Genomic DNA, 57,671 nt, shown 5'->3' with positions numbered 1-57,671 from the left:
GGGCTGAAGAAAGCGCAACTGCACCTACATCTACAACATCAGTGGTTGCGACTTCAAGCGACACATCATCTACAGCATCTGTTACAGCGGTTGCTGCTCCTACTGAACCAGTCAAACAAGAAGTAACACCTAAACTTGATACAGGTGATACAGCTTGGATTTTGGTCTCTACAGCACTTGTCTTATTAATGACGATTCCTGGCTTAGCTCTGTTTTATGGCGGGATGGTTCGTAAAAAAAATGTTCTCAGTACCATGTCACACAGCCTGACTGCTGCTGCGATTGTGAGTATTGTTTGGGTTGTGATTGGTTATTCACTGGCTTTTGGTTCAGGCAATGCTTTTATTGGTGGTTTAGATAAAGTCATGTTGTCGGGAATTACCACAGATGCTTTAACGGGTACGATTCCTGAAATTTTATTTGTTATTTTCCAAATGACCTTTGCAATTATTACTGTCGCAATTATTAGTGGTTCTGTCGCTGAACGAATGAAATTTAGTGCCTTTGTTGCTTTTATTGCGGTTTGGGTCGTGGTCGTCTATGCACCGATTGCCCATTGGGTCTGGGGTGGTGGATGGTTAATGAATGATGGTGCGCTTGATTTTGCAGGTGGTACGGTTGTTCACATTAATTCAGGTGTTGCAGGTTTGGTTGCCGCTTATATGCTTGGTAAGCGTATGGGATATGGCAAAGAATCGATGGCGCCGCATAATTTAACTTTGACTGTATTGGGTGCAAGCCTTGTATGGGTCGGATGGTTCGGTTTCAACGGTGGTTCTGCTTTAGGGGCAAATGGTTCAGCTGCTTATGCTTTAGTCACGACACAAGTTGCTGCTGCTGTAGCTGCTGCGACATGGTTAATTGTAGAAAAAATTGTTCGTGGTAAAGCATCTGTATTGGGCGGTGCTTCAGGTGCCGTTGCTGGATTAGTCGTGATTACACCTGCAGCGGGCTTTGTCACAGTGGGTGGCGCACTGATTATGGGTATTATTGGTGGTGTGGTTTGTTTCTGGGGTACAACGGGTCTTAAACGCTTATTAAAAGTTGATGACTCACTGGATGCATTTGGCTTACATGCTGTAGGTGGTATTGTTGGTGCGCTCTTAACAGCCGTATTTGCAAGCTCATTCATTATGGGAAGCAAAGCGCCAATGGATATGATGCATCAATTATGGGTACAAGCTGAAGGCGTATTGGCAACCATTGCATATTCTGCGGTTATGACTTTTATTCTGTTAAAAATTATCGATGTGGTGATTGGAATCCGTGTTGAAAAAGATGATGAACGTATGGGCTTAGATTTAAGTCAACATGGCGAACGGATCGAATAATAATTCAAACGATATCTATATATTGTGTAAAACAGCCCAAATGGGCTGTTTTTTTTCTATATCTTGCGTAAAGCTCAACAAAATTCTGAATTTTTGCTACACTAACTGTCAATAGATTTGTTCAATTAAACCGCTATGCATTGTCCATTTTGCAACGCCGCAGATAGTAAAGTGATTGATTCACGTTTAGCCGCTGAAGGTTGTCAGATTCGTCGTCGCCGTGAATGTATCAGTTGTAACGAACGCTTTACGACATTTGAAAGCTATGAAGTGGTGATGCCACGAGTGACGAAATCGGATGGTAAAAATGAACCATTTGATGAGGCCAAACTTCGTCGTTCTTTAATGCATGCACTACAAAAGCGTCCTGTTACGCAAGAACAAATAGAAACAGTATTGAGTGATATTCAGTTGCAGATTCGCCGTTTAGGTGAGCGTGATGTACGTTCACGTACAATTGGTGAAATTGTAATGCAAGCATTGTTTGCATTGGATCATGTTGCTTATGTACGTTTTGCTTCTGTTTATCAAGATTTTCAAGATGTTGAAGCCTTTCGTCGTCAGATCGAACAAATGCAATATCGTGGGCAAGACCACGAACTATCCTAAAATCTCCTTATTAAAAAATTGTATATAGGAAAAACATGTCTGAGCTAAGCCAAGATCAATTTTGGATGCTTCAAGCTTTAGCTGAGGCGGAAAAAGCCATTTATCGAACTCGCCCAAATCCTGCGGTAGGTTGTGTGATTGTTAAAAATGGTGAAGTCGTTGGTCGAGGGGCGACAGCCCCTGTGGGTGGTTCTCATGCAGAAGTTTTTGCTTTGCGTGAAGCGGGTGACAATGCTCAGGCAGCAACAGCTTATGTCACTTTAGAACCATGTGCTCATTATGGGCGTACACCGCCATGTGCTAAAGGTTTGGTTGATGCAGGCATTTCTCGTGTGGTCGTTGCGTGCTTAGATCCGAATCCATTGGTTGCAGGAAAAGGTGTTCAAATCCTGAGAGATGCAGACATCGACGTTGATGTAGGCATCTGTACAGCAGAAGCCCAACAGTTGAATCAAGGTTTTTTAAAGGCAATGGCAACAGGTATGCCTTATGTTCGGTTGAAAATTGCATCGAGTTTAGATGGTCGCACAGCAATGGCATCAGGTGAGTCTAAGTGGATTACAGGTGCAGAGGCACGACAGGATGTGCAACATTGGCGTGCAATTTCAGGTGCAGTCATCACAGGTATAGAGACCATTTTAGCTGATGATCCGCAACTGAATGTTCGTCACATTCCCAATATTGATCTAGCAAATGTTGTGCAACCGAAACGTGTGATTTTAGATCGACAAGGCCGTTTACCTTTAGATGCGCAAATTTTACAAGTTCCAGAAACAGTCATGGTCATGGGGCCATTTCGACAGGAACTCGCAACATTAGGCGTGGTACAATTAGAAATACAGTCTTTAGCTGATTTATTAAAGACTTTAAAAGATTTTCAAATTTTTGATGTGTTGATTGAAGCGGGTGCGACACTTTCGAGCGCATTTTTGCAAGAACAATTGGTTGATGAAATGATCAGTTATATTGCACCTACTTTTTTAGGACAATCAGCACGCGCCATGTTCAATGCTGAATTTGACAGTATGGCTGAGCAACTCCGTTTTAAGTTACAAGATGTGACCCAACTGGGTGATGACTTACGCTTAAAACTTATCCCTTCGCAAGAGACAGTATGAATCCAGAGTCTTCGGTATATCACAAACGTCGTCATGCTGCGCGTACGACGGATGAGTATTTATTTAATCAACTTGTGCCTTACTTAGGTAACAAGCGCCGATTGCTCCATTTGATTTTAGAAGCACTTGAAATCACAGGAACATTACATACAGGTAGCAAACGAGCCCCTATTTTTGCAGATTTTTTTGCAGGAAGTGGAGTGGTTTCTCGTTTAGCTCGGCAAAATGGTTATCGTGTGATTGCCAATGACTGGGAACCTTATAGCCATGCTTTAAATCATGCCATCTTGGCATGTACAGACGCGCCTGCATTTAAAGAATTGGGTGGTTATCAAAAAGCCATTGATTATCTAAACCGTTTACCTGAAGTCAACGGTTGGGTGACGCATAATTTGTGCCCACGGAATGACGAAATTTATGATCCAAGTCGTGACCGTTTATTCTTTAAACGTCGTAATGGGATGCGTATAGATGCGATTCGTCAGCAAATTGCAACATGGCAAGCACAAGGTGCAATTGATGATGTAGAGATGAGTGCATTGCTTGCACCTTTGCTTTATTCAGCCAGTTTTGTGAGCAATACCAGTGGTGTATTCAAAAGTTTTCACCATGGTTGGGGTGGCAAAACTCAAACGGCATTAGAACGTATCGAGTCTTTATTGTGGTTATCACCCAGTCGTTTTTCAGAAGTAGGTGATTCAAAACAACAAACGCCAATGGCAGAAATGTGGTGTGTCGATGCACAACATCTTGCTAATCAAATGAGTAGTTTTGAGGTAGATGTTGCTTATCTTGACCCCCCTTATAATCAACATGCATATGGCAGTAATTATCACGTTTTAAATTCTTTAACGTTATGGGATCAAACCGATTTACCAACACCAGATACCAAAGGTTATAAGAGTGGAATTGATCGTGCATGGCGTAAAGAACGCCCAAGCCCATATAATTCTTCAAAGTATGCACAAGAAGCATATGAAAAATTATTATCGACAATCAATGCACGTTATATTCTGACCAGCTATTCAACTGATGGTAATATCGAAGCCAAAGATTTACTCAAAGCAAATTTAGAACGCGGAAAAGTAACCTTGTTAACACAAGATGTTCCCCGTTATCGTGTGAGTAAACAACGTCAGTCTGAGCGTGCACGTGTATTAGAATTTATTGTGATTACCGATACGCATGCGAAATCTGGACCACCATTAAGACAATTATTAGGGCAACTTTACCATTTTGCAGAATTGGGTGGTGTCGACACATCAGGTGTTAGCACACAATTGGCACTTTGGTAGCAACAATACGAGATTAAACTTATGTTCACAGGCATTATTGAAAGTTTAGGTAAAGTCGACAGTCTGCAAAGCGTAGGTGGCGATATTCGTTTACGTATTCATACCGATTTAGATATGTCAGATGTACATTTGGGTGACTCAATTGCAACCAATGGTATTTGCTTAACCGTGATCGATTGGGGTGAAAACTGGTATGCTGCGGATGTATCTCGTGAAAGTTTGAACCGTTCAACATTAGGCAATTGGCGAGCGGGTCAAGCTGTGAATGTTGAAAAAGCGATGTTGCCAACCACGCGTTTTGGTGGACATATTGTCAGTGGTCATGTGGATGCTGTGGGTGAAATTACCGTGGTTCGCTCAGATGCACGCTCTTTATATTTTGAAGTGACAGCACCTGTTGAAATTGCCAAGTATTTAGCTGAAAAAGGCTCAGTGACTGTGGATGGTATTAGCTTAACCATCAATCATTTGCGTGGAAATATTTTAAGTTTAAATTTGATTCCGCATACGGCTGAACGAACCAATATTGGAACGTGGAAAGTCGGTGCGAAAGTCAATTTAGAAGTCGATGTTTTGGCTCGTTATATTGAACGCCTACTTTTGGGTGACAAAGCTGCTGAACAAAAAACCGAGTCAAAGTTGAGCATGGAATTCCTTGCGGCTAATGGCTTTTTAAGATAAAAAGAACATATGATATTTTGCACAGCCTAATAATGATTAGGCTGTTTTTATTTTAGATTATGATGTTAATCGACATCTTGTATCAGTATTCACAAGTGCTTTGCTTTTCTTCTTTTAAGGAAAAATAAAAGGCATGATGCAAGAAGATTAAAATTATAGATAATTAAACTTTAAAGGAGGGGTAAAGCAGTGCTAGATTTTTTAATGCACCTTGAACAGCTACTACCAACTTTACTTGAGAGTTATGGTGTATGGATTTACGCCATTTTGTTTCTGATCATTTTTGCAGAAACAGGTTCAGTGTTTATGTTCTTCCTACCTGGTGATAGTTTACTGATTGCGATTGGTGCATTGTGCTCAACCTCTAATGTTTTACATTTACATTATATGGGGGTTTCTCTTTTTATTGCATCGGTACTCGGCTATATCGTGAATTACTACACAGGGCGAGTGCTTGGGCTTAAATTCTTTCATGAACATTCTAAAATATTTAAGCCTGCTTATATTCAGAAAACAGATCATTATTTTTTGAAACATGGTGGAAAAACCATTCTGATTGCTCGCTTTATTCCGTTCGTACGCTCCTTTGCACCTTTTGCTGCTGGAGCAGGGCATATGAGTGTGATGAGTTTTATGATTTATAATGTTTTGGGCGGTTGGATTTGGATTGCATTACTTCTAGGTCTTGGATATGGTGCAGGAAATCTGTTGTCTGCACTTTTGGGTATATTTTAAAACACTAAATCATTGAATAGATATTGGCAGAAGTATTTAAAAGTATGATTAATAAATAATCAAATGACCAAATTGAAAAAGCCCAGTCAGGGCTTTTTTTGAATTTAAAGCAGGCTTAATTTTTGATAATGGTAAAAGATGTTTGTTCAAACCATGTTCTTAATGAGCTTGGAAGGTCAATTGAAAATTGCCCTTTTTCAGATTCACGTGAAAAAAATACGGAAATAGATTGAAAATCTGCACGACTAATCAAGAGCTCTTGGGCAGAAACAGTCCATTTCTCACCTGAATTGAGTGTGGCAATTCGATTTGAGATTTGGTTCAGCATATCCATTTTATTTTCCTAAGCATCTAATGTAAGTCTTTTGAAAAGATAGGATTCTTGAACCTATCCATTAGAAAACATGACTATGATGTGACATTAACATGTCATTTTTGTGACATGAAAATAAAATAACTTAGAACTAAAATGGATAAGCTTTGCTATTTTTCTGCTGAAAACTGTGAGTGTTTTAAAATATATGCAATTTCTTCTGTTGCTGCTGTTTGTAATTTAGTGCGGAAAGATGAAACGGCTTGTTCTATTAACGTTTCTGCTTCTAATTCTAAACGTAAGCGTACACTCTCTAGTTCAGATGTAATTTGTTCATCTTGAATCCTAAATTGACCATTGGCATAGTCAATTGCAGGTGTTTCAGGGTTTTTACTATATCGTGAACTATATTCAACTGTTTCTTGATCAATAGAATGACGCAAGGCTGCCAAAGAAACAGTTTGTGCATTAAATTGACGAATTTCATCTTGTTGAAGTTGTTGATTATATTTTTGTTGTTGCTCACGTTTCTCCGCCAAAGAATTTTCTAAGGCAAGTTGTTTACGAACACGCGCTTCTTCAATCAGCTGTGCTTTTAAATCTGCGTAGGCTTGTTCACTTTTCAGTTGAGCCACTTGCATTGAACGTTGATCATTGGCAAGCCAAGACTCGATATTGCTCGCAGGATTTAAAAGATCACAGATTCGATTTAAGTCGTCCACAAACGCATGGCGTACAGCTTCAGGCGCATTTAACCAACGCTTTTTAAAATCCTGACCGACATTTAATGCCACCATGCATCTCCTTAAAACAAAACGACGACTTTTATAATTTAAATGTTTGAGGAACGATGCCTAATTTACGATAAGTCTTGAATTTTTCACGACCGATGTGTTTGGCATGTTCATCATTTTCAATGATTTCGATAATGTGACTAAATTGTGTCACTTGTTCAATTGCTTGATTGTTAAAATTAAACACAATCCATTCAGCAGACTCTGGTAAAACTGCGGAAATACAAATTGGTGCATGGGTTTGGTCAATCCCGTGAGCAAGAAAACTGCTCGGATCGAAACTCCACAAACGTTCATCCAACTGTTGTTGCATTTCTAAATCTGGACTATATAACCAGATTTTTGCAGATTTACGCAGAATCTTACGGCATAAACGACAAGCGCTTTCCACTTGTCGTTCAGGGCTTTTTTCAAACAGATAGAAGCTAACTTTAGCCATTTACATTCGCACGATTGATAATGAATTGCATCAATAGTGGAACTGGACGGCCTGTTGCACCTTTTGCAGCACCTGAATGCCAAGCTGTACCGGCAACATCTAAATGTGCCCAACGATATTCACGCGTAAAACGTTGTAAGAAGCAAGCCGCTGTAATTGAACCTGCTTGTGGACCTGAATTACCAATATTACCAATATCAGCAAAAGGCGAATCGAGCAGCTCTTGATAATCATCAATCACAGGTAAGCGCCATACACGGTCAAAGCTCTGTTCAGCGGCTTGGTTAATTTCTTGCGCAAGTTCATCGTCTGGTGTGAACAAACCACTGAGTAATTTACCTAAGGCAACAATACACGCACCTGTTAATGTTGCAATATCAATCACAACAGCAGGATTGAAACGTTTGATATAGGTCAAAGTATCACAAAGAACCAAACGACCTTCTGCATCAGTATTCAAAATTTCAACAGTTTGACCACTCATGGTCGTAACAATATCGCCTGGACGTGTTGCATGAGCTGAAGGCATATTTTCAGCCGCTGCAATGGCACCGACAACATGAATTGGAAGTTTGGCTTCGCAAAGTGCACGAATCGTTCCAAGAACAGATGCAGCACCACACATGTCAAACTTCATTTCATCCATACCAGCACCGGGTTTGAGTGAAATACCACCTGTATCGAAAGTCACGCCTTTACCGACGAGAACAATTGGTGCTTGATCTAGATCTGCTTTATATTCAAGGGTGATGATACGTCCTGGACGTTCAGAACCTTTTGAAACAGCCAAGAATGCATTCATACCCAAGTCAGCAATTTGCTGTTCTTCCAGTACCGTCACTTTTAATACATCTGGATACTCAGCAGCAAGCGCAACTGCTTGTTCCGCTAAATATTCAGGGAAGCAAATATTGGCAGGGCAGTTGCCTAAGTCACGTGCCAAGTTTTGCCCATGTTGAATCGCTTCAACTAAATTTAATTGTTCAGCATCTAAAGTGGTTTTTTCAGCAATTAGATTGATTTGTTCTAAGCTATAAGCATTCTTTTTCGACTTATACTCATCATAACCATATGCTGCTTGTGTTAAGTTTAATGCAAATAAATAATGTAACTCAGCAGGAATTGCGGAAATATCAATGCTGATTTGTTTGAATTTTTTTTGTGAAGCTTTAATCAGGCTTTGTGCAATTTTTGCCAATTTTGCTGGCTTTAATTCAGAGGCTTTATCTATGCCCAATAAAGCACTATTGGCCTGTAATGCAACTTTCCCGATTAATGGTAAAGTTTCGTTTAAACCTGCTTTAAATTGAACAGTGTTGATAATCACATCTAAATCATTGATGTGGTATGTGGATTTTGCTTGTTGTATATTTTCAGCATCAACCAAAATCAACAAATATTGACTAGATGTCTGCGCCGAAAATGACGTATTAATAGTAAGTTTCATATGCTGTAGTTGTGCCTGTAGAGACGTTGCAAATCATTAAACCATTGAAACACTACCAATGATAGAATTTCAATGTGGTTTTATATTTTTATCATTCGGGTAAACTATGCCGTGGTGAATAATTCAATCATGAATTGTTAAGCATCTTGCATATTCAGTCCGATTAACCCAATTTTGGAAGATTACTTTGATTATAAGACGTTATCTCGTCAAACAAGTGGTATCGACCTCGCTGGTTGTGATTACGCTACTCACGCTGATTATGATGGGCGGACGTTTGATCAAGTACTTTGGTGTTGCTGCGCAAGGGCGCTTAGATGTCAGTATTTTGTTCAGTATTATTGGGTATCGCTTGCCTGAATTTTTAACGCTGATTCTTCCACTGGGATTCTTTATTGGACTGATGTTGGTTTTTGGTCGTTTGTATGTTGATCATGAAATGGCAGTCTTAAACAGTAGCGGTGTGAGTAAACATCGATTGGCGCGGTTATTGATCCCATTGACTGTGGTTTATTTAATTGTACAAACAGCTTTAATGGTTTGGATTTCTCCTTGGGGGTTACGTCAATATTATCAACTGACCTCTACTCAAGCGATCCGTACCGGTTTTGATTTGGTTCGACCTAAAGAGTTTATTTCATCAGGTTCTTATACAATCTATGCGGGTTCATTGTCAGAAGATCGTAAGAATTTAAAAGATATCTTTTTTTACCAACGTGCAGAAAAAGAAGGTAAACCAGACGTGATGATTCTTGCCAAAGAAGCAACACGTGTCGAAATTGCAGATGATACCGCCAGTATTGTGGATTTATTGCAAGGTCGCCGTTATGAGATTTATCCAGATACTGCAAAATATACTCAGATTGAATTTCAGTCTTATCGATTACGATTAGAAAGTAATGATAAGGCTAAATTTGAAAGTGATGAAGTTGAAGCCCTGCCTTTTTCTAAGTTGTGGCAAACACGTGAAGACCCTGTTATTGCCAGTGAACTGGGTTGGAGAATTTTCGTACCATTTTCTGTGGTTGTTGCATTAGCATTGGTACTTGCGCTTTCTGAAGTAACCCCACGTCAAGGACGTTACTTAAAGCTTTTTCCTGCACTGCTAATTTTTGCCAGTTTAATTGTTGCTTTAATGGCAATTAAAACACGTGTCAGTAGAGATGAAATTGGTATATGGGCTTATCCTGCCGTATTGATGTTCTATACAATTGTAGCAGCATTGTTCTCTAGAAAACAAAAATTAGCGCCGAAAATCAAAAATCAAATCAAGCGGGTGAGATCATAATGTTAGCAGGTAAAATTTTAGCCAAACATGTGACCAAAACAACGCTACTTGCGATGCTTGGTGCGACCCTTATTTTGGCTGTTTTACAGATACTATTTACCTATTTAGGTGAATTGGGTTCTTTAAAACCCGATTATGGCGCTTGGCAGGCTTTACAATATGTCTTGTATAGTGCGCCTTATTATATCAATCAAATGTTGCCCATCGCTGCATTGATTGGTGCTGTGCTCGGATTGGGTGCATTGGCCTCCAATAGTGAACTCATCATTATGCGCGCAGCAGGCGTCAGCTTATGGCGTATTGTGGGGTGGGTGATGCGACCTGCATTACTTCTTGTCGTTATTTCTTTTGCTTTAACAGAATGGGTGATTCCTTATAGCACTGAACAAGCAAAGAGCGTGAAAACGCACCGTGGCGCTGCTGCTTTAGGGGAAGTAAAAGGCTATTGGACGCGTGAAGGTCAACGTTTTATTTATATTGATTATGCAAACTCAAAAGGTAGCTTAAAACAAATTCAAATCATGGATTTTGACCAAGATTACCGATTGAAATCATTGTTGAATGCTGAGCAAGGACAATTTATTCAAGATGGGAAATGGACATTAAGTAATTCCACACAAATGGATATTCTTACTGAAGGAAGTGCAACATTAACCAAATCAGCACAGCAAAATTTAGCATTGGCATTACAACCTAAATATGTACATATGGTCACGATTGACCCTGAAGATTTAGCACCAAGCCAATTGGTAAGCTTTATGCGTTATATGAATGAATACAGCCAAGTTTCAAAAACGTACCAATTGGCCTTTTGGAAAAATGTAGGTGCACCATTTGCACTATTGGCTTTGGTTTTGGTGGCATGTTCCTTTATTTTTGGCCCATTACGCCAACAATCCATGGGATTTCGTTTGGTCATAGCATTATTTGTCGGTCTCAGTTTTTACTATTTGCAGGACTTTTTAGGTTATGCAAGTTTAGTCTACGGACCTTCACCTGCTTGGTTTGTTTTTATCCCCATTATTGCAATGTTCGTGGCTGGAAGTTACTTACTTTATCGTGCGCGATAAGATTTTCCTGAGTAAAAACTCGGGTGTAAATTATAAAATAGATGGTGAAGATAGTTTAAAACCATCGTGTTCAGATAGTGTCTTATCTAGAAAATGGGTAAGATGTAATGATTAATTTGTAAGCAAAAAGAGTGTAAGTTATGACGGATGCAACTGCTGGAAAAATCCCTCACGTATTGGTAATTATGGATGGAGTCGGGCATCGTGAAGATGTGAAAGACAATGCTTTTCTAGCAGCAAAAACGCCAAATTTGACGGCAATGCAACAACAGCATCCACATAGTTTAATCTCTGGTTCCGGTGAAGATGTTGGCTTACCTGATGGTCAGATGGGTAATTCAGAAGTTGGTCATATGAATTTGGGTGCAGGTCGTGTTTTGTATCAGGACTTTACTCGAATTACCAAAGATATTCGTACAGGTGCTTTTTTTGAGCATGAAGTACTGATTGATGCTGTTGAGAAAGCCAAAGCTGCACAAGGTGCTGTACATATTATGGGGCTCCTTTCACAAGGTGGCGTACATTCACATGAAGACCATATTGTGGCAATGTGTGAACTTGCGCTAAAACGTGGTGTTCAAGTTTATTTACATACATTTTTGGATGGTCGTGATACTCCGCCACGCAGTGCACAACCCTCATTGGAAAAGTTTGATGCTTTATTTGCTCAATATCCAAATCAAGGTCGTATTGCGACTATGATTGGTCGTTATTTTGCAATGGATCGTGATAACCGTTGGGATCGTGTAGAACAAGCATATCGTTTGCTGACTGAAGGTGAAGCCGTACGTGTTGTCGATTCGGCAGTCGAAGGCTTAGAACAAGCTTATGCAGCAAAAGAAAATGATGAGTTTGTCAAGGCCACACGAATTGGTGAAATTGCTAAAATTCAAGATGGCGACAGCATTGTATTTATGAATTTTCGTGCAGATCGTGCACGTGAAATTACCAAAGCATTTGTAGAAAAAGATTTTGCTGGTTTTGAGCGTAAAGTTGTTCCAAATTTATCTAAATTTGTGATGTTAACGCGTTATCAAGCAACCATTGATGCTGCTGTTGCATATATGCCAGACGCGCTGAAAAACTCAATTGGTGAGTACCTATCAGATTTAGGTAAAACTCAATTGCGTATTGCTGAAACTGAAAAGTATGCCCATGTTACCTTCTTCTTTAGTGGTGGTCGAGAAGATGAATATCCAGGTGAAAAGCGTATTTTAATTCCATCACCGAATGTTGCAACTTATGATCTTCAGCCTGAAATGAGTGCTTATGAAGTCACAGATAAGCTGGTTGCTGCGATTAATTCAGGTGAGTTCGACTTATTGGTCGTGAATTATGCCAATGGTGATATGGTTGGGCATACAGGTGTATTTGATGCAGCCGTGAAAGCAGTAGAAGCTGTAGATGCAAGTCTAGGTCGTTTGTATGAGGCTGTTATGGCGAATCATGGGCACATGCTTGTCACCGCTGATCATGGTAATGTGGAACAAATGCAAGACTATGTGAGTGGCCAAGTACATACACAACATACCACTGAATTAGTACCATTCATTTATGTGGGCCCAACGGATGCAACCATTATTGAAGGTGGTGTATTGGCAGATGTAGCACCTACATTACTGACCTTGATGCAGATTCCTGTTCCGAAAGAAATGCAAGGGCGTAATCTGATCACACTCAAAGCATAATACGAATATTAAAAAATTAGGTATATGAATGACTCAAGCTTGGAAATATGTTGCGCTTATTGTTGCTTTACTTGCAAGTGGAAGTCATTCAGTTTGGGCTGCGGAAAGTAAAACTTCTGTAGCACTTGATTTTGATGATCCTGAAGAAAGTATTGAAGAAGTACCGATTGAATCGATTGAACAATTTGTGCAAATTTATGGTTTGGTGAAAGACAATTATGTGAGCGAAAAGCCAGATGATGTTTTATTTTTACAAGCAATTAAAGGATTGGTCAGTGGTTTAGATCATTATTCTCGCTACCTTTCCGCAGAAGACTATAAACAGCTTTTACAATATACCGAAGGTGATTTGGCGACAGTCGATTTTGAAATGAATTATGATAGTCATATTCGGCAATGGCAGATTAAAAATTTAAAAGAAAACTCTGACTCAAGTAAGTTGGGGCTTAAAAATGGTTTTACGATTTTTAAAATAGACAATCAAGAACTTAAGAATTTAAATGTAGAACAAGTGGATGACTTACTTCATGGTTCAATTGGTTCGAGCCTGCAATTACAATTGAATGCCAATAGTCCAGCAGTTACGGTTGTTCGAAATAAAAAAGTTGATGTTGCGGATATAGAAGCTGTGATGCTACACAATCAGGTTTTAGTGCTTAAAGTTAAAGTCTTTCAGCAAGATACTGCCAATGAAATGAAACGCCTAATTGAAGAATATAATCCTCAACGCATCAAAGCAATTTTAGTGGATCTTCGAAATAACCCAGGTGGCTTATTGTCCTCCGCGGTTGAAACAGCCGATTTATTTTTAAATCAAGGCACAATTGTTTCAACCCAAAGCCGTTCTGAAGGGAATCAACAATTCCAAGCATTGCCTGGTAATGAGTTTCCCACGATTAAATTAGGTATTCTTATTAATGGTCGTTCGGCATCAGCGGCAGAAGTTTTTACTGCGGCTATGAAAGATCATCAACGGGCTTGGATTATGGGGGAGAAGAGCTATGGTAAAGGCGTTGTACAGAAGCTTTTTCCTTTACCAAATGGTGCAGCCTTACAAATGACTGTCTCGCATTACTTCACGCCGAATGGCAGTATGATTGATGGACAAGGAATTCGCCCAAATCAAGATTATCCTTGGCCTTTAGAAATGAAGGAAGATACCTATTTGAACAATGTCGCAGAACAATTGCTCAAGCATGGAAAATAGAACCAAACTCATCTCTTAGATTCTATTTTTCTTTGATTTAATCATCAATATCTAGTCCAAACTTTTTCAAACGATAACGCAAAGAGCGAAAGGTCATCCCAAGTTTTTTTGCGGCAAGCGTTCTATTCCAATGCGTTTGATTGAGCGCGGTGAGTAGAACATCTTTTTCCACTTTTTCTAAAAACTGTTCTAAACCTTCTTCAGGAATTTTAGCTTCATCAATGTATAAAGATGATGTGTTTTTTGTAGATGTATCTATGCTTTGTTGATGTTGCCCTGCATTCTCATTCTTTGCGATAACACGAATCGGTGAGCTTTGTAGATGGGTTAAATCAATATAGCTTTCATCACTTAACGTAATAGCACGTTCAATGATGTTGCGTAACTCTCGAACATTACCTGCAAAATACTGTTGTAATAAGAATGTTTTGGCATTGTCGGTTAGATTTTTTGTCGTAATTTTCCACTCATGACAAATTTGCGCAATAAAATGCTCTGCGAGAATTAGAATATCTTGTCCACGTTGTCGGAGTGGTGGCAACTGGATATCCATGACATGGATACGGAAAAATAAATCTTGGCGGAATTTGCCTTGTTGTACCAGATATTCGAGATTTTGATGACTCGCACTAATAATACGAAAATCAACTTCAATTTCTTTATCACTGCCCAAAGGTCTAATTTTTTTCTCTTGAACTGCACGTAAGAGTTTGGCTTGCATCGCTAAAGATAATTCAGCAATTTCATCTAAAAATAAACAACCGCCATCAGCGGCTTGAATTAAGCCTTGTTTGTCTTGAGTCGCACCTGAAAAGCAGCCTTGTTTATGTCCAAACAATTCGCTTTCCATTAATTCTTCTGAAATTGCACCGCAGTTGATGGCAATAAATGGACAGTCATTACGATTGCTGAGTTGATGGATTAAGTTGGCAACGACTTCTTTACCTGTTCCAGATTCACCTGTAATAAAAACAGGGGCTTGTGATCGAGCAATTTTTTTAATGGATTCACGAAGTTTTTGCATCGGTTCTGAATCACCAATGAGCATTCGACATTCCAATTGATCACTGGCTAAAGCGTCAAGGGGTGGAACATGTAAAGCTTTTTGCAATAATTGATGCAAATGAATTTGATTGATTGGTTTACTCACAAAATCAAAAGCACCTGCTTTTAAGGCAGAAATTGCAATTTCCATATTGCCATAAGCAGTAAGCACTGCGATGGGGGTCTTCGGGTAGTTTTGAGTGACATGGCGAACCAGATCTAAACCACTGCCATCGGGTAGATTCAAATCCGTAATGCAAGCATCGTATTTATATTCGCTAAAAAAATGAATGGCTTGGCGTAAGTGATGTGCAATATGAGTTTTAATGCCCATTCGCGCTAAAGTCATTTGCATGAGCGTGCATAAATCATGCTCGTCATCGACTAATAAAACCAAAGGTTGCTTTGTACCCATATCCCCAAAAAACCTACTTAAAATCTAATCCATGAGTGGGCATTCAATTCTGAAACATGCCCCTTGTTGTTTTTGCTCAACGTATATGAGCTTTGCTTGATTAGCTTCACAAATACTATGTGATAGATATAATCCTAAACCAGTTCCATTGATTTCGGTACTAAAAAATGGTTGAAATAGTTGCGATAAGTCATGTTTTGAAATGCCTTCTCCAAAATCAATCACATCAATGAGTGTAGCACGCTTACTTTGATAAACATGTAAGCGGATAAATTCAGCATCTTCAGCATTATGTCGAATGGCATTACGAATTAAATTGATGAGTACTTGTCTAAGTTGTAATTCATCAAAATAAATATTTAATGAAGTTTCAATTTCAAAATGAATGAGTTGTTGTACATCCTGTAAATCATGCTGAATGAGGTCATCTATAAAAGGTTTTAAGTAGACTTTAGCGAATGATGTTTTTTTGTTTTTTGCCATATCCAAGGTATCTTTAATAATTTTATCAATACGTTGAGCTTGCTTTGAAATCATTTGAGTGAGTAGTTGATTTTGCTCAGCATCACTGCCTAAATTCAGCTCATTGGCTTGTACAATGGCTGCCAAAGGATTACGAATTTCATGTGCAATACTGGCAGAGAGTTGTCCCAATGCAGCGAGTTTGAGTTGTTGAACTTTTTGATTGATTTTTTGTGCATCTTCTAAAACCAATAAGGTTAAAGCTTGTTGTGGAACAATTAACTTTTGAACACGAATATCTACGCTATAGGTGGTCTGTTGTGATTCAAATTGAAAACGCTCACCATCTCTCAGAGAAGCTGTTTTAATCATCTCAAACAAGTCAGGTTGAAATGTCGCAAGGTGGTATTGTTCGTGCGCATACAGCGGTGAGATGCCCAATAAAGCGCATGCAGCAGGGTTGCTCACTACAATTTTGCATTGCTCATCTAAGACCAGATAACCGACTTCAATTTGCTCTAGGATATAGCGATTAATATTTTGTAATTTAAATAACTCAATCGATTGATGCGTATTTAACGATTCTAGAACTTGGAAGCGACGAATGGCAATTTGCCCGATGCCGTAAACAATAAAGAAAAGAAAAGCGAGTAAGGCACTATTACCAATATTGTTGAGATTGGATGAATCAAAAAAACTACCAAAAAATTGCTGGTACACTACGGAAATTACCGCAGCTAAGGTAATCAAAAGCGCTTTATTTTTGGTCAGTAGAAAATTTGCAGCAAAAACAGTAATGACAAATAAGAGCCCAATGGCAAGATTAGGACCACCTAATGCAAAGGTGAGTGCACTTAAAAAGATGACATCAATACAAAAAACCGCAATAAATTGCCGAGAAATTGCATGTGGATAGAGCTTGAGTACAAACATCTGTAGCGCACTAAGCGTGGTATAAATAATCAGTGCGTAAAAATATAAGCTAGGATATTGATAATGCGCCGTTTGATGTTCCAGTGTAACGACAAAAATCAAGGTTAAACAAAAGGCAATAATTAAACGGTATGCGGAATACAATGTGCCTAAGCGGTAGATCGTTTGATAAATAGGAACAGATACCGTAGGCGACATAAGTGTACTCTTGTGATTCTTTTTTACGTGACAGTTTTTAAGGCTTAATTAACCCATAGCGAATCGCTAAATGCGTTAATTTAACATCACTGTCGAGATTGAGTTTTTCAAATATTCGATATCGATAAGTATTGACGGTTTTAACACTGACAAAAAGCTTATCTGATATTTCTTGGGCGCTAATACAATTCACCACCATCATAGCAACTTGCATTTCACGTTCAGAGAGTGCATCGAAGGGTGAGGTTTGTGTGTCAGATAAATATGAGCTTGCCAATTGTTCTGCAATATCAGCACTAAAATATTTTCCACCTTGCATGACTTTTTTAATGGCACGAACCATTTCTGTAATGGGTGCACCTTTGGTGATATAACCTCTTGCACCTGCTTTCAATAACAGTGAAGGGTAGGGCTCTTCAGCCAAGCCACTCACAGCAAGTACTTTGGTTTCAGGCGCCGTTTGTAATAAACGTCGTGTTGTTTCTACTCCACCTATACCAGGCATATTTACATCTAATAAAACGATATTGGGATGATGCTGACGTACCAAAGCAATCGCTTCTTCACCCGATTCAGCTTGTCCAATCACTTGGATATCCATCTGATCTTCAAGCATACGACAAATACCAGTGCGCACTAATTCGTGGTCATCAACAACTAAAACTGTAATCACATTGCACCTCCTTTGTATATTAAATATCATGTTTTTTGTTACATAACGCAAAATTCACTTGCAATGTCATAACAAAATTAGCAATGCTATCCTAATCTTTTATTAGAAATCGTTATGCACAATCTCGTGAGTTCATATTATCCGCGTCATCGTGTAAATGTAAGTCATATTTGAGGTAAGAAGCAAGATTGCTAAATACCCCCTAAGATGAGTAGGTTATCGTGAAAAAATCTAAAAAAATGCTAAAGCATATACTGAGTTTATCCGTACTACTCAGTTTGAGTTCAACAAGTTTTGCAGATCTTGTGATTAATTCCTCGGGGAATAGTGGTCAAGCTTCAATCAATTGGTCTGCTGATGATGCGAACCAACTGCTCAACAGTGATGTAACGGCAACAACCAGTACTGCAAATAGTAATATTAGTAATCTAGAGCCTTCACCACAAGGTTCAGCAACAGTAACAACAACACTGCGTCAGTTGAACAGTGTTTCTGTTAGCTCTGCACCGAAGACGGTACAAATTTTTGATACTAGTAGTTATAGTAACCAACCTTCTGTAAATGCACGTGCTGCTTTGGTCATGGATGCGAAAACAGGCGAAGTCTTGTTTAGTAAAAATACCAATACAGCAATGCCAATTGCATCAATCACAAAATTGATGACGGCTGTGGTGACTGCTGATGCACGTTTAAATATGTCTGAAGACATTACTTTGCAACAGATTGATTTTGCAGGCGCAGGTGGTAAAAATTCAAGCTCGACCTTAAAAGCGGGCGATACGATGAATCGTGCAGAGATGTTGTTGGTTGCATTGATGAAGTCTGAAAATCCTGCTGCGGCTGCTTTAGCACGAACCTATCCAGGTGGCCGTCCTGCATTTATTGCAGCAATGAATTCTAAAGCACGTCAATTGGGCATGAACTCAACCCATTATGCAGAATCAACAGGTTTAGATCCGCATAACGTCTCTTCAGCGCGTGATTTAGGCATTTTGGTGAGTGCGGCATCTCAGTATGGTTTGATCCGTCAATTCTCCACCACAGCGCATTACGATTTCAATTTGGGCTATCGTGTATTGAAGTCTAACAACACCAATGCGCTTGTTCGTAATGGTGGCTGGAATATTAATATTTCAAAAACTGGTTATATTAATGAAGCAGGGCGTTGCGTTGTGATGCACACAACAGTAAATAATCGTCCAGCAGTGGTTGTTTTACTGGGTGCAAGTACTTCTCAAGCACGTACCAATGATGCAACAAACTTGCTGAATTGGGTGAGTAATTTACCAAAACGTATTTAATTTTTGATTCGCTTAAATTGATTTGAAAAAGCTCCTATTGAGGAGTTTTTTTATGAACAGCGATTATAGATTTTGTGCATGAAAATTTTATATAACAGTCTATTCATCGAATAAAAAAACCTGCACTGGGCAGGTTTTTTACTCATATTCAGTTTTACATATTTGAAAGAATAGATTCTTTTACTTGGTTCATGGTTGCATCAATTGAAAGCATAACGGCATCTTCACATTGCTTGATTGCAGTATCAGGATCTTTAAGACCGTTGCCTGTTACAGTACAAACAATCACTGAACCTTCAGCAATTTTACCAGCTTTAATATCACGCATTGCACCGCCAATAGAAGCAGCAGATGCAGGTTCAACAAATACACCTTCATACATAGAAAGCATACGTTGCGCATCTAAAATTTCAGCATCAGTTAATTCATCGAACCAACCTTCTGATTCTTTAACTACGGCTTTTGCATGATTGAAGCTTTGTGGGTTACCAATACGAATTGCTGTTGCAACCGTTTCAGGGTCAGAAATAGGGCCGCCACGAAGGAATGGTGCAGCACCAGACGCTTGATAGCCAACCATTATTGGACGACCCGCTGGTTTAGCACCAGTGAAAGCATCCGCTTCAGCATCATAAATTACTTGATCTCTTGGATATTCAAAAGATTCAGTCAATGCTTCGGTATAACCCATCCAATGTGCTGTGATATTACCCGCATTACCCACAGGTAAGCAGTGATAATCAGGTGCACGACCTAAAGCATCCACAATTTCATATGCAATTGTTTTTTGACCTTGTAGGCGGTAAGGGTTGATTGAGTTCACAATCGTCACAGGTGCTTGATCAGCCACTTCTTTAACCAAACGCATACCGTCATCGAAATTACCACGAATCTGCATGGTGATTGCGCCGTACATCATTGCTTGAGCCATTTTACCCATTGCAATTTTGCCTTCAGGAATTAAAACAAATGCTTTAATGCCTGCACGAGCAGCATATGCGGCAGCAGCAGCAGAAGTATTCCCTGTAGATGCACAGATAATGGCTTTAGAGCCTTCTTCAACCGCTTTTGTGACAGCCATGGTCATACCACGGTCTTTAAATGAACCAGTCGGGTTTAAACCCTCATACTTCACATAAATTTCAACGTCTTTACCAAGAATACGCGGAATGTTTTCAAGCTTAATGAGAGGGGTGTTCCCTTCATTGAGTGAAATTGCACGAGTTGTTGGTGATACTGGCAAGCGGTCACGATAGCGATCAACAAGTCCTGTATAGCGATTAGCATGAGACATGATGGTATTCCAATTGTATGTAGAGCAAATTTTGGTGTTCTTTTTATCTCTCTATCCGATTTTTCAATGGACAAGGAAGATGTATAAATTCGATATATTTCAAATTCATCGCTATCTTCCTTATACAAAGCAAGGTTCAGAGAGATTTAAAACCCGATTAGTTATCAAGCAATTCTAAACGAATTCGTACGATTTCGCCATGAATCACAGGCAAAGCTTGAATCTGAGTAATCGCTGCATTCATTTTAGATTCCACGATTGGATCAGTTAAAATCACAATTGGAATCAAATCTTTTAAGCGCGGTTGTTGCATGATGGCATCAATACTAATACCTGCACGACTTAAAATGGTCGTTACATCTGCAAGTACGCCCATTTTATCTTCAGCATTCAAACGCAAGTAATAACCTGTGGTCATTTCATCGCTACTTAAAATATTGAGATCAGACAATGCTTCAAAGGCAAGTTGTGGAATCGTGCCTGCACCATCTTCGGTATAAATGATGTCACGAACAATATCGATCACGTCTGCAACGACAGCAGAAGCCGTAGGTCCTGCACCTGCACCCGCACCGTAATACAGTGTTGGACCAACCGCATTGGCTTGTACCAGTACGGCATTTTTTACGCCATTTACATTGGCAATCAATTCTTCTTCAGGAATCAATGTTGGATGAACACGCAGTTCAATGCCCTTGTCTAAACGACGTGCAATACCTAAATGTTTAATGCGATAGCCAAGCTCTTCAGCATATTTAACATCTTGAGCTGTCACTTTGGTAATACCTTCGGTATACACCTTGTCAAACTGTAAAGGAATACCAAATGCACATGATGCAAGAATCGTGAGTTTATGTGCAGCATCAATACCTTCCACATCAAAAGTCGGATCTGCTTCTGCATAACCTAATTCTTGTGCTTCTTGTAATACATCTGCAAAGGCACGACCTTTTTCACTCATTTCAGTGAGAATGAAGTTACCTGTACCATTGATGATCCCAGCAAGCCAATCAATTTTATTGGCAGCCAAACCTTCACGAATCACTTTAATAATGGGAATACCACCAGCAACAGCTGCTTCAAATGCAATTTGCACATGATGCTCATCCGCGGCTTTAAACAATTCATTGCCATGTTCAGCAAGTAGTGCTTTATTTGCAGTGACAATGTGTTTGCCATGTTTCATCGCTTCCATGATGATTTCATAAGCAGGATGAATACCACCCATCACTTCAACCACAACATCGACATCGGGCTGACGCACGATGTCCATAAGGTTTGCACTTTGTTTAACACTTTCTGGTAAATTTAAATCTGGGCGAGGACGGCGTGTACCTACATGGGTAATTTGAATTTCACGACCGGTGCGACGTCTAATTTCAGCAGCGTTTTCTTGTAATAGTTTAAGGGCTCCACCACCAACGGTACCTAGACCGAGTATAGCCAGACGAACTGGTTTCACGTCACACTCCAAAAAAATATATAAATTATATTAAAGATAGATCATAGCTAAAAAATGCGCCAGACTCTAGGGTCTAGCGCATCTTTATATTTGTTTATTAAAAATCGATAAATAATAGTTAAATAACTAATAAATATTAGTTATTTAAGCGCTTATCTAAGTCATCAGCAGTCATGTAACCACCCAGATATTCACCATCTGCATTGTAGATTGCAGGAGTGCCATTCACACCCATATTTAAGCCTAATTGGTATTGATCTTTCACAGGATTTTTACATGTTGCAGGTGGAAGGTGCGCACCCGCAACAGCTTGAGTAAAGGCAGCTTGACGGTCTGCACTACACCAAACACTTTCCATGGCAGGCATAAATTGCTCACCACGTGGCCAAGCGATATAGCGAACTTCAATTCCTTTTGCTGTAATCTCAGGAATGTGCTCATGCAATTTATGGCAATACGGGCAACTTGCATCTGTGAAGATGTAAACGACATGCTTGGCTTTGCCCTTGGTTGGATAAACCAATAAGTCTTCTACTTTTAACGCAGCAAGATGCTTTTTATTCTCTACAGCTTGCAGTTTATCACTAATACTGCTGAGTTTTTTATCACCTAAACGGATTACATCACCTTGAATAATGTATTTACCATCGCTAGTTGCATAGACTGAACTCATACCTTCCATGCTCACCCAATATAAACTTGGGACTTCAGTGGCTTTGACATCAAGAATTTTGGCATTGATATTCGCAGTTTTAAAATTCTTTTGTAACGTGTCAATGAGTCTTTGTTTCGCATTACGCTCAGTTAGATTCGAAGCTTCACCTGTGGCAGGCGCTGTTGCTGTCAAAGTATCATCTTTTTTAGCACCATCAGATTTAGAACAAGCACTGAGTGCTGTTGCACTCGCAAGCATACAAGCAATCATCAATTTTGAACGGTTCAATTGCATAAACAACTCTTTATGTTTTTCAGCTTTATTTTGAGTGGATAAGCATAACAAAAAAAATCAGCTCATTCGTTAAAACATGATTAAGGGATGTAAATTGGCGATATAAATAATATTGTGGATAGATCTCAGTCTTTAAACATCTTGCATAAAGATGAACATACTCTTTGGATTTTTCCTTAAATAACACTCGAAAGTTTTGTGTGAAAGTGTAGTGAACTTGAATATTTAAAAAATTAAGTTGAACGTGTTTTATGCACGTGGATGATGTTGCGCATGTAATTGTTGCATACGGACTTGTGCGACATGGGTATAAATCTGTGTGGTGGATAAGTCACTATGTCCGAGTAGCATTTGTACGACACGTAAATCGGCACCATGATTCAGCAGATGTGTTGCAAAAGCGTGGCGTAAGGTATGTGGAGAAAGCTCCATTTGTACACCTGCTTGTAAAGCATAACGTTTAATCGCATACCAAAAATTCTGACGACTCATGATTCCGCCGTGCTGAGTTAAAAATAAGTAGTCAGTGGCTGATTTATAGAGTTGAGCGCGTGCTTCTGATAAATATTTTTCTACCCATTCACATGCAACTTCACCCAATGGTACTAGACGTTCTTTATTGCCTTTACCAAGAACGCGTAAATAGCCTTGTTTTAAATTAATTAAATCAATACGTAAGTTAGTCAATTCAGAGACTCGTAAGCCACATGCATAGAGCACTTCAAGCATGGCACGATCTCGTAAACCTAATGCTGTATTAATATCGGGTGCGTGAATGAGTGCTTCGACATCTTCTTCAGATAAATCTTTGGGTAAGGCTCTGCCTAATTTTGGCGTTTTGTGCGAAGCAATCGGATTATCTAAACGAATTTTTTGTTCACGTAAAAACTTAAAAAAAGAACGTAAAGCCGACAAAGTACGCGCAATAGAGCGCGGGCTTTTACCTTGTTTGGTCAAAGCAATTAAAACATCTGAAATATCATCATGCGTCCATTGCGGTAAATGATGTTGAACACATTCACTGGCTTGAATTAAATCAGATAGATAGGCATTACGTGTATGTGGACTAACCGTTTGTGCGATTAAATAATCACGGTAACCTTGTAGAAAGCTCAACTGTTCAGGAATGGTCACTGCTGTAGGAATGCGTGGTTTTTTGTTGAGCATGAGTTAAGTTTTCAAATGTCATATCATTTTATAGTTGAAATGTAGACTAAAACAGCTTTAAAGTCGAATGAGCGTTACTGAATGAGAATTGGAATCAAACCTTACTTAGTAATTATTCTCATTTGTATGTATAATCAACTAAATTTATGCATCTTTATTAGGGTCAGTTGCAGTGCGTTTGTCAGAATTGAAAGTGAAGCAGACGGCCATTATCACTAAGGTTAATCGGGCATTAGATGATGATTCGAGTCATCCCGACCTTGTTGCTAGTCGCTTGGAAACATTAGGTTTTATTCCTGGAGCAAGTGTTCAAGTCATTACCAAAGGTATATTTGGCGGTGACCCTATTCTTATTCAAATTGGTTTCACTCGCTTTGCTTTACGTAAAGTTGAAGCTGGAAAAATTGAAATAAGTGTTGAAAATAATTTAGAAGTGAAAGGAGTTACCGCATGAGCGAGGCTTTACGTATTGCTTTAGTGGGTAATCCTAACTGTGGTAAAACTTCATTATTCAATCATTTAACAGGTACACGCCAAAAAGTTGCAAACTATGCAGGTGTGACAGTTGAACGTAAAACAGGAACGTTCACTTTGCCTTCAGGGCGCGCGGTTCGTGTACTGGATTTACCGGGTACATATAGCTTAAATGCAACCAGTCCAGATGAAGCGATTACGCGCGATGTGGTACAAGGTAAAGTTGCAGGTGAAGAGCAACAAGACGCATTTTTATGTGTGGTTGATGCAACGAATTTGCAGTTACACCTTGGTTTAGTGCTTGAAGTGATTGAATTGGGTAAACCCATTTTACTTGTACTGAACATGATGGATGAAGCACGCCGTCGTGGTATGCAAATCAACACGCAAAAATTGGTGCAGCGCTTAGGCGTTCCTGTCGTTGAAACTGTTGCAGTCCGTGACTCTGGTATTATCAATCTGATGGGTGCATTGGATCGAGAGAAATTCCATACTCCTGAAACAGAATTGAGTGATGTGAAGCTTTCGGGCAGCAATCATGAAAAAATTGATCAACTTCTAAAAGATGTGGTGCAGTTTGTTGACCATGAAGATAAGCGTACTGATTTTTTAGATAAGATTTTCTTACATCCAGTATTTGGTTTGCTTAGCTTAGCTGTAATGATGTTTGTGGTATTTCAGGCCGTATTCTCTTGGGCTGAACCGATCATGACTCGCATCGAAGATTGCTTTGCATGGTTGGGTGAGCAGATCGGTGGGTTGATTACTCAACCTTTGCTACACAGTCTTGTGGTTGATGGAATTATTGCGGGTGCGGGAGGCGTGGTTGTATTCTTGCCACAAATTTTAATTCTATTCTTCTTTATTTTAGTATTAGAAGAATCAGGTTATTTACCTCGCGCGGCATTCTTATTGGATAAGTTGATGTTTAAAGCCGGCTTAAGTGGTCGTGCTTTTATTCCTTTACTGTCTAGTTTTGCCTGTGCTGTTCCTGGAATTATGGCAACTCGTAGTATTCAAGATCCACGTGATCGATTGGTAACTATCTTTGTTGCACCGTTAATGACGTGCTCAGCACGACTTCCAGTTTATGCGTTACTAATTGCTGCTTTTATCCCAGCTCAAACGGTTTGGGGTTTTTTAAACTTACAAGGTTTAGTGCTCTTTGGCTTGTATATGTCAGGGATTGTCAGTGCTTTGGCGGTTGCATTTGTTCTGAAATTTTTTCAAAAAGATAAGTCACAACATGCTTTATTGATGGAATTGCCGAGTTATCGTATTCCAGATATCAAAAGTATTTGGATTGGTCTATTAGATCGTGCCAAAATCTTTTTGAAACGTGTGGGTGGCATCATCTTCGCGCTTTCAATTTTACTTTGGTTTTTATGCACATTCCCACAACCACCTGAAGGTGCAATGCTTCCAGCAATTGATTATTCATTAGCGGGTATGCTTGGGCATCTGATGCAACCGATTTTTGCACCACTCGGATTTAACTGGCAAATCTGTATTGCCTTGATTCCTGCAATGGCAGCACGTGAAGTGCTCGTTGCATCATTGGGTGTGGTTTATGCTTTATCGACCACGGATGAAGATGCAGTATCTAAAGGTTTAGAAGCATTAATCACAACTGGTGATTTAAAGTGGTCATTGGCGACAGGCTTATCATTGTTGGTTTGGTTTATTTATGCTCCACATTGTTTGGCAACCTTAGCGACTGTGAAACGTGAAACAGGTTCGATGAAAACTGTTTTGGGTATGACGGCTTATTTATTTGGTTTGGCTTACCTCATGTCATTCCTAACGTATCAAATTGCATCAGGTTATTTTGGCTTATAAAAGTGGGTTAATAACTGAAGGAGATTGAGATGATTGAAGTATTGATTGTTGCTATTTTGGTTGCTTGGAGTGCTTTGGTTGTATTTAAAAAAGTATTTCCGAAATCTGCATTTAAAGTTTTTTTAAAGCTGTCTCAGTTATGTCAGGCAAAAGGTTGGAATGGTTTAGCAACTTGGCTTAAACCTGCAATGGTAGCAGGCTGTGGTGGCGGTTGTGGTTGTAGTAGTAATGATGCTGAATCTAACAAAAAAACTGAAATACAGGCAGTAAAGTGGAAGTAAAAATCTTCTAACTTGCTATAAACTAAAAAAACCGTCATTTATGACGGTTTTTTTACGCACTGACACAAAAAATCATAGAGAAAGTGAAAACAGAAAAAGCATTCAAAACAGCAAAGTGCTAACATTTTGCAAGTTTTAAAAAATCAAATGCTGGTGGGCAAAATGTTAATACAACGTGGTGGTTTAAAGGTTGTTGCAGGGCTTGGAGTTTCAGGTGTTTCTGCGGTAAATTTCTTGCATGAAAAAGGCTACCAAGTTGCTGTGACAGACTCGCGTGAAGTACCACCAGGGCATGACCAAATTCCAGCAACTGTTAAAACCAGTTTTGGTCAGTTAGATCAAGAATTATTACTGCAAGCTGAAGAAATTATTATTAGCCCAGGGCTTGATCCAAAAATTCCAGAAATTCTAGCAGCGATTGCTCAAGGCATTCCTGTGGTTAGCGAAATTCAGATTTTGCGCCGTGCAACTGATAAAGCAATTGTTGCGATTACAGGTTCAAATGCCAAAAGTACAGTAACCACGTTGATTGGTTTAATGGCGAAAGATGCAGGTAAAAAGGTGGCAGTCGGTGGGAATCTCGGTCGTCCAGCTTTAGATTTAACCAAAGATGATCCTGAACTTTATATTCTTGAATTATCGAGCTTTCAGTTAGAAACTACTTCAAATTTAAATGCAGATGTTGCTGTAGTTTTAAATTTAAGTGAAGATCATTTAGATCGCCATGGCGATATGTTTGCCTATCACACGGCAAAACATCGCATTTTCCAAGGCGTGAAAAAAGTCGTGCATAACCGTGATGATTCTTTGACACGTCCATTGGTGCCTGATGCAACGCCGATGCAAAGTTTTGGCTTAAATGCACCTGACTTAAATCAATATGGTCTTTTAAGAGAAGATGATGGCACAATGTGGCTTTCGCGTGGTCGTGAGCGTTTAATCAAAAGCTCAGATATTTACATTCAAGGTACGCATAATGTTGCCAATGCTTTGGCGTGTTTGGCTCTCGGTGAGGCGATTGGTTTACCGTTAGATTCAATGTTAAATACGTTGAAAGATTTTAAAGGCTTAGAGCATCGTTGTGAATTTGTAAAAGAAGTGCATGGTGTTCGTTACTATAATGATTCTAAAGGAACCAATATTGGTGCAACATTGGCCGCAATAGATGGGCTCGGTGCAGCGATTGAACCACAGCATGCAAAAGTTGCGATTATTTTAGGTGGGCAAGGCAAAGGGCAAGATTTTACCGCTTTACGTAATTCACTACAAAAATATGTAAAAGTAGCCGTCTTAATTGGTGAAGACCAACCTATTATCGAAACAGCACTACAAGGTACAACTACACTATTACATGCTGAATCTTTAAAGCAAGCTGTAGAATTATGTCAAAAGCATACGCATGAAAATGATGTGGTGTTATTGTCGCCAGCATGTGCAAGTTTTGATATGTTCACAGGCTATCCACAACGTGGGCATCGTTTTGTTGAATACGTTAACGAATTGAATTAAGAAGAATCATAAGGAATAGAATATGGCTGGGTTAGCTCAGACAACCATAAGTAAAATTAATCAGGTGTATGACCGCTGGTTACCGAAAGTACCTGCCGAGATTACGCCACGAAATGTATTAATATTTTGTGTAATTGCATTGCTGTGTATTGGCTCGGTCATGGTGGCATCAGCTTCTATGCCGTATGCCGAGCGCATGCATGAAGCACCTTTTCACTACGTCATTCGTCATGCAATTTCAATTGTCGTTGCTTCAATTGCTGCTTTGTGTGTTTATAAAATTTCATTGAATGTTTGGTTTAAAAATACCTTTCCATTTTGGCTATTGACCATTTTTTTATTGGTCGTGGTTTTGGTGGTCGGGACAGAAGTGAATGGTTCAACCCGTTGGATTCGTATTGGTGGGTTTACCTTACAGGCGACTGAAGTTGCTAAGGTGATGATGGCGATCTTTACCGCTGATTATGTGGTGCGTCGTGCGGAAGAAGTCCGAAATAACATTAAAGGCTTAATCCGTTTGGGTGCAGTCATGCTGATTACGGTGGGTTTAATTATTGCGGAGCCTGACTTAGGGGCAACCGTGGTGATTGCAGTAATGATGCTCGGTGTTTTCTTCCTTGCTGGTGCACCATTGATTCAGTTTGGTATCGCTTTTGGCGCAATTTTGACTGCCTTTGTTTTCCTTATTGTATTTGAACCCTATCGTTATGAACGTTTAATGTCATTTTCCAATCCTTGGGCAGACCCTTTGGGTACAGGCTATCAGTTGTCTAATGCTTTAATGGCTTTTGGTCGTGGTGAATGGATCGGTGTTGGATTGGGTCACAGTATCCAAAAAATGTCGTATTTACCTGAGGCACATACTGACTTTATGTTGGCAATTTTAGGTGAGGAGTTTGGCTTCTTTGGAATTGCAACGGTACTCACGCTTTCATTTGCGATGTTGGTGTGTTGTATTAAAATTGGTCATCGTGCTTTAAAACATCAATATTTACGTGCAGGTTATTTGGCTTACGGTATCAGTATCATTTTCTTATTACAGATATTGGTCAACGCGGGTATGAATATGGGTATGTTACCGACCAAAGGTTTGACTTTACCATTTATTAGTTATGGTGGTTCATCACTCATTATGTGTGCGGTGATGATCAGTTTGATTCTTAAAATTGATTCAACAACACGACAGGCAAATCCTACCCGTGAAGAATCAAGTTTCTAAAATAAAGATTATCGCTCTGAAATTTTAAAACGAAAAAGCCATTGAGTGATCAATGGCTTTTTTATGGAGCAATTTTATTCATTGATAAATCCCAGAAATTTCAGTTCCTTTAGGAATACGTTGAATATCCCATTGAGTAACGGCTTGGGCTAACATGCGATGTGGTTGGTCTATCTCTACAGGTGCTTGACCTAAAACATGAATGGCTTGTTGTAAAAGTTCAGGTGCTTTATTTGGATCAAGTGCATGAGCATGCGTTTGTTTAGAGAGTTTCTGACCACGATCATTCATGACAAGGGGTAAATGCATATATTGCAATTGTGGATAATTTAGAACTTCGGCTAAGTAAATTTGACGTTCTGTATTGTCTAAAAGATCAGCGCCACGAACCACATGGGTAATACCTTGTAGATAATCATCGACAACGACCGCTAATTGATAATTGATAATGCCATCACGACGTTTAAGCACAAAATCACCTAAGTCATGTTGTAGATTTGAACAATGCTGACCTTGTAAGCGATCTTTAAAACAAATGTTTTGATCCGATACTTTGATACGAAGGGCTTGATTCTCGAAGGGTAAAGCTAAACTTCGGCATGTTCCTGTATAAATGTGATTAGAACCTAACATTTTACGTCGACATTGGCAGGCGTAGATCTGTTGTTTTTGCTTGAGTTGATCAATAACCGCTTCGTAAATTTCTAAACGATCTTTTTGGAAGATGATAGGGGTATCAGATTGAAATTCAAAGACATCCAAACATTTGAGAATATGTTCTTCACTGCCTTTGTAGATCCGGGGGATATCTGTATCTTCAATACGGACAATCCAAGAGCCACCTTGTGACTTTGCATCACAATAGCTTGCTACGGCTGTAATTAAAGAGCCGAAATGTAAAGGACCGGTTGGCGATGGCGCAAACCGACCTGAGTAACGAGTCAGCGAAACATCGTTTCGCCGCTGCGTAAGAGCCAAGCTAGGCTTGGCTAGATAATCTTCGACAGTCACAATTAACCGTTATTTTGCTTCTCTTTGATTTCAGCCAAAGTTTTGCAATCAATACATAATGTTGCTGTTGGGCGTGCTTCTAAACGACGTAAGCCAATTTCGATACCACAGGTTTCACAGAAACCGTAGTCATCGTTTTTAATTGCTTCAATCGATTGCTCAATTTTACGAATTAATTTACGTTCACGGTCACGCGTACGTAATTCAATTGCAAACTCTTCTTCTTGAGTCGCACGGTCATTGACATCAGGAAGTGCAGAAGACTCATCTTGCATCGTATTTAAGGTACGATCTACTTCAGACATTAACTCAGCTTTCCACGCCAATAAGATTTGACGGAAATGCTCAAGTTGCCCCTCAGACATGTATTCTTCATTTTTTTTCGGCTGATAAGGCGCGATCCCGAATAGACTCGCGGTAGAACCGCTTTCAGATGCTTTTGGCTTAGCTTTACGCGTACGTTTAGCCTTGTCGCCATCTAGAAGCTCAGTGTTATCTTCTAAGACTTGATTTTGGTTCTCATTCGCCATATAGGGCATTCCTCATCATATACGTATTCTATACGCAAAAAATATGGTGATATGCAAGTGTTTTTATCGCTTCCGATAGAATGTTGCCATCGGGGGTCGTCATCATATAGATTTTTTACCAAAGATGAAAGTCATGAATCGATTGATCTGAACTTGCACTCATCCTACTGGACGAATAACTTAATGCAAAAAAACTAAAATGAAAAGCTAATAACCTGAAATTTCTTTATTTATCTTTTGTTCGAAATTGGTTAAACGATGAATTTGACTTGCAAACTCTCCATCTGATTTTAAATGTAAACAACGGTAACCAGGTGCAACTTCATCTAAAGCAAAATCTTGACTTAAAGGTTTGAATTGTACGCAGGTTGAAGGTGTAGATAAAAAATGTATATTATTCCATATATGTAACGAATCTTGATGTACATGTCCACAAATAACGGCTTTGATATGTGTAAACTTTGCCAAAAGATCCGTTAATGCAGGTGTGTTTTTTAATTTATGTTGATCAATCCACTGTGACTTCATGTCAAAAGGATGATGATGGCATGCCAAAATAACGTGCTTATTTTCGTGTTGTTGTAAAAGTAATTCTAAGTGCTGTAATTGCTCGGGTTGAATCCAACCATCTACTTTACCTTTAACTGCACTATTTAATAAAATAATGCACCACTCATCGAAATCGAGGACGGCAGGTACTGGTTGAGGTACATGAAAAGGGAAAATTTCGGCTTTGTCATGGTTTCCGGGAATTTGAAAAAAGGGGATTCCAAGATTTTGCATGTACTTTACATAGCGTGCATAGGTTTCAGGTTTTGCCACTTGGGCTAAATCACCTGTATGTACAATGGCATCAATATGTGGGTATTCAGCCAATAGATCATCAATAACAGCATGAAAGCTTTGTTCAGGATTCATATTTACAAATTCAGTCTCAGCACGATCCATTAGATGCGTATCTGTAATTTGTATAATAATTTTATCTGTATGTTTAAAGTTTTTCACAACTGACATGTCTTTCCCCTAGACATTCGGTAATGCTGCTAAACGCTGTCGCAACCATTGCAAAGCCATAATGATTGGCGCATTTTTTAACCGTTTACTTTTTAATAAAGTATTTAATTCAGCATATTGAATAAGATGTAATTTTATATTTTCGCCTTCTTCAGGCATTCCAAATATACCACCATCGGTCGGTAAAGTCGCTTGAGCAGCATATAAATGAAAAATTTCATTACATGCACCTGCTGAAGGATAGAAGGTAAATAAATGCTCTAAGGCAGTAATAACACATCCAGACTCTTCAATACTTTCACGACGAATACAGTTTTCAGGTGATTCATCACCATCCAGTACACCTGCGATGATTTCCAGTTGCCATGGTGAATCAAGATCATCCATTGCACCAACACGAAATTGTTCGATCAGTGCAAATTTTTGTTGCTGATCATCATAAATCAATACACCTGCTGCTTCTTTACGTTGAATGAGTTCGCGCTGAATGATAGGTGTATACGTTTTTTGATTGAATAAACGATGACGTAATTTCACTCGTTCAACTTGAATAAATCCTTGATACAAAGATTCACGAGAGTCGATTTCAACATCGTTGTTGTTATAAGTTGCTTGTTGAAGGATGTCCATAAACTCAATCAGAACGAAACGCATTTATTTCATCCTAACTGAGATTATCTGGAAGACAAATATTTTTTTTACGCTTTAAACCTTATGGTACAACTTTTGACCGTGTTCCTGATAAACGGCTTTCATCGCATTGAGACCTGCTTCAACTTCAGGATTTGACTCTTTATTCTCTTTGGCGATATTCTGATTTTTCGCATAATCTCGCACGTTTTGAGTAATCTTCATTGAGCAGAATTTAGGGCCACACATTGAACAGAAATGCGCAGACTTATGTGCATCTTTGGGCATGGTTTCATCATGCATTGAACGTGAGGTATCTGGGTCTAAACTGAGATTGAATTGATCTTCCCAGCGGAACTCAAAACGTGCTTTGGACAGTGCATTATCACGCACTTGTGAACCGGGATGACCTTTAGCTAAATCAGCCGCATGCGCCGCAATTTTATAGGTGATGATGCCATCTTTCACATCTTTCTTATTCGGTAAGCCTAGATGTTCTTTGGGTGTGACATAGCACAACATTGCTGTGCCATACCAACCAATCATTGCAGCGCCAATCGCAGAGGTAATGTGGTCATAACCCGGTGCAATATCCGTCGTTAAGGGACCCAGTGTATAGAAAGGTGCTTCTTGGCAAACTTCAAGTTGTAGATCCATATTTTCTTTAATCATATGCATGGGTACATGCCCAGGACCTTCAATCATCACTTGTACATCATGTTCCCAAGCACGGTGTGTTAGTTCACCTAAAGTACGAAGTTCACTAAATTGCGCTTCATCATTGGCATCTTGAATACAGCCTGGACGTAAGCCATCACCTAAGCTAAATGAAACATCATAGGCTTTCATGATTTCACAGATTTCATCAAAATGTGTGTAGAGAAAGTTTTCTTCATGATGAGCTAAACACCACTGCGCCATGATTGAACCGCCACGTGACACAATGCCCGTTAAGCGATTTGCAGTAAGTGGGACATAACGTAAAAGTACACCTGCATGAATGGTAAAGTAATCTACGCCCTGTTCAGCTTGTTCAATCAGGGTGTCTTTAAAAATTTCCCATGTTAAGTCTTCGGCAACACCATCGACTTTTTCTAAAGCTTGATAAATAGGCACTGTACCAATCGGAACAGGTGAGTTTCGAATAATCCATTCACGGGTTTCATGAATGTTCTTACCTGTCGATAAATCCATGATGGTATCTGCGCCCCAACGTGTTGCCCACGTCATTTTGGCAACTTCTTCATCAATTGAAGAGCCCAGTGCAGAGTTACCAATATTGGCATTAATTTTGACCAAGAAATTACGCCCAATAATCATCGGTTCAATTTCAGGATGATTAATATTGGCAGGAATAATCGCACGACCTTCGGCAACTTCTTTACGGACAAATTCAGGTGTAATTTCTTTTAAGTTTTTTGCACCAAAATTTTCACCCACATGTTGGCGCATATCGACACCATCACGTTGACGCTGATTTTCACGAATCGCAATATATTCCATTTCGGGCGTCACAATGCCTTGGCGGGCATAATGCATTTGCGTTACATTTTTACCAGTTTGCGCTTTGCGTGGTTTTGAAATATGTGCAAAACGGATATTCGCTGTACGAATGTCATTGGCACGTTGTTGACCAAATTCTGAAGATAGATTATCTAAAAGTTCAGTATCTTGACGTTCTTCAATCCACGCATCACGGACATTGGGTAGACCTTGATTTAAATCAATTTGAACATTTGGATCGGTATAAACACCAGAAGTGTCATATACCATCACAGGTGGATTATATTCACCACCTAAACCTGTAGGTGTATCAGTCAGGCTAATGGCACGCATTGGGACTTGAATGTCAGGGCGTGAACCTTGGATATAGACTTTAGATGAAGCGGGTAAAATACGGGACAAATCTTTGGCATCTTGCTCATGTTGAGCAGAAAGATCTGTTGAAGAGAGATTCGTTAATTGGTTCATTACAATGATCCTTATGAATGACATCAACGAATCAAGCACGACCAAAAACGGTGGCAATTTATCGGTATTGAATAAGTATGCAGAAAATTGCAATTCAATAAACTTCTTACATTCATTTTAACAAACACTTTATTTTTTCTTTTAAGAAGAAATAAAAGGCTCTATGTAAAAAGTTGAATCGATAAACTTTGGGCTGTCAGTTTTTAGATGGCTTGATTCCTACGCAGGTATTAACCTGATCAGGTTCAACGGTACTCATCCTCAAATAATCTAAAATTGAATATTTGAATGATCTCAGCGAGAATTTACTCGCGCTCCGTCAAGCGATGGATCAATATTAACATGGGGTTGTTGCAAATACACTCACATTAAATATCTGGATTAAGGTGTGTCATAACATAGGGCATCAGAATGACATTCACGATTATCGCTAATCTGTTTTAAATTCAAATGCTTTTTGACTAAATCATAAGGTTCGCTATTTTTAGTATTCAGCTGAGGATAGCTTTCTGCCATCATTTCCAAGAAATACTGTGCAGATAAAGTCACTTGTGTATCAGGTTGTTCTGTTAGCCATTCAATCGCTTGTTTGGCTTCAGGGTCAGCCCAGTGGAAACGGTGATCATGAAATTCAAATGTAGGTGAATTGTCAGAACCGAGAAAAATTAAATTTTGATATTCATTGAGTAGGAATTTTGCATCATGGATAAGTCTACTTTTTGGATATTGGGCAATATACTTTTCCCAAAATAGAGCACGTTGAGCCAGTTCTTTTCTTGGAATACTAATAGCAGAATCAGAATATAAAATATCGGTGTTGTCTTTTGCCATGCGTCGTATAAATTCAGCATCTGCTGGAGGAAGAGATGCAGCAAAATAATCAGCCACATACTGTGGATGGCGCTTTAGTTCGAATAAACCCTCACCAATATCTAAGAATTGAATATATTCTTTACCTATTTGATCAATCAGATATTGGTCACGTTGCGGTAAAGATTTCTTAATGGTTTTTACATTGCCTTGACCTAAATCTTTTGCATTTTCTGGATAAAATGCTACATATCCATAAGCATTCAATCCTTCCATTGATTCATTGCCTGATTTAGTTTCTAAAAACTGTTGATACATTTGTGTAGAGGCATCTAATACTTGATAAATCTGGATTTTATTCAGTTTTGGAAGGCACTTTTTGATGTCTACATTGGCTTGCATAAGGGTCTCAATTTTGCTGCTATGATTGATTTTTTTAAGCTGATCAATGAGGTTGTCACAATGATTAATCAATGTTTTTTGAGTGATGCTATCAGACTGAGTAGTTGATGTTTTAGCTGTAATTTCAACGGAATTTTTTGGCTTTTCACAAGCCATTAGACTGAATCCACAGAGTAGGTATAAAACAAATTTAGGCATTTTTATTTTGGTGGTAATTGAATATTATTTTATAATACTTTAAATACAAAGAAATAGACGCTCAGTATTAAAGATAATCATTAAGAGCTACGTATTTGACAAACAGCATCACTGAAACAGTCTTTTTTAGCTTTATCGCTGAAATCAATGTTCTTTAAATTGAGGTATTGACTGAGTTGGGCTTGTGTTAACTCATGTGCATGTGTGTTTTGGTCAAGAGGATGATTTAGCGGAATTTTGAGCTGACGTTGCTCATGACTCATTTGCATAAAGATGATAAATTTACGCGCTTGATCTGCAAGAACACTATTTTTTTGTTGAGCCAATTGTTTAATTTCAGACAACGTTGTCGGTGATAAATCATCTAAACCATCATAATGCTCTGAAAGCGGTGATGCATCTAAGCCTTTAAATAGCAGAGCCGTATAAATCTGGCTGAGGTATTGCGCATCTTTGACATAGCTACTGGAAGGGAATCGTTTCTGATACTCTTCCCAAAATTGTGCTCTACGAATAATCTCATCCGTAGTAATTTTAAGACGATCATTATATTCAAAGGCTTCAAGATTTTGCCGAGCCAGTTCTTCAATAAATTCACTCTCAGCATCGGGTAAGTAAGGTGCAAATACTTTGGCGAGATACTGTGGACTACGGCGATAACTGACTTGGTTTTTATCTTGCTCGATCAACTCAACATAAGCTTGCCCTTTATGTTTTAACAAATATTGATCACGAATATTAAGCTGTTCAAAATGACTTTGTTGAATGGTTGGATAGAGAGATTGATCTAAGGCATACGTTTCAAATGCTTTTTGCTGTGCAGGTGTGCGTTGCACTTCTAAAAATTGTTGATACATATCTTCTGACAATTGCATCAATTTTTTTTGTTCAGGAAACTCTAAAAAAGACAAACACATTCGTAAATCTTGATTGACTTGTTCAAGTGCTAAAGTGGTTCTTTGAGCATTGATTTGCAACATTTCTTTTTTTAAGTTTTCACAAATTGCATTTAAATCGGGTGATGTATCGGATGGAGTTTGTTGTTCTTTTGAAGCATGAATAGTTTCAGGTACAGGTCTTTCACAAGCAGTTAATAAACTGCTTAATATAAAAATAAGAGGCAAGAAAATAATCGTTACTTTTCGGAAAGGACGAGTCATATACGCATTAAATTAAACATGAAATAGAGAGGTTGAAATTGTAGAAACGCTACAAGATGCTATTCTTGCTTAAATTATTCTAAATGAATGAAATGTTTTGTAATTCTTTGAGATAAATAGGTAAATTAAGTAAAAGTTGTTTTAAAATAATACGAAAATGGATAAAACATGAGTGGTTTGAACAGAATTTGCGAGATTGATCAAAACAAAAAAGATATCTCAGTGGGATATGTTATCTTGATTTAAAATATTTATACTGAATCTGAAAGCTGTTTCCCTTTTGAAATTTACGTAATGAGAATATGAAAAAAAAAGCACTTTTTGTCACAAGCTTGTTCATGCTCAGTCCATTCAGTCATGCACTTGATTTGGTGGAAGCATATCAACGTGCAAAAAGCACGGATCCAAACTGGCAAGCCAATGTGTATCAATATCAGGCTGATCAGTTGAATTTGGGTATAGCGGGAGGGAATCTATTACCCACAGTTACGCTATCGGGAAATATCACCCGCAAGTATCAAGAGATGAATCAGATTGATACTTCAAATACAGGAAGTGGCAATTTTTTTCCTACCGAAGACTTGGTGACATCAACATCTACGACGAAACAGATTGCTGTAACCGCGCGACAGCCTTTATTTCGAATAGATGCATGGCAAGGCTATAAACAAGTCAAAACTTCTGTGCAACTCAGCGAAGTGACACTGAAACTACAACAGCAACAACATATTTTAAATGTGGCTGATGCCTATTTTAATGTACTTAGACAACAAGCATTAACAATAACTAATCTAGAAGAAGAAAAAGCCTTACTTGAGCAGTTAAAGATGATGAATGCTAAGCTGAAAGAAGGCTTAGTGGCTCGTAGTGATGTGAGTGAGGCCGATGCACAATATCAAAATGCCCATGCAAATCGTATTGCGATAGGTGTACAACTGATTTTAGCTCAAGAACAATTGGCGCAATTGATTGGACCTTATCAGGAGCAGTTGGCTGTATTACGAGATGATTTTCAATATCAAAAACCGATTCCAGCATCATTACTTGAATGGTCAAATCTGGCTCAAAGTCAAAATTTAGATATTCTTCAAGCACGTTTGCAACAGCAATATGCAAATGATGAACGTCGTGTTGAAAAAGCAGCACTTTATCCGCAAGTCGATGCTGTTCTAAGTTATGGCTTTAACAAGCAAACACCTGAAACCATCATTTCAGGAAATGGTCAATTTGATCAAATTGGCGTTGAAATGAACTGGAGTGTTTTTAATGGTGGAATCACCAAGAAAAAAATTGAAAAATCTTCAGTAAATGTCAAAAAAACAGAAGCTTTATTAGATGCTGCTATTCGTAAAGCCAATACCGATGTCAAAAAATCATTTCTTCAGGTAGAAACAGATCAAGCGACTTTACAAGCTAGGAAGACAGCAATGCAGTCTTCGCAATTGGTTTCAAGAGCATCTCATGCACAATATAATGAAGGGCTTAAAAGTATGGTTGATGTGCTATTAGCGCAAAGAAATGCATTTGCATCCAAGCAAGATTATGTGAATGCACAATATGACTATGTCCTGAACGTTCTGCGCCTTAAGGCATCAGTAGGGCAGTTGACTGAGCAAGAAATCGAACAGATGAATACCTGGCTGATCTTGAAATAAAGATAATAGGGTCAAGATCAAATTGTCATAAAAGATTCATCATTGCTATGCTTTAATAACAAAAAACCATACTGTCCATTGCGCTACTTGTGGAGTAAAAAACTTGAGCCCAACAAATCCTGTTTTAAGCCATCATATTTCTTCTCAGTTTAATGAAGATTTACAGGATGTGAATACGAAATTTATGACAATGGGCGGATTGGTCGAGCAACAAGTGGCCAATGCAATCCATGCCTTATTAGATACCAATGCAAACTTAGCGATTGATGTGCAATTCCAAGACAATGTTGTGAATCGTTATGAACGTGAAATTGATGAGCAACTGACTTTGATTCTAGCGCGTCGCCATCCTGCTGCAATTGATTTGCGTATGGTGATTGCGATGAGTAAAGCCAATACAGATTTAGAGCGTATTGGTGATGAAGCCGCGAAAATTGCACGTATTGCACAAACTTTATGTGAAGAAGGTGAGTCTCCACGCGGTTATATGGAAACACGTCATATTGGTAACCAAGTTCGTGTGATGATTCATGATGCCTTAGATGCTTTTGCTCGTGTAGATGCTGAACAAGCTTTAAAAGTATTATTGGCAGATGCTGATATTGACCGTGAGTATCAATCTGCTACACGCACACTGATGACCTATATGATTGAAGATCCTCGTCATATTAGCCGTGTAATTAATGTGATGTGGGTACTGCGTTCTTTAGAGCGTATAGGTGATCATGCGCGTAATATTTCTGAGCAAGTGATCTATATGGCAAAAGGATATGATGTGCGCCATACCAGTGTTGAAGAAATTGAAGAGAAAGTTCAAGGGACGAATAAACATTAATTCAATTTCGATCCATTTAAAGCTCTACTTTCGCGTAGAGCTTTTTTTATTAAACCTTTTAAATAAAAAAAAGTGATGAATACTTCTATAGGATGTTTATTGTTTAGATTATTTGGCGAATGTATGGCGAATAAAAAGACAAAAAAATTCCTGAATCTTGGGGAAAATTCAGGAAAGAAAATGAAACTTTTAAATAGTGCTTTAGCTTACACAAACATATCTCTTTGTGATGTAGTTAATATAATAAAAATAAACGTAACTTGCACTAATAATATTGTGAAGCTGTGTAAGTTTTTATGAAGACTATGTAAATAACCTAAAAAATTGAGTATTTATTTTAAATTTATTGGGTAAAACAATATTCTAAGCGATCAATAATAAAGAATGTGTAGTGAAATTTCAGATTAATGATGAGGATGGATTTATATCCATTGTAAACAACCAAAAATATCAATCATTTGTAGGTGAAGACTGGCAGTTTGACCCATTAATGCAACATTTTATTCAGTAAATGAATCAACAGATTTTGATTATTTGGCAGACCCATGATTGGGGTGGAGGTAGTTGGAATATTGAAGTGATTCAGGAGTCTTATCACGATGATAATTTAACGAAATTCAGTCATGACATTCAGGTAACGAATGGTCAGTTATTTTTAAGTAGTTACACAGATTTGACGATGGTGGCTCAGTTTGAAGATGAACGAATTCCTTCAAAAGACAATGCAGATCTTATTATTCCACTGACGGATGGATTCTACACCATAACTGTATGTAAATTATTTACAGATGATGCTTCGGGCGATGATTCATCCACTATTCATTTTAGAATTTTTATTGAGCCAAAGTTGCTGGAGCACCATGCACAGGTTTATCAGATTCCTTGGATGCAACGGTATTGATCTTTGGTGCTAAGCTTCACAATCATTTTCTTCACAAAAAAGACCCTGAAAATCAGGGTCTTTTTAGATCAAAAGTTAGGTGCCAGTAGAAAAAAGAAGGTTAGCCCTTATTTTTCTGCTGTCCAGCCTTCTGCTTTTTCAACAGATTCATCATTCGCAAAGAATTTTTCACGTTGTTCTTCAAGGAATTTTTTAGCATCAGGTTCAAACACATTTAAACGTTTTTCATTAATCAGCGTAGTTTGGTGTTTCAGCCATTCTTGCCAAGCTTGTTTCGATACATTATTGAAGAATTCTTCACCTTTTGCACCAGGAAATGGCGCAAAGTCTAAACCGTCCATTTCTGTTTGATACTTACGGCAAAATACTTGTCGAGACATATCATTATTCCTTAAGCGTAAAGTTTTTCAAGACGAAGGTGAGCACGTTCAATCGCAGCATTGACTTGTGCAGGAGCCGTGCCACCAATGTGGTTACGAGCATTCACAGATGCTTCTAGTGTTAATGCTTTTTCAAACACATCAGCTTGAATTAAATCAGAGAACTGTTGTAGTTGTTCTAAAGTTAATTCAGATAAATCTTTTGATTCGGTAACACCGAGTGCTACAGCTTTACCAACAATTTCATGTGCATCACGGAACGCAACACCATTTTTGACAAGATAGTCCGCAAGGTCAGTGGCAGTAGAGAAGCCACGAAGTGCTGCTTCACGCATAATCTCAATGTTTGGTACAAGTGCAGGAATCATATCTGCAAATGCCATGAGTGAACCACGAACAGTATCAATCGCATCAAACAAGGGTTCTTTATCTTCTTGGTTGTCTTTATTGTATGCCAACGGTTGACCTTTCATGAGTGTTAAAAGGCTCATTAAATCACCATAAACACGACCCGTTTTACCACGAATTAACTCAGGAACATCAGGATTTTTCTTTTGTGGCATGATTGAAGAGCCAGTGCAGAAACGATCAGGAATGTTAACGAATTTAAACTGAGCCGATGCCCAAAGAATCATTTCTTCAGACATACGTGATAAATGCATCATGATGAGTGATGCAGCAGCATTGAATTCAATTGCAAAGTCACGATCAGATACAGCATCTAGTGAATTTTCGCAGATGGCTTCAAAACCTAATAATTCAGCTGTGAAGGCACGATCAATAGGATAAGTTGTACCAGCAAGCGCAGCAGAACCTAAAGGTAAGCGATTCACACGTTTACGGCAGTCAATTAAGCGCTCAGAGTCACGAACCAACATTTCAAACCAAGCCATTAAATGGTGACCAAATGTCACAGGCTGTGCAGTTTGAAGATGGGTAAAACCTGGCATAATCGTGTCAGTATTTTTAGCAGCCAAACCCAAAATACCTTTTTGTAATTTTTCTAATAATTTGAGAATTGCATCAATTTCATCACGTACATATAAGCGAATATCGGTTGCAACTTGGTCATTACGGCTACGACCTGTATGCAATTTTTTACCTGTGATGCCAATGCGACTCGTTAAACGAGACTCAATGTTCATGTGTACATCTTCTAGGTCAATGCGCCATTCAAAATTACCTGCTTCAATTTCTGCTTGAATGGTGTTTAAACCATTCACAATATCATCACGTTCTTGGCTTGTGAGGACACCGACTTTTGCAAGCATAGTTGCATGTGCGATAGAGCCTGCAATATCTTGTTTATAAAAGCGTTGGTCAAATTGTACAGATGCTGTAAATTCAGCAACAAAAGCATCAGTTGCTTCAGCGAAACGACCGCCCCACATGCCTGAAGTTTGGGCTTGTGACGGATTTGAGGAATTAGAAGATGTGGTCATGTCGGCTCAGTAAAATAAAAAGCAGTAGATTTAGCAAGAGTATAGCAAATTCAGATTCACTTGCTGCAGACTCGCGTGATGAATCTCTGCGAAATATTCCGCGATCTTTTCATCCGTCTTATTTTTTTAGCAAAATGGGTAATTGGCAGTATTTAATTGAATTGTTTATTGCCAGTAATGTTTTGGCTTTATTGCTTGCATTGGCAGAGGCGCAATCTTGGTCTAATTTACAAGCCAGTCATGTGTTGCAATACGTTTTATATATCAATTGGATATTGCTTGCATTCGCAGCGATGATTGATATATTTCAGAAAAAGATTCAAAGTTTTAATGCGGTTCAAAGCTCACTTTTTGGTTTTGTCTTATTACAACTCATCGTTTTGTTAACCACGTTGGTTTTAAATTGTGTCGTGTATTGGGGAAGTCATTTTTCCTTACAAAATTTTTTATGGGCTGATTTTACTCAAAATGTTGTTTTACATTTGAGTTATGGCACATTGTTAGGTGCTTTTTGTTTGCGTTATATCTACATCCGAGAGCAATGGTTTATTCAACAAAATAGTGAGTTGAATGCACGAGTACAAGCAATGCAAGCACGGATTCATCCCCATTTTTTATTCAATAGTTTAAATAGCGTAGTGAGTTTAATCAGTATTGATCAAGATAAGGCAGAACAAATGCTGATCGATCTTTCAAAATTATTTAGAGTAAGCTTTCAAGAGTTAAAATTGGTGAGTCTGCAGGAAGAGATTGATCTGTGCCTAAAATATATTGCAATTGAGCAGATTCGTTTGGGGGAGCGGTTGCAAGTGGAGTGGAATATTCAACAACCTGACCAATTAAGCCAAGTACAAATACCTTTATTAACATTGCAGCCACTGCTTGAAAATAGTATTTTTCATGGAGTTGAAAAAAAATTAATCGAGGCTAAGATAGGGATACTGGTCGAAATATTGCAAAATCAAGTCACTATAGTCATTACTAACCCATTTATACAGGATAGAATAAAATCTAGAGAAGGACATGGTATTGCATTGGAAAACGTAAAGCAGCGTTTGAAAGCACATTTCGGGCGATCTGTACAATTCCAAAGTTATGCGGGTAATGGAATGTTTACAACCGTTGTGCAATATCAATATAAGTAAAATAAGTCAGGGTTAACACATTACAAAAAGCATCGTTAACTAAGGCGAGGAGGAAAAATGGACATCCTAATTTGTGATGATGAGCCACTTGCAGTGGAACGTTTATCTCGATTAGTGTCGCAATTGGGGCATGAGGTTATTGCAACTGCGCAACATGGAAAACAAGCACTTGAATTGGTTCAGCAATTTGAGCCAGATGTTATTTTGCTGGATATTCAGATGCCAGAAATGGATGGGCTGACGTGTGCACAGCATTTGAGCCAAATGAACCCAATGCCTGCGGTGGTGTTTTGTACTGCTTATGATGAACATGCATTAAAAGCCATACAGTCGCAAGCGAAAGGATATTTGCTTAAACCGATCGCAAAATCAGAATTAGAAACAGTATTAGAAAATGTGACTAAACTCACGCAAGCCCAAATGTCTAACCTAGAACAAAAAGAAATCATGGAAGAAAAAGTGCAAAGACAGCAAATCGCTGCAAAAACTTATCGCGGGCTGGAATTGATTCCAATAGAAAATATTTATTATTTTTTAGCAGATCAGAAATATGTCACAGTCCGACATAAAAATGGCAGTGTATTAATTGATGAAACCTTGAAAGATCTCGAGCAAGAATTTGCAGATCGATTTATTCGAATTCATCGTAATGCACTTATTTCTTTAGATTACTTGGATGGTTTGGAGTTGGTGTCTTCAGGGCAATATCAAGTACGTTGTAGAGAGTTAGATGAGAAACTGGCTGTTAGTCGGCGTCATTTACCTTTGCTTAGAGAACGAATGCAAAATTTATAATTCTGTATTCAATTCACACTCTCATTGATAATTTGCTTGCTTTTTTGAGGTATCAGGTTAAGTTTAGAGTGTTTAAAGTTTAGCAGCTCTGAAATGATGAAAACCTTGAAAATAGCAACACGTCAAAGTCCGCTTGCATTATGGCAGGCTGAACATATTCGTGAACGATTAGAGACGTTACACGTAGGTCTTAAAGTTGAATTAGTGACCTTTGTAACCCAAGGGGACAAAATTTTAGATACGCCATTGGCAAAAATTGGTGGTAAAGGCTTATTTGTGAAAGAGCTTGAAGCTGCATTGCTGGATGGTCGTGCAGACCTTGCTGTGCATTCTATGAAAGATGTACCAATGCAATTGCCTGAAGGGTTAAATCTCGCAGTTATTTGTGAACGTGAAGATCCTTATGATGCTTTTGTTTCAAATCAATATGAAAAATTTGAAGATTTACCACAGGGTGCAAAATTAGGAACATCTAGTTTGCGCCGTAAGTGTCAGATTTTAAAGCAAAGACCAGATTTAGATGTGATTGATTTACGTGGCAATGTGGGTACACGGTTGTCTAAGCTCGATGCTGGTCAATATGATGCGATTATTTTGGCCAGTGCAGGTTTAAAGCGGTTAGCCTTAAATGATCGTATTCGTCATACGCTTTCAGCAACGTTAAGTTTACCAGCTGTTGGGCAAGGTGCTTTAGGTCTAGAATGCCGTAGTGATGATCTTGCAGTTTTAGATTTAATTATGCCGTTAATGCATAGTGAAACCAATGCTTGTGTTCGTGCTGAACGTGCTTTCAATGCTTATTTGGAGGGGGGGTGCCAAGTGCCGATCGCTGGTTTTGCCACATTGACAGGTGATCAACTAACATTGGAAGGTCGTGTTGGCAGTGTTGATGGGGAAATTATGCTTCAAGGAGTTGTTCAAGGTTCTTCACAAGATGCTGAACAATTGGGTGTGGAATTGGCAAAAGATTTACTGAGCCAAGGTGCGGGTGAATTGTTGAAAGCACTTCATTAATTCGCAATGTTATTTATTAATACACGTCCTGTAGAACGAGCCCAAGCATTAACACAATGCTTGGCTCAAACTCACTTTCAGGTACTTGATTTACCTTTATTAGAATTGCAGGCTTTGCCTTATACAGCTTATTTACACCAGCTTTATGCTCAACTGTCAGATACTCAAATTATTGTTGTTGTCAGCCCTATAGCGGTTGATGTCGGAATGCAGTATTTACAGGAAAGTGGATTGTTGCTTTCACAATTGAGTCATATCAAGTGGATTACAGTTGGTCAAACCACAGCAAAACGATTGGCTGAATATGGTATAGAAAGTATAGTGCCTGAAGTTGAAACCTCAGAAGGAATGCTAAGTCTCCCTATATTTAAGAATATTCCAAATTTAAAAAAAATTGCATTTTGGCGAGGTGAAGGTGGTCGTCAATTTATGATGCAACAATGCCTTGATCAAAATATTGAAATATTGAATTTTTTACTCTATGAGCGGCATTTACCGGCATCGACAATTAAAAAATTTACTCAGTTTGAACAAACGCTAGCAAAATATGAACAGCCATATTGGGTGTGTATTAGTAGTGAGGCAAGTTGGCATCATTGGATTCAATTGACGCAAAAAAATCAAACAATATTGCAAAATTGCCATTATTTAGTTTTGGGTGAGCGTTTGTATCAAATTTTGCAACATCATAGTAAGCAACATCAACATTGCTTTAAAATACATCATATCGTGAATTTAGATCCCAATACTGTACTTCAGGCAATGACTGAATTAGAAAGGAAACTATGAAGAAGCTTATTTCTCTTTTATTTATCATCGCTATTGCATGGCTTATAAAGTTGAGCTACGACTTCTATCAAGTTTCACAACAGGTTACAGCTATACAAGAAACTTTGCATAAAAATGAACAGAAAAATGCCAATTTAAATGATCAAGTAGTTGCTATACAACGGCAAGTGCCAGAGACACCTGAGCAGAATTCTGCTATACAGAAAAAGCATGTAGATATTGAAAAACCAAAAGGTTTAAGTCCACTTGTCGTGATTAAACAACAATTACAATTGGTACAATTCGCACTTCAACAACAACAATTTGTTTTTGCCATTGAACAGCTAACACAACTTGAACAAACATTAGAACAATATGAATTAGCTAGCGCACTTAAACAAAGCCTACATCAAGCAATTGCTGATGATAAGCAAAGTATTCAGCAATTTGTATTGGCTCGAAATGGGCAGCAAGAACAATTGGATGATGTGTTACAGCAAATAGATCAAAGTATTGAGCAAGAAATTCATCAGCCAACGCTGAGTCCAGCGAAAGTTACACCAACACATTTTTGGCAAAAATGGTTGCAGATTGATGTCGTAGATCATCAATCGCCAACTTTAGCCAATCGCCAATTTATTTTAAAAGAAGCGCAATTACGCGTATTGTTGGCAAAGCAGGCTTTGAACCGTGGGCAAAATTTAGAATACCAAACCATGTTGAATCAAGTTGTACAGCAATTAAATCAATTGCCTGATGCGAAAAGCCAGAAACTGAAACAGAAAATATTACGTATTAAGCAAATTCAAATGCTTCCTGTTCCAAAATTAAATAGCATGGCTATTTTAGGATAAACCGATGAAACATATTTTATGGGTTTATGCCTTTCTAAATTTAATTACTGTCGCAATATTAAGTGTTTTGAGTTATGGCGAAGGGACAGGCTATGTTTATGTGCTTTGGCATGGCGTACAAATTCAAACCAATATTTGGTTGGTAACATTTACGATTCTTTTACTTAGTTTGGTCATGCAGTTGTTCTGGTTAGGGCTGAAACGTTATTTATCCAAAGAACAACGCAAACTTGCGCATGTGCTTAATTTTAATAATTTACACCCTTATGAACAATTGGGTGTCATTTGGATTTTGCAGGGTGAGGATGAGCAACAAGCTTTTGTGCAACAGGTTTTTGATCAATCTGGATTGTTAAAGCATATTGTTCAAGCACGTTTGTTATTTGGACAAAATCAATATGCAGAGTCTTTACTTGCACTTGAGTCCAGTTCAGCCGCAGCTTTTGAATTGGCAGAAATCCAAAGAATTGAAGTTTATTTAGCGCAAAATGATGAACAGCAAGCTTTGACGCACTTAGAGTTTTTAAATGGACATGAACTTTCACCGTGGTTGAATCAGGTCAATCAAACTTATTTAGATCGAATCACGGGATTATGGGCGGCTTTTGCCGTGCAATTTCCGCGAACCTATTTACATTCCACACAATTTGGCCAGTTAGAAACATCTTCTAAACAAGCATGGCTCATCCAGTTATTGGGGCAGTTTGATCAAGCCAGTCAGGATGAAATACAGTTATTGCAACAACGCTATTTAGAGCTTGAAGAAACAATTAAAGAGTTGCCTTTTGAAACTAAAAAATTATGGTTGAAGTTGTTAACCCGTTTACCTGAAATGGGCATGCAACATCAAGCGTTGGCTTTGGTATTATTAGATGAACGATTTGATCAAGATGTTTTTTATTTATGGTTTCAGCAACAATTATTAAAACAAAATCCAGATTATGCCTTTGTCGAACAACAAATTAACCTATTCGAATCACATTATCCAAGTATGCCAATCTTCACTTTTGCAAAATGGCATATTTATATGGCTACAGCACGGGAATACGAAGCAGAGCAATTACTATCACTATATCCTGATAATATTTTGATGAGTTATTTAAGGATTAAATCAACATTTAATGGAAATGAAGAGTTGATTCAACAACTTAATTTAATTTTTGAAAAAGATGTTAATTTTATTCAATTTAAAATATGAGAGAAATAATGACACTATTAAATCAATATCCAATTGCACATGAACAAAAAGTTGCATGGGGAGATATGGATGCTTTTGGTCATGTCAATAATGTGATGTATTATCGTTATATTGAAAGCGCACGTATCGCTTATTTTGATCAGTTAAATATTTTCGAACAAGATGTTTATACTGTAGTTGCTTCTAATCAATGTCAGTATTTAAAACCTGTATTTTATCCAGATACTTTAACAGTTACAGCACGTGTGGAAGAAATGCGCAATAGTGCCATTCGTATGCACTATGTTTTGTATAGCACACAGCAGCAGCAAGTGGTTGCAAATGGTGAGGCGGTTGTGGTTTTTGTAGATAAAGTCGAAATGAAAAAAATGTCTATTCCAACAGCAATTCGAGAAAGTATTTTGGCTTTAGAACACTCTGTAAATCATGATTTAAGCTAAGACATAAAAATAGTATTTGAATATAGAAATCTCATTAGAATGAATTACTTCTAATGAGATTTCTATTATGATTTTACCTGTATTTTGATTTTTTAAAATAACTATATGAAAGCGTTAATTTAAATTTTAGTTTTCTTTTTTACGTGAAATAACAACGTATTTCTATTACAAATAGTTTAATATTCGGATCATATGTTTTAAATAGCTATTAATAAAAAAGTGCTGACTGATGAGTGTGGAAAGCATAAGTAGAAATAAACAAGATAAACTATAAAATAGTAAAAAATTTAATTTGAAATGGTGGATATAGAAAGTTCAATGAGGGAGCTTATATAAGTATTAATAAATTATTTTTCATTTTAGGAATCGGTGGATCTAGTATAAAAGCTTATTCGTTATTCTATTTTAATTGGACAATTTATTTTTTAATACTGATGTGAACTTTAATCTTTATACAAAAATCCTATGTAATGATACGTTTTGTTTATTTATGTATTTAAATTGGCATGTAACTATTGATTATTCGGATTAATAAAAATATTATTGCGATGAAATTATTTCAAATAATTATTAATGAATTTTTGTGGAGTTTATATGATGCCAGATATTAGTAACCTTTCTGTTGAAGAGTTAAGACGTTTAACTGCTCAAGCAGAAGCTTTAATTGAATCAAAAAAAGATCAAGAAATTGAAGATGCTTATAATAGCATTATGCAAATTGCAGAATCAGTGGGTTTGAGTTTAGAGCAAATTATTGAATATGGTGCGCATAAACGTAAAAAAACAACGCGTAAAGCAGTTGAACCACGCTACCGTAATAAACATAATGCTGCAGAAACTTGGACAGGTCGCGGTAAACAACCTCGTTGGTTGGTTGCTGAGATTGAAAAAGGTGCTAAATTAGAAGATTTTCTTATCTAATTTCACTGTTTTGTCATGAGTAAAAGATAAAATTGAAGAAACCAAGCAATATAGCTTGGTTTTTTTATACGAGTGAATTGGCGATATGCAAAATATATGCATAATGTAGGCGGGGTCTTTCGATTTTTGAACGTATTTCTAGATTAAGAATATTAAGGCAGTGTATGGCGGTATTTGTGATATGCCAATAGACCTCAGATAAGAGGGCATCAACTCGCATGGAAGAATAAATGAATAAGTTGGTACAGGCTGAATGAATAAAAAATCAAAACAAATGACATGGTGGATTATTGCGGTCATCGCTTTTTTAATTTTTGTTGTTCTACAAATCCCAGCAACATGGTTGATTTCAAAATTTTATAAAAATAATCAGCTCTTACAAAATGTAAGTGGCAATATTTGGCAAGGGCAAGCGGATTGGCACAAAGGTAATTTACGTGGTTCAGTAGCGTGGCGGACACGACCATTGGATTTGATACTGTTACGTGCAGGTGCGAATGTTGATATTCATAGTGGGCAAACGCAGCTTCAAGGCATTGTTGCCTATAGTTTAGGTAAAAAAATAATTATTAAACAAATGTCAGGGCAAGTTGCACCTGAAACATTAAAGAGTATTGTTAATTGGCAATGGCCTGCAAATGCAATACAGCTTTCGGATGTGCAATTTCAATTAAATAAAGAAAATGGTTTTAGCAATGCTGATGGTAAGTTGCAATGGGCAGGTGGGGAATTACTGTACACCTTCGGGCAACGCCAAGATCGTATGAATATGCCATCATTAAATGCTCAAGTGAAAGATGAAAGCGGAAAATTAAAAATCGAAATTCAAGATCAACGTGCGCAAAAAATGGCAAATATCATGTTGGATCAAAGCATGATGTTGGATGTGCAGTTGACGCAACGATTATTGCTGAATGTACCTTCATATGATGGCAAAGCAGGCTTAGATACCTATGTGATTAGTACACGTCAACCACTGGTACAAGGTGGTATGTAATGATGAATCTTAAAGAACAGTTTGATCATATTTCGTGGAAAAAAGCGGATCGAATAGCACCTTTGGTTTTACTGGTATTGATCTTGGCATTGTGCTGGAAGCTTGCCTCTATGTTTTGGTGGGTTGTTGCACCCCCTCAGGTGATGCAACCTGAACAAGTCAGTCTAGGTTCTCAACAACCGCAAGTCCCAAATATTTCTACATTTGCATTATTTTATGAAGCAGGTTCAAGTGCACAAAAGGCAGATGATAATTTGCCAATGCAATTGCAAGGGGTGGTATTGGGTCAGCCAAGTCGTTACTCATCTGCGGTGATTAAAACCAATGAGATTGCAGACCGTATTTTGGTTGGACAAACCATTGAGGGAACGTCCTATCAACTTGCAGAAGTGTATTGGGATCATGTGGTACTCAAGCAAAATAATGGCACGACACGAGAATTAAAATTTACAGGTATCGGTAATTTAAATCAGCCCATTGTGCCTGCGCAAACAACACATCCAAATAGTGCACCACCATCGAACCCATCACCGTCATCATCAAATTCAGATCAGCATGCATTGAATCAAGCAATTCAAAAAATGAATGAAGATCGTGAACAGTATATGAAAAACATGGGGGTGAATCCCAGTGCAGGTGGTCAAGGATATGAAGTCACCGATCAAACACCATCCGCATTACGAAATAAATTAGGTTTAAAATCAGGTGATCGCATTCTTTCTTTGAATGGACAAACAGTGGGTCAAGGACAAAGTGACGTACAACTGTTAGAACAAGCAAAACGAGAAGGTAAAGTAAAAATTGAAATTAAGCGTGGTGATCAAGTGATGACCATACAGCAAAGTTTGTAAGTGACTAGGGTTACAAATAAAATTAGGAAAGATAATAAGTTATGGCTTTTTTAAATCATAATCGTCCGCTTTGGGCTCTAGTTGCAGCAGCACCCATTCTTGCGTCAATTAGTAGCGCAACCTATGCGCAGACGTGGAAAATTAATCTGCGGGATGCAGATTTGACTGCGTTTATTAATGAAGTTGCAGATATTACGGGGAAAAACTTTGCTGTTGATCCACGAGTGCGAGGCAATGTAACGGTTATTTCAAATAAGCCTTTAAATAAAAATGAAGTATATGACTTATTTTTGGGTGTGTTGAATGTGAATGGTGTGGTTGCTGTTCCTTCAGGAAATACCATTCGTTTAGTACCAGACAGTAATGTTAAAAACTCTGGTGTACCTTATGATGCGCGTAATAGTGCACGTGGTGACCAAGTCGTCACACGTGTCATTTGGCTTGAAAATACCAATCCAAATGATTTAATTCCTGCTTTACGTCCACTGATGCCTCAATTTGGGCATATGGCTGCAGTACAAGGTACTAATGCTTTAATTGTTTCAGATCGTGCCAGTAATATTTATCAGCTTGAAACCATCATTCGTAATTTAGATGGAACAGGGCAAAATGATATTGAAGCAGTCACTTTACAGTCCAGTCAGGCTGAAGAAATTATTACGCTATTGGATTCAATGTCTGCAACGGGTTCTTCTAAAGATTTTGCAGGTGCGCGTGTGCGTATTATTGCAGATGCACGAACCAATCGAATTTTGATCAAGGGGGATGCAGGTACACGCAAACGTATTCGTCATATGATTGAAATGCTGGATGTACCATCAGCTGATCGTTTGGGTGGTTTAAAAGTATTTAAATTAAAATATGCCAGTGCAAAAAACTTAGCTGAAATATTGCAAGGGTTGGTCACTGGGCAAGCGGTGAATTTAAGCTCAAATAATTCATCAAACAATAGTTCGAATAACAATATGAGTGCTTCGATTAGTAATGGTTCGAATTCATCGAGTTCAGGTTCAAATTCAGGCAGTTCAAGTATTTCAACACCATCGATTAGTTTGGGTGGTGGATCAAATAAAAATAATCAAAATAATGTCACCAGTTTTAATGGTAATGGGGTCAGTATTATTGCAGATAGTTCGCAAAATGCTTTGGTAGTGAAAGCTGATCCACAATTGATGCGTGAAATTGATGCCGCGATTCAACAGTTAGATGTCCGTCGTCAACAAGTCTTAATTGAAGCAGCGATTATTGAAATTGCGGGTGATGATGCAGATCAATTGGGTGTGCAATGGGCGCTGGGTGATTTAACCAGTGGTGTTGGTTTGGTGAACTTCTCCAATGTAGGTGCAGGTATTGCAAATCTTGCCGCAGGCTATCTGTCTGGTGGTGCGGCAGGTCTAGGAGCAGCACTCACAGCAAATAAAAATGGTGTTGGTTCTGTTATTGGGATTGGTGATTATAAAGAAAGTGCTGATGGCTCTCGTAAACTTTATGGTGCTTTAATTCAGGCTTTAAAAGCCAATACCAAATCAAATTTATTGTCTACGCCATCTATTGTGACCATGGATAATGAAGAAGCTTATATTGTTGTCGGGCAAAATGTACCGTTTGTAACAGGTTCTGTTACAACAGGAGGTGGTACAGCCAATCCTTATACTTCGGTTGAACGTAAAGATGTTGGGGTGACACTCAAAGTTATTCCGCATGTAGGTGAGGGTGGAACGGTACGCTTAGAAGTTGAGCAAGAGGTTTCGGCTGTTCAAGAAAATAAAGGTCAAGCGACTGATCTTGTCACAAGTAAGCGCGCGATTAAAACGGCTGTTTTAGCTGAACATGGGCAAACAGTAGTATTGGGAGGGTTGATTTCTGATAACAGTATGTATAGCCGTCAATCTTTACCTGGTTTAGGTTCTTTACCAGGCATTGGGCGTTTGTTTAGAGCGGACAATAAATCATCTGAAAAGCGTAATCTTCTAGTCTTTATTCATCCAACGATTGTAGGTGATAATGATGATGTGCGTCGAATTTCACAACAACGCTATGATCAATTGTATAGCTTGCAATTGGCTATGGACAAAGATGGTAATTTCTCGAAACTTCCTGCCAACGTAGAAGATATTTATCAACAGCGTTTACCGATTACTGCGCCACAAGGTTCTCAACCTGTTTTACCACAGCCAGTAGTGCCTGCTTTAAAATATCAGCAAGTTCCATCGGGCGGTACTATAACACCGAAAGTGAGTTCTGCTGTGACGACGCCTATTGTGATTGAGCAAGCACCTGTGATTCAACAGCAATCTGTTCCGACGGATAATATTCAATTAAAAAAATCGATAGGTAAGGTGCCAACCTTGGTGATCAAACCAAATTCTTAACAGTGTGCGCATAGAACCATTGTAATGTCATGCTAAGATAAAATGAAAATTACAGAGAGAAGAGAATTTCATGACTTGGAAATTACAAGCAATTACAGATGAGATTTCGGGACAGGAAATCACAATTGATCGTGATATGTTGGTCGGTCGTCATCAAGATGCAGATATTGTTTTACAGTCGGCTGAAATTTCTCGTCGTCATGCTGCCTTTTTACTGAAAGAAAATGCACTGTGGGTGCAAGATTTGAAGTCTTCCAATGGTACGTATGTGAATGACATTCGCATCGATCAAGAAAAACTATTGAAAGACGAAGATATCGTTCAATTTGCCAGTTTAAAATTTACTGTATTAGCACCAACACAGGCTTCTTTGGCAGAAGCACATCAAGATGTGGTTGAAGTAGAACCTGTTGCTACAAAAATTGAAGAAGTGGTAATAGAAGTGCCACAAGCTATTATTCAGCCTTCTGAAGCTGTCGCAACTTCTGAATTCATTGCTCCAACGCCAATTTTAGAGAAAACTGAAGATTCTAAAGTTGTTGATGAGGTTGTGCGGGATACGCCTGCTCAGGAAATGAGTCATCAAGGTATGCCGAGTTTGGCTGAACGAGCGGAAGCTTCAGTGAGCCCAGAAGGAATGCCTGAGCGTATTGTTGTGCCAAAACCCGCACCAATACCTGAAGGTGTGAACATTCATGTAGCGCCAACGCCGACTCCAGTCAAAATTCCTGAGACACCATCTGTGGTTCAACAACAGGTTGAAGAAAAAAAGAATGCATCATTAGGTTTAATCACCATTGTTATTCTGATTATTTTGGCAGTGATTGCATGGCTATTCTTTAAATAAGCCTATGGTTGTTGAATGATTAAGGCATGCAATCGCATGCCTTTGTTTTATGAATGTGTTTTGAGAACAAGAAAGTTCGTTAAATATTAGGTAGAAATAATGAGTATTGCCAAGTTAGATCAACGAAACCTGATTTTATTTGATTTGGATGGAACTTTAGTCGATTCAGCTTTTGACTTATATCGTGCCATGAACTTAAGTTTAGCGCGATTAAATTTACCTTTAGTCACTGAACAACAAGTACGTGTTTGGATTGGTAAAGGAACATCATTGTTCTGTCAAAGTACATTGCAGTATTTAAAAGGTGATGTTGATCCTTCATTGCATCAACAACTTTTAGATACTTTCTTAGAAATTTACAATGCCGAGCCCTGTGTCGATACTCAGCCTTTCCACGGTATTATTGAGTTTTTAGATTGGGGTTTGAAGAATCATAAAAAAATGATTTGTGTGACCAATAAGCCTGAGCAACCTGCAAGAAAGATTCTAGATGTGTTGCAGATGAGTCATTATTTTGATGATGTTGTAGGTGGCGATCGTTTTGAAGTACGTAAACCTGATCCTAAACCATTGTTATACTGTGTCGAGGCTTTTGAGACGACAGTCGAGCAGACACTGATGATTGGTGACTCGAGTAATGATGTGGAGGCTGCACGTCGTGCAGGGATTGATTGCGTTGTTGTAAGCTATGGCTATAATCATGGTGAAGATATACAGCTTTGTCAGCCACAGCAGATTGTGGATGATTTAATAGAATTATTGGCTTAAAAATTTATAAATTTGGTGAGAAGGAAGAGGAATGAACCGTAAAAACGTTTTGCGATGGCGTCACTAAGTCAATTTTAAATCTTAATTACTTAGTGAAATCGAAAACAGAGAGAATTCCTCATGACAAATCAAACTCAATTTGAACAATTAAAAACAGCAGATTATAACCTGATTCCTGTTTATCGTCAGCGTTTGGCAGATACAGATACACCACTTTCTGTATTTGCACGTTTAAAAGAACATAAACAAGCTTATTTATTTGAGTCTGTAGAAGGTGGTGAAAACTGGGCACGTTATTCCATTATTGGTCTGGGTGAATCGACCGTATTTTCTTGCAATGAAGGTTTATTAACAATTCAGCAAGCAAATGGGGGGATTGATTCTCAAAAGTGTGCAGATCCTTTTGAGTATATTCGTGAATTTCTAGCACAATTTAAAGTGCCTACAACGAAAGAGATTCCCGCCTTGCCGAGCTTTACAGGTGGTTTGGTTGGATACTTTGGTTATGACTCAGTGCGTTATATTGAGCCACGCTTAACCAATATGCCTGAAGCAGATCCTGTCGGCTTGCCTGATATTTGGATGATGCTGTCTAAAACCGTTATCGTTTTTGATAATTTAAAAGATACCTTATTTCTAATTGTGCATGCAGATACCAATGATGCGGATGCTTATAGCAAAGCACAAGCGCAACTAGATGTACTAGAGCAGCTCTTGGCAACTCCAATTAGCTTGCAAGCAAAGAAACATACAGCACCACATTTTGAATCACTCACAGGTAAAGAGAAGTATCTAGAGTCGATTGAGATCGTTAAGGAATACATTCGAGCGGGTGATGTGATGCAGGTTGTCCCTGGGCATCGCATGGTGTCTGATTTTGATGGTGAGCCTTTACAGGTCTATCGCGCATTACGCCATTTAAATCCATCGCCGTATTTATTCTTGGTGCAAGGGGAAACCTTAACTGATCAAAAGCCATTTCATGTGGTGGGTTCATCTCCTGAAATTCTGTCTCGGTTAGAAAATGGTATTGCGACTGTGCGTCCACTTGCGGGAACGCGTCCACGTGGAAAAACCAAAGAAGAAGATTTAGCACTCGAAAAAGATTTATTGTCTGATGAAAAAGAAATTGCTGAACATTTAATGCTGATCGATTTGGGGCGTAATGACGTGGGTCGAGTCTCTAAAATTGGTAAAGTGCAAGTAACTGATCGAATGGTGATCGAACGTTACTCTCATGTCATGCACATTGTTTCTAATGTACAAGGCGAAGTTTTAGATGATGTTGATGCTTTGGATGTTTTTAAAGCAACTTTTCCAGCAGGAACACTTTCTGGTGCACCAAAAATTCGTGCAATGGAAATTATTGATGAAGTTGAGCCCGTAAAACGTGGAATTTTTGGCGGTGCTGTGGGGTATTTAGGCTGGCATGGCGAAATGGACATGTCAATTGCGATTAGAACCTGTGTGATTCGTGAAAATAAGGTCTATGTTCAGGCTGGAGCAGGGCTTGTTGCAGACTCAAATCCTGAATCTGAGTGGAATGAAACCCAAATAAAAGCTCGCGCAGTGATCAAAGCGGTTGAATTATCATCAAACGGATTGATTTTATAAGTTTTTAACGGTTTTTTTGAAAAAAACACTTGCAAGGTTTCAGAGTTTTGCTAAACTGCACACCGTTCCGATACGAAACGTATTAAACAAAAGAAACGCCGGCATAGCTCAGTTGGTAGAGCAACTGACTTGTAATCAGTAGGTCCACAGTTCGAATCCGTGTGCCGGCACCATCTTAAATTGAAACGTTGAGTAAAGAACAACACTGAAAAGTAAGTGTGAAAAAGGTGGGATTCCCGAGCGGTCAAAGGGAGCAGACTGTAACTCTGCCACGTAAGTTTCGAAGGTTCGAATCCTTCTCCCACCACCAATTAAATACTTCGAAAGTGAGTAGTACCAACATTAAGCGGGAGTAGCTCAGTTGGTAGAGCGGCAGCCTTCCAAGCTGCATGTCGCGAGTTCGACCCTCGTCTCCCGCTCCATCGAATATTTATTTGCTCTTATAGCTCAGTGGTAGAGCACTCCCTTGGTAAGGGAGAGGTCTCGAGTTCAAATCTCGATAAGAGCTCCAGATATACAGTTTAGTAGATTAATCTACACAGTTTCCAGAAAGCAGGCTATTTAGTCTGCTTTTCGAGTATTTAGGTGTCTAGTTTTTTAGGCGAATGTCGATACTGAGTTGTTTTGACCCGTGTTCGACGTAAACGAGGAAGATCATCATGGCTAAGGCTAAGTTTGAACGTAATAAACCACACGTAAACGTGGGCACAATTGGTCACGTCGACCATGGTAAAACAACTTTAACGGCTGCGATTGCAACTGTATGTGCTAAAACTTTTGGCGGTGAAGCGAAAGATTACGCTGCAATTGACTCTGCACCAGAAGAAAAAGCACGTGGTATTACAATTAATACTTCTCACGTAGAATATGATTCTCCAGCTCGTCACTATGCGCACGTAGACTGCCCAGGTCA

Annotated in this window: 54 protein-coding genes, 4 tRNA genes and 1 riboswitch (1 of these 59 running past the window's edge); of the genes, 38 read left to right on the top strand and 20 right to left on the bottom strand. The window is 38.5% G+C overall.

All coding sequences use genetic code 11. From position 1 onward, the window contains the following. The 6 genes from B9T35_RS14250 to B9T35_RS14225 all read left to right on the top strand — a co-directional run. Positions 1-1,331 carry the 3' portion of an ammonium transporter gene (locus B9T35_RS14250; RefSeq protein ID WP_086191763.1) on the top strand. It extends 76 nt beyond the left edge of the window, so the window shows 1,331 of its 1,407 coding nt (coding positions 77-1,407); its start codon lies beyond the left edge, outside the window; the stop codon is at positions 1,329-1,331. A gap of 135 nt (positions 1,332-1,466) precedes the next feature. Next, complete coding sequence (nrdR, locus tag B9T35_RS14245) at positions 1,467-1,940, top strand: transcriptional regulator NrdR (RefSeq protein ID WP_086191762.1); 474 nt, start codon at positions 1,467-1,469, stop codon at positions 1,938-1,940. Positions 1,941-1,975: 35 nt separating this feature from the next. After that, on the top strand, positions 1,976-3,058 hold the full coding sequence (ribD, locus tag B9T35_RS14240; RefSeq protein ID WP_086191761.1) for a bifunctional diaminohydroxyphosphoribosylaminopyrimidine deaminase/5-amino-6-(5-phosphoribosylamino)uracil reductase RibD: 1,083 nt from the start codon (positions 1,976-1,978) through the stop codon (positions 3,056-3,058). Further along, positions 3,055-4,353: a DNA adenine methylase gene (locus tag B9T35_RS14235; RefSeq protein ID WP_086191760.1), complete on the top strand. Its 1,299-nt coding sequence runs from the start codon at positions 3,055-3,057 to the stop codon at positions 4,351-4,353. The genes ribD and B9T35_RS14235 overlap by 4 nt, the downstream gene beginning before the upstream one ends. Positions 4,354-4,374: 21 nt before the next feature. Then, positions 4,375-5,034, top strand: a complete 660-nt coding sequence (locus B9T35_RS14230; RefSeq protein WP_086191759.1) for a riboflavin synthase — start codon at positions 4,375-4,377, stop codon at positions 5,032-5,034. Positions 5,035-5,223: 189 nt separating this feature from the next. Beyond that, positions 5,224-5,769, top strand: a complete 546-nt coding sequence (locus B9T35_RS14225; RefSeq protein WP_086191758.1) for a VTT domain-containing protein — start codon at positions 5,224-5,226, stop codon at positions 5,767-5,769. A gap of 115 nt (positions 5,770-5,884) precedes the next feature. Here B9T35_RS14225 and B9T35_RS14220 read toward each other — a convergent pair whose 3' ends face one another. The 4 genes from B9T35_RS14220 to B9T35_RS14205 all read right to left on the bottom strand — a co-directional run bounded on the left by B9T35_RS14220 (position 5,885) and on the right by B9T35_RS14205 (position 8,762). Then, positions 5,885-6,103, bottom strand: a complete 219-nt coding sequence (locus B9T35_RS14220) for a hypothetical protein (protein WP_086191757.1) — start codon at positions 6,101-6,103, stop codon at positions 5,885-5,887. 149 nt (positions 6,104-6,252) lie between these two features. Further along, entirely contained in the window at positions 6,253-6,879 is a 627-nt protein-coding gene (locus B9T35_RS14215; RefSeq protein ID WP_228147158.1) for a hypothetical protein, read from the bottom strand. Positions 6,880-6,907: 28 nt separating this feature from the next. Beyond that, positions 6,908-7,315, bottom strand: a complete 408-nt coding sequence (locus B9T35_RS14210) for a DNA polymerase III subunit chi (protein WP_086191756.1) — start codon at positions 7,313-7,315, stop codon at positions 6,908-6,910. Further along, complete coding sequence (locus B9T35_RS14205; protein ID WP_086191755.1) at positions 7,308-8,762, bottom strand: leucyl aminopeptidase; 1,455 nt, start codon at positions 8,760-8,762, stop codon at positions 7,308-7,310. Before B9T35_RS14205 ends, B9T35_RS14210 begins: the two co-directional genes overlap by 8 nt. 187 nt (positions 8,763-8,949) lie before the next feature. Between B9T35_RS14205 and lptF the strand changes: the two genes are divergently transcribed. From lptF to B9T35_RS14185, 4 genes are all read left to right on the top strand, one after another. Continuing rightward, on the top strand, positions 8,950-10,050 hold the full coding sequence (lptF, locus tag B9T35_RS14200; protein WP_086191754.1) for an LPS export ABC transporter permease LptF: 1,101 nt from the start codon (positions 8,950-8,952) through the stop codon (positions 10,048-10,050). Then, positions 10,050-11,120 carry an LPS export ABC transporter permease LptG gene (gene lptG / locus B9T35_RS14195; protein ID WP_086191753.1) on the top strand — a complete coding sequence of 357 codons (1,071 nt, stop codon included), beginning with the start codon at positions 10,050-10,052 and terminating at the stop codon, positions 11,118-11,120. The genes lptF and lptG overlap by 1 nt, the downstream gene beginning before the upstream one ends. Positions 11,121-11,260: 140 nt before the next feature. After that, entirely contained in the window at positions 11,261-12,808 is a 1,548-nt protein-coding gene (gene gpmI, locus B9T35_RS14190) for a 2,3-bisphosphoglycerate-independent phosphoglycerate mutase (RefSeq protein ID WP_086191752.1), read from the top strand. A 28-nt stretch (positions 12,809-12,836) separates the two neighbouring features. Then, a complete protein-coding gene (locus B9T35_RS14185; RefSeq protein ID WP_086191751.1) occupies positions 12,837-14,015 on the top strand; it encodes a S41 family peptidase in 1,179 nt (392 codons plus the stop codon). Between the two features lie 37 nt (positions 14,016-14,052). On the opposite strand, the gene B9T35_RS14180 is transcribed toward B9T35_RS14185, so the two are convergent. From B9T35_RS14180 to B9T35_RS14170, 3 genes are read right to left on the bottom strand one after another with little or no spacing between them, the layout of a single operon-like run. Continuing rightward, a complete protein-coding gene (locus B9T35_RS14180) occupies positions 14,053-15,474 on the bottom strand; it encodes a sigma-54-dependent transcriptional regulator (RefSeq protein ID WP_086191750.1) in 1,422 nt (473 codons plus the stop codon). 24 nt (positions 15,475-15,498) lie between these two features. Continuing rightward, on the bottom strand, positions 15,499-17,067 hold the full coding sequence (locus B9T35_RS14175) for a sensor histidine kinase (RefSeq protein WP_086191749.1): 1,569 nt from the start codon (positions 17,065-17,067) through the stop codon (positions 15,499-15,501). A gap of 37 nt (positions 17,068-17,104) precedes the next feature. Further along, positions 17,105-17,740 carry a response regulator gene (locus tag B9T35_RS14170; protein WP_086191748.1) on the bottom strand — a complete coding sequence of 212 codons (636 nt, stop codon included), beginning with the start codon at positions 17,738-17,740 and terminating at the stop codon, positions 17,105-17,107. A gap of 221 nt (positions 17,741-17,961) precedes the next feature. Here B9T35_RS14170 and pbpG point away from each other — a divergent pair, with 221 nt between their 5' ends. Next, positions 17,962-19,041: a D-alanyl-D-alanine endopeptidase PBP7/8 gene (pbpG, locus tag B9T35_RS14165; RefSeq protein ID WP_086191747.1), complete on the top strand. Its 1,080-nt coding sequence runs from the start codon at positions 17,962-17,964 to the stop codon at positions 19,039-19,041. Positions 19,042-19,195: 154 nt separating this feature from the next. On the opposite strand, the gene thrC is transcribed toward pbpG, so the two are convergent. From thrC to xerD, 4 genes are all read right to left on the bottom strand, one after another. Beyond that, positions 19,196-20,335 carry a threonine synthase gene (gene thrC, locus B9T35_RS14160; protein ID WP_086191746.1) on the bottom strand — a complete coding sequence of 380 codons (1,140 nt, stop codon included), beginning with the start codon at positions 20,333-20,335 and terminating at the stop codon, positions 19,196-19,198. 157 nt (positions 20,336-20,492) lie between these two features. Continuing rightward, a complete protein-coding gene (locus tag B9T35_RS14155) occupies positions 20,493-21,797 on the bottom strand; it encodes a homoserine dehydrogenase (protein ID WP_086191745.1) in 1,305 nt (434 codons plus the stop codon). Between the two features lie 136 nt (positions 21,798-21,933). After that, on the bottom strand, positions 21,934-22,746 hold the full coding sequence (locus tag B9T35_RS14150) for a DsbC family protein (RefSeq protein ID WP_086191744.1): 813 nt from the start codon (positions 22,744-22,746) through the stop codon (positions 21,934-21,936). 249 nt (positions 22,747-22,995) lie between these two features. Then, positions 22,996-23,913 carry a site-specific tyrosine recombinase XerD gene (gene xerD, locus B9T35_RS14145; RefSeq protein WP_086191743.1) on the bottom strand — a complete coding sequence of 306 codons (918 nt, stop codon included), beginning with the start codon at positions 23,911-23,913 and terminating at the stop codon, positions 22,996-22,998. Positions 23,914-24,085: 172 nt separating this feature from the next. Here xerD and B9T35_RS14140 point away from each other — a divergent pair, with 172 nt between their 5' ends. The 5 genes from B9T35_RS14140 (at position 24,086) to ftsW (ending at position 29,235) form a co-directional block, all read left to right on the top strand. Beyond that, positions 24,086-24,367: a FeoA family protein gene (locus B9T35_RS14140; RefSeq protein WP_086191742.1), complete on the top strand. Its 282-nt coding sequence runs from the start codon at positions 24,086-24,088 to the stop codon at positions 24,365-24,367. Beyond that, a complete protein-coding gene (feoB, locus tag B9T35_RS14135; protein WP_086191741.1) occupies positions 24,364-26,226 on the top strand; it encodes a ferrous iron transporter B in 1,863 nt (620 codons plus the stop codon). Before B9T35_RS14140 ends, feoB begins: the two co-directional genes overlap by 4 nt. Positions 26,227-26,255: 29 nt before the next feature. After that, complete coding sequence (locus tag B9T35_RS14130) at positions 26,256-26,507, top strand: DUF6587 family protein (RefSeq protein ID WP_086191740.1); 252 nt, start codon at positions 26,256-26,258, stop codon at positions 26,505-26,507. A 162-nt stretch (positions 26,508-26,669) separates the two neighbouring features. Beyond that, the gene (gene murD, locus B9T35_RS14125) at positions 26,670-28,016 is read left to right on the top strand and encodes a UDP-N-acetylmuramoyl-L-alanine--D-glutamate ligase (protein ID WP_086191739.1); all 1,347 of its coding nucleotides are present in this window, start codon (positions 26,670-26,672) and stop codon (positions 28,014-28,016) included. 22 nt (positions 28,017-28,038) lie between these two features. Next, on the top strand, positions 28,039-29,235 hold the full coding sequence (ftsW, locus tag B9T35_RS14120; protein WP_086191738.1) for a putative lipid II flippase FtsW: 1,197 nt from the start codon (positions 28,039-28,041) through the stop codon (positions 29,233-29,235). 78 nt (positions 29,236-29,313) lie between these two features. Here the strand turns inward: ftsW and gluQRS are convergent, their stop codons facing one another. The 7 genes from gluQRS to B9T35_RS14085 form a co-directional block, all read right to left on the bottom strand. Next, a complete protein-coding gene (gene gluQRS / locus B9T35_RS14115; protein ID WP_086191737.1) occupies positions 29,314-30,246 on the bottom strand; it encodes a tRNA glutamyl-Q(34) synthetase GluQRS in 933 nt (310 codons plus the stop codon). A 2-nt stretch (positions 30,247-30,248) separates the two neighbouring features. Beyond that, a complete protein-coding gene (gene dksA / locus B9T35_RS14110; RefSeq protein WP_086191736.1) occupies positions 30,249-30,776 on the bottom strand; it encodes an RNA polymerase-binding protein DksA in 528 nt (175 codons plus the stop codon). A gap of 207 nt (positions 30,777-30,983) precedes the next feature. Then, positions 30,984-31,790 carry a 3',5'-cyclic-AMP phosphodiesterase gene (cpdA, locus tag B9T35_RS14105; protein ID WP_086191735.1) on the bottom strand — a complete coding sequence of 269 codons (807 nt, stop codon included), beginning with the start codon at positions 31,788-31,790 and terminating at the stop codon, positions 30,984-30,986. A 9-nt stretch (positions 31,791-31,799) separates the two neighbouring features. Beyond that, positions 31,800-32,420, bottom strand: a complete 621-nt coding sequence (locus B9T35_RS14100; protein ID WP_086191798.1) for an NUDIX domain-containing protein — start codon at positions 32,418-32,420, stop codon at positions 31,800-31,802. 75 nt (positions 32,421-32,495) lie between these two features. Continuing rightward, positions 32,496-34,391 (bottom strand): phosphomethylpyrimidine synthase ThiC, encoded by a 1,896-nt coding sequence (gene thiC, locus B9T35_RS14095; RefSeq protein ID WP_086191734.1) that lies wholly within the window; start codon positions 34,389-34,391, stop codon positions 32,496-32,498. A 199-nt stretch (positions 34,392-34,590) separates the two neighbouring features. Continuing rightward, a riboswitch (TPP riboswitch) is annotated at positions 34,591-34,720 on the bottom strand. A gap of 52 nt (positions 34,721-34,772) precedes the next feature. Further along, positions 34,773-35,759 carry a hypothetical protein gene (locus tag B9T35_RS14090; RefSeq protein WP_086191733.1) on the bottom strand — a complete coding sequence of 329 codons (987 nt, stop codon included), beginning with the start codon at positions 35,757-35,759 and terminating at the stop codon, positions 34,773-34,775. Between the two features lie 122 nt (positions 35,760-35,881). Continuing rightward, a complete protein-coding gene (locus B9T35_RS14085; protein ID WP_171264290.1) occupies positions 35,882-36,961 on the bottom strand; it encodes a hypothetical protein in 1,080 nt (359 codons plus the stop codon). A gap of 338 nt (positions 36,962-37,299) precedes the next feature. Between B9T35_RS14085 and B9T35_RS14080 the strand changes: the two genes are divergently transcribed. The 3 genes from B9T35_RS14080 to B9T35_RS14070 all read left to right on the top strand — a co-directional run bounded on the left by B9T35_RS14080 (position 37,300) and on the right by B9T35_RS14070 (position 40,352). Continuing rightward, complete coding sequence (locus B9T35_RS14080) at positions 37,300-38,616, top strand: TolC family outer membrane protein (RefSeq protein ID WP_416202447.1); 1,317 nt, start codon at positions 37,300-37,302, stop codon at positions 38,614-38,616. A gap of 103 nt (positions 38,617-38,719) precedes the next feature. Beyond that, positions 38,720-39,451 carry a phosphate signaling complex protein PhoU gene (gene phoU, locus B9T35_RS14075; RefSeq protein ID WP_086191731.1) on the top strand — a complete coding sequence of 244 codons (732 nt, stop codon included), beginning with the start codon at positions 38,720-38,722 and terminating at the stop codon, positions 39,449-39,451. A 511-nt stretch (positions 39,452-39,962) separates the two neighbouring features. Beyond that, complete coding sequence (locus tag B9T35_RS14070) at positions 39,963-40,352, top strand: hypothetical protein (protein WP_086191730.1); 390 nt, start codon at positions 39,963-39,965, stop codon at positions 40,350-40,352. 107 nt (positions 40,353-40,459) lie between these two features. Here B9T35_RS14070 and B9T35_RS14065 read toward each other — a convergent pair whose 3' ends face one another. Next, on the bottom strand, positions 40,460-40,732 hold the full coding sequence (locus tag B9T35_RS14065; RefSeq protein ID WP_086191729.1) for an oxidative damage protection protein: 273 nt from the start codon (positions 40,730-40,732) through the stop codon (positions 40,460-40,462). An 11-nt stretch (positions 40,733-40,743) separates the two neighbouring features. After that, positions 40,744-42,174, bottom strand: coding sequence for an argininosuccinate lyase (argH, locus tag B9T35_RS14060; protein ID WP_171264289.1), 1,431 nt, complete (start codon positions 42,172-42,174; stop codon positions 40,744-40,746). Here argH and B9T35_RS14055 point away from each other — a divergent pair. From B9T35_RS14055 to B9T35_RS13965, 19 genes are all read left to right on the top strand, one after another. Beyond that, positions 42,165-43,319, top strand: a complete 1,155-nt coding sequence (locus B9T35_RS14055) for a sensor histidine kinase (protein WP_086191728.1) — start codon at positions 42,165-42,167, stop codon at positions 43,317-43,319. The genes argH and B9T35_RS14055 overlap by 10 nt on opposite strands. Positions 43,320-43,376: 57 nt before the next feature. Beyond that, complete coding sequence (locus B9T35_RS14050; RefSeq protein ID WP_086191727.1) at positions 43,377-44,114, top strand: LytR/AlgR family response regulator transcription factor; 738 nt, start codon at positions 43,377-43,379, stop codon at positions 44,112-44,114. A gap of 96 nt (positions 44,115-44,210) precedes the next feature. Continuing rightward, complete coding sequence (hemC, locus tag B9T35_RS14045; RefSeq protein ID WP_171264293.1) at positions 44,211-45,128, top strand: hydroxymethylbilane synthase; 918 nt, start codon at positions 44,211-44,213, stop codon at positions 45,126-45,128. Between the two features lie 6 nt (positions 45,129-45,134). Next, positions 45,135-45,917, top strand: coding sequence for a uroporphyrinogen-III synthase (locus B9T35_RS14040; RefSeq protein ID WP_086191725.1), 783 nt, complete (start codon positions 45,135-45,137; stop codon positions 45,915-45,917). Then, on the top strand, positions 45,914-46,750 hold the full coding sequence (locus tag B9T35_RS14035; RefSeq protein ID WP_086191724.1) for a hypothetical protein: 837 nt from the start codon (positions 45,914-45,916) through the stop codon (positions 46,748-46,750). The genes B9T35_RS14040 and B9T35_RS14035 overlap by 4 nt, the downstream gene beginning before the upstream one ends. A gap of 4 nt (positions 46,751-46,754) precedes the next feature. Then, entirely contained in the window at positions 46,755-47,948 is a 1,194-nt protein-coding gene (locus B9T35_RS14030) for a hypothetical protein (RefSeq protein ID WP_086191723.1), read from the top strand. Positions 47,949-47,956: 8 nt separating this feature from the next. Continuing rightward, the gene (locus B9T35_RS14025) at positions 47,957-48,388 is read left to right on the top strand and encodes an acyl-CoA thioesterase (RefSeq protein WP_086191722.1); all 432 of its coding nucleotides are present in this window, start codon (positions 47,957-47,959) and stop codon (positions 48,386-48,388) included. Between the two features lie 594 nt (positions 48,389-48,982). Next, positions 48,983-49,309, top strand: a complete 327-nt coding sequence (locus B9T35_RS14020) for an H-NS family nucleoid-associated regulatory protein (RefSeq protein WP_086191721.1) — start codon at positions 48,983-48,985, stop codon at positions 49,307-49,309. Positions 49,310-49,562: 253 nt separating this feature from the next. Further along, positions 49,563-50,306: a type II secretion system protein N gene (gene gspN / locus B9T35_RS14015; protein ID WP_086191720.1), complete on the top strand. Its 744-nt coding sequence runs from the start codon at positions 49,563-49,565 to the stop codon at positions 50,304-50,306. A gap of 2 nt (positions 50,307-50,308) precedes the next feature. Then, the gene (locus B9T35_RS14010) at positions 50,309-51,157 is read left to right on the top strand and encodes a type II secretion system protein N (RefSeq protein ID WP_086191795.1); all 849 of its coding nucleotides are present in this window, start codon (positions 50,309-50,311) and stop codon (positions 51,155-51,157) included. Between the two features lie 41 nt (positions 51,158-51,198). Then, positions 51,199-53,529, top strand: coding sequence for a type II secretion system secretin GspD (gene gspD, locus B9T35_RS14005; protein WP_086191719.1), 2,331 nt, complete (start codon positions 51,199-51,201; stop codon positions 53,527-53,529). Between the two features lie 70 nt (positions 53,530-53,599). Beyond that, a complete protein-coding gene (locus B9T35_RS14000; RefSeq protein WP_086191718.1) occupies positions 53,600-54,376 on the top strand; it encodes an FHA domain-containing protein in 777 nt (258 codons plus the stop codon). A 99-nt stretch (positions 54,377-54,475) separates the two neighbouring features. Beyond that, the gene (locus B9T35_RS13995) at positions 54,476-55,144 is read left to right on the top strand and encodes an HAD-IA family hydrolase (RefSeq protein ID WP_086191717.1); all 669 of its coding nucleotides are present in this window, start codon (positions 54,476-54,478) and stop codon (positions 55,142-55,144) included. A 120-nt stretch (positions 55,145-55,264) separates the two neighbouring features. Continuing rightward, positions 55,265-56,758, top strand: coding sequence for an anthranilate synthase component I (gene trpE, locus B9T35_RS13990; protein ID WP_086191716.1), 1,494 nt, complete (start codon positions 55,265-55,267; stop codon positions 56,756-56,758). Positions 56,759-56,855: 97 nt separating this feature from the next. Next, positions 56,856-56,931: transfer RNA gene (locus B9T35_RS13985), tRNA-Thr, on the top strand. A gap of 53 nt (positions 56,932-56,984) precedes the next feature. Further along, positions 56,985-57,068: transfer RNA gene (locus B9T35_RS13980), tRNA-Tyr, on the top strand. A 36-nt stretch (positions 57,069-57,104) separates the two neighbouring features. Continuing rightward, positions 57,105-57,180 (top strand) — tRNA-Gly (locus B9T35_RS13975). A gap of 14 nt (positions 57,181-57,194) precedes the next feature. Beyond that, positions 57,195-57,269, top strand: a tRNA-Thr gene (locus B9T35_RS13970). A 148-nt stretch (positions 57,270-57,417) separates the two neighbouring features. Then, on the top strand, positions 57,418-57,671 hold a 254-nt coding region (locus tag B9T35_RS13965; protein WP_228147157.1), incomplete at its 3' end, for a GTP-binding protein.

Origin of the sequence: Acinetobacter sp. ANC 3832 (genome assembly GCF_002135415.1) — a bacterium.
Classification (GTDB): domain Bacteria; phylum Pseudomonadota; class Gammaproteobacteria; order Pseudomonadales; family Moraxellaceae; genus Acinetobacter.
Note: the sequence above shows the minus strand (reverse complement) of the source record. Positions and strands in the feature narration are given on the sequence as shown.

Bases quoted from the DNA above. Each gene is read 5' to 3' on its own strand.
- nrdR (WP_086191762.1), top strand. From the start codon at position 1,467: ATGCATTGTCCATTTTGCAACGCCGCAGATAGTAAAGTGATTGATTCA.
- ribD (WP_086191761.1), top strand. From the start codon at position 1,976: ATGTCTGAGCTAAGCCAAGATCAATTTTGGATGCTTCAAGCTTTAGCT.
- B9T35_RS14235 (WP_086191760.1), top strand. From the start codon at position 3,055: ATGAATCCAGAGTCTTCGGTATATCACAAACGTCGTCATGCTGCGCGT.
- B9T35_RS14230 (WP_086191759.1), top strand. From the start codon at position 4,375: ATGTTCACAGGCATTATTGAAAGTTTAGGTAAAGTCGACAGTCTGCAA.
- B9T35_RS14220 (WP_086191757.1), bottom strand. From the start codon at position 6,103: ATGGATATGCTGAACCAAATCTCAAATCGAATTGCCACACTCAATTCA.
- B9T35_RS14215 (WP_228147158.1), bottom strand. From the start codon at position 6,879: ATGGTGGCATTAAATGTCGGTCAGGATTTTAAAAAGCGTTGGTTAAAT.
- B9T35_RS14210 (WP_086191756.1), bottom strand. From the start codon at position 7,315: ATGGCTAAAGTTAGCTTCTATCTGTTTGAAAAAAGCCCTGAACGACAA.
- B9T35_RS14205 (WP_086191755.1), bottom strand. From the start codon at position 8,762: ATGAAACTTACTATTAATACGTCATTTTCGGCGCAGACATCTAGTCAA.
- lptG (WP_086191753.1), top strand. From the start codon at position 10,050: ATGTTAGCAGGTAAAATTTTAGCCAAACATGTGACCAAAACAACGCTA.
- gpmI (WP_086191752.1), top strand. From the start codon at position 11,261: ATGACGGATGCAACTGCTGGAAAAATCCCTCACGTATTGGTAATTATG.
- B9T35_RS14185 (WP_086191751.1), top strand. From the start codon at position 12,837: ATGACTCAAGCTTGGAAATATGTTGCGCTTATTGTTGCTTTACTTGCA.
- B9T35_RS14180 (WP_086191750.1), bottom strand. From the start codon at position 15,474: ATGGGTACAAAGCAACCTTTGGTTTTATTAGTCGATGACGAGCATGAT.
- B9T35_RS14175 (WP_086191749.1), bottom strand. From the start codon at position 17,067: ATGTCGCCTACGGTATCTGTTCCTATTTATCAAACGATCTACCGCTTA.
- thrC (WP_086191746.1), bottom strand. From the start codon at position 20,335: ATGTCTCATGCTAATCGCTATACAGGACTTGTTGATCGCTATCGTGAC.
- B9T35_RS14150 (WP_086191744.1), bottom strand. From the start codon at position 22,746: ATGCAATTGAACCGTTCAAAATTGATGATTGCTTGTATGCTTGCGAGT.
- xerD (WP_086191743.1), bottom strand. From the start codon at position 23,913: ATGCTCAACAAAAAACCACGCATTCCTACAGCAGTGACCATTCCTGAA.
- feoB (WP_086191741.1), top strand. From the start codon at position 24,364: ATGAGCGAGGCTTTACGTATTGCTTTAGTGGGTAATCCTAACTGTGGT.
- B9T35_RS14130 (WP_086191740.1), top strand. From the start codon at position 26,256: ATGATTGAAGTATTGATTGTTGCTATTTTGGTTGCTTGGAGTGCTTTG.
- murD (WP_086191739.1), top strand. From the start codon at position 26,670: ATGTTAATACAACGTGGTGGTTTAAAGGTTGTTGCAGGGCTTGGAGTT.
- ftsW (WP_086191738.1), top strand. From the start codon at position 28,039: ATGGCTGGGTTAGCTCAGACAACCATAAGTAAAATTAATCAGGTGTAT.
- dksA (WP_086191736.1), bottom strand. From the start codon at position 30,776: ATGGCGAATGAGAACCAAAATCAAGTCTTAGAAGATAACACTGAGCTT.
- cpdA (WP_086191735.1), bottom strand. From the start codon at position 31,790: ATGTCAGTTGTGAAAAACTTTAAACATACAGATAAAATTATTATACAA.
- B9T35_RS14100 (WP_086191798.1), bottom strand. From the start codon at position 32,420: ATGGACATCCTTCAACAAGCAACTTATAACAACAACGATGTTGAAATC.
- thiC (WP_086191734.1), bottom strand. From the start codon at position 34,391: ATGAACCAATTAACGAATCTCTCTTCAACAGATCTTTCTGCTCAACAT.
- B9T35_RS14090 (WP_086191733.1), bottom strand. From the start codon at position 35,759: ATGGCTTGTGAAAAGCCAAAAAATTCCGTTGAAATTACAGCTAAAACA.
- B9T35_RS14085 (WP_171264290.1), bottom strand. From the start codon at position 36,961: ATGACTCGTCCTTTCCGAAAAGTAACGATTATTTTCTTGCCTCTTATT.
- B9T35_RS14080 (WP_416202447.1), top strand. From the start codon at position 37,300: ATGCTCAGTCCATTCAGTCATGCACTTGATTTGGTGGAAGCATATCAA.
- B9T35_RS14070 (WP_086191730.1), top strand. From the start codon at position 39,963: ATGAATCAACAGATTTTGATTATTTGGCAGACCCATGATTGGGGTGGA.
- B9T35_RS14065 (WP_086191729.1), bottom strand. From the start codon at position 40,732: ATGTCTCGACAAGTATTTTGCCGTAAGTATCAAACAGAAATGGACGGT.
- B9T35_RS14055 (WP_086191728.1), top strand. From the start codon at position 42,165: ATGTGGTCATGTCGGCTCAGTAAAATAAAAAGCAGTAGATTTAGCAAG.
- argH (WP_171264289.1), bottom strand. From the start codon at position 42,174: ATGACCACATCTTCTAATTCCTCAAATCCGTCACAAGCCCAAACTTCA.
- B9T35_RS14050 (WP_086191727.1), top strand. From the start codon at position 43,377: ATGGACATCCTAATTTGTGATGATGAGCCACTTGCAGTGGAACGTTTA.
- hemC (WP_171264293.1), top strand. From the start codon at position 44,211: ATGAAAACCTTGAAAATAGCAACACGTCAAAGTCCGCTTGCATTATGG.
- B9T35_RS14040 (WP_086191725.1), top strand. From the start codon at position 45,135: ATGTTATTTATTAATACACGTCCTGTAGAACGAGCCCAAGCATTAACA.
- B9T35_RS14035 (WP_086191724.1), top strand. From the start codon at position 45,914: ATGAAGAAGCTTATTTCTCTTTTATTTATCATCGCTATTGCATGGCTT.
- B9T35_RS14030 (WP_086191723.1), top strand. From the start codon at position 46,755: ATGAAACATATTTTATGGGTTTATGCCTTTCTAAATTTAATTACTGTC.
- B9T35_RS14025 (WP_086191722.1), top strand. From the start codon at position 47,957: ATGACACTATTAAATCAATATCCAATTGCACATGAACAAAAAGTTGCA.
- B9T35_RS14020 (WP_086191721.1), top strand. From the start codon at position 48,983: ATGATGCCAGATATTAGTAACCTTTCTGTTGAAGAGTTAAGACGTTTA.
- gspN (WP_086191720.1), top strand. From the start codon at position 49,563: ATGAATAAAAAATCAAAACAAATGACATGGTGGATTATTGCGGTCATC.
- B9T35_RS14010 (WP_086191795.1), top strand. From the start codon at position 50,309: ATGAATCTTAAAGAACAGTTTGATCATATTTCGTGGAAAAAAGCGGAT.
- gspD (WP_086191719.1), top strand. From the start codon at position 51,199: ATGGCTTTTTTAAATCATAATCGTCCGCTTTGGGCTCTAGTTGCAGCA.
- B9T35_RS14000 (WP_086191718.1), top strand. From the start codon at position 53,600: ATGACTTGGAAATTACAAGCAATTACAGATGAGATTTCGGGACAGGAA.
- B9T35_RS13995 (WP_086191717.1), top strand. From the start codon at position 54,476: ATGAGTATTGCCAAGTTAGATCAACGAAACCTGATTTTATTTGATTTG.
- trpE (WP_086191716.1), top strand. From the start codon at position 55,265: ATGACAAATCAAACTCAATTTGAACAATTAAAAACAGCAGATTATAAC.